This window comes from Acinetobacter sp. Res13-Abat-PEC15-P4-01 (assembly GCF_015676285.1).
GTDB classification, from domain to species: Bacteria; Pseudomonadota; Gammaproteobacteria; order Pseudomonadales; family Moraxellaceae; genus Acinetobacter; species Acinetobacter nematophilus.
In genome coordinates this window covers 57,672-115,342 of the sequence record NZ_JADAIN010000031.1, presented here as the reverse complement: position 1 = coordinate 115,342, position 57,671 = coordinate 57,672, and the positions used below count along the sequence as shown (strand labels likewise).

56 protein-coding genes and 1 pseudogene (2 of these 57 cut by a window edge) are annotated in these 57,671 nt (G+C 39.7%); 31 read left to right on the top strand and 26 right to left on the bottom strand.

Going from position 1 to position 57,671, the window contains the following annotated elements:
• From urtC to IMO47_RS11880, 5 genes are all read right to left on the bottom strand, one after another.
• Nucleotides 1-126 carry the 5' portion of an urea ABC transporter permease subunit UrtC gene (gene urtC / locus IMO47_RS11900; RefSeq protein ID WP_196075785.1) on the bottom strand. 945 nt of this gene lie to the left of the window's left edge, so 126 of the gene's 1,071 nt are visible here — the first part of the coding sequence; it begins with the start codon at nt 124-126; the stop codon falls past the left edge of the window.
• Nucleotides 127-130: 4 nt separating this feature from the next.
• Entirely contained in the window at nt 131-1,723 is a 1,593-nt protein-coding gene (gene urtB, locus IMO47_RS11895) for an urea ABC transporter permease subunit UrtB (protein WP_347339649.1), read from the bottom strand.
• A 149-nt stretch (nt 1,724-1,872) separates the two neighbouring features.
• Entirely contained in the window at nt 1,873-3,162 is a 1,290-nt protein-coding gene (urtA, locus tag IMO47_RS11890) for an urea ABC transporter substrate-binding protein (protein WP_196075783.1), read from the bottom strand.
• 464 nt (nt 3,163-3,626) lie between these two features.
• Nucleotides 3,627-5,507: a DNA topoisomerase IV subunit B gene (parE, locus tag IMO47_RS11885; RefSeq protein WP_004826028.1), complete on the bottom strand. Its 1,881-nt coding sequence runs from the start codon at nt 5,505-5,507 to the stop codon at nt 3,627-3,629.
• Between the two features lie 16 nt (nt 5,508-5,523).
• Nucleotides 5,524-6,108, bottom strand: a complete 585-nt coding sequence (locus IMO47_RS11880) for a YqiA/YcfP family alpha/beta fold hydrolase (protein WP_196075782.1) — start codon at nt 6,106-6,108, stop codon at nt 5,524-5,526.
• A gap of 243 nt (nt 6,109-6,351) precedes the next feature.
• Between IMO47_RS11880 and IMO47_RS11875 the strand changes: the two genes are divergently transcribed.
• Complete coding sequence (locus IMO47_RS11875; RefSeq protein WP_196075781.1) at nt 6,352-7,683, top strand: hypothetical protein; 1,332 nt, start codon at nt 6,352-6,354, stop codon at nt 7,681-7,683.
• Nucleotides 7,684-7,737: 54 nt separating this feature from the next.
• On the opposite strand, the gene IMO47_RS11870 is transcribed toward IMO47_RS11875, so the two are convergent.
• The 3 genes from IMO47_RS11870 to gshA all read right to left on the bottom strand — a co-directional run bounded on the left by IMO47_RS11870 (nt 7,738) and on the right by gshA (nt 10,432).
• On the bottom strand, nt 7,738-8,211 hold the full coding sequence (locus IMO47_RS11870; protein WP_242052660.1) for a hypothetical protein: 474 nt from the start codon (nt 8,209-8,211) through the stop codon (nt 7,738-7,740).
• A gap of 120 nt (nt 8,212-8,331) precedes the next feature.
• Nucleotides 8,332-8,826 (bottom strand): disulfide bond formation protein B, encoded by a 495-nt coding sequence (locus IMO47_RS11865; protein WP_196075779.1) that lies wholly within the window; start codon nt 8,824-8,826, stop codon nt 8,332-8,334.
• A gap of 28 nt (nt 8,827-8,854) precedes the next feature.
• A complete protein-coding gene (gshA, locus tag IMO47_RS11860) occupies nt 8,855-10,432 on the bottom strand; it encodes a glutamate--cysteine ligase (RefSeq protein ID WP_196075778.1) in 1,578 nt (525 codons plus the stop codon).
• Between the two features lie 211 nt (nt 10,433-10,643).
• Here gshA and IMO47_RS11855 point away from each other — a divergent pair, with 211 nt between their 5' ends.
• Nucleotides 10,644-11,183, top strand: coding sequence for a DUF924 family protein (locus IMO47_RS11855; protein ID WP_196075777.1), 540 nt, complete (start codon nt 10,644-10,646; stop codon nt 11,181-11,183).
• A gap of 31 nt (nt 11,184-11,214) precedes the next feature.
• Here IMO47_RS11855 and IMO47_RS11850 read toward each other — a convergent pair whose 3' ends face one another.
• Nucleotides 11,215-11,748: a dihydrofolate reductase family protein gene (locus IMO47_RS11850; RefSeq protein ID WP_196075776.1), complete on the bottom strand. Its 534-nt coding sequence runs from the start codon at nt 11,746-11,748 to the stop codon at nt 11,215-11,217.
• 216 nt (nt 11,749-11,964) lie between these two features.
• Here IMO47_RS11850 and IMO47_RS11845 point away from each other — a divergent pair, with 216 nt between their 5' ends.
• Nucleotides 11,965-12,531, top strand: coding sequence for a hypothetical protein (locus IMO47_RS11845; protein WP_196075775.1), 567 nt, complete (start codon nt 11,965-11,967; stop codon nt 12,529-12,531).
• A 28-nt stretch (nt 12,532-12,559) separates the two neighbouring features.
• A complete protein-coding gene (locus IMO47_RS11840) occupies nt 12,560-13,879 on the top strand; it encodes a DUF445 domain-containing protein (RefSeq protein ID WP_196075774.1) in 1,320 nt (439 codons plus the stop codon).
• A 140-nt stretch (nt 13,880-14,019) separates the two neighbouring features.
• Here IMO47_RS11840 and IMO47_RS11835 read toward each other — a convergent pair whose 3' ends face one another.
• Nucleotides 14,020-14,778, bottom strand: a complete 759-nt coding sequence (locus tag IMO47_RS11835; protein WP_196075773.1) for an SIMPL domain-containing protein — start codon at nt 14,776-14,778, stop codon at nt 14,020-14,022.
• Nucleotides 14,779-14,928: 150 nt separating this feature from the next.
• Here IMO47_RS11835 and IMO47_RS11830 point away from each other — a divergent pair, with 150 nt between their 5' ends.
• Nucleotides 14,929-15,381, top strand: a complete 453-nt coding sequence (locus tag IMO47_RS11830) for a GNAT family N-acetyltransferase (protein WP_196075772.1) — start codon at nt 14,929-14,931, stop codon at nt 15,379-15,381.
• 176 nt (nt 15,382-15,557) lie between these two features.
• On the opposite strand, the gene IMO47_RS11825 is transcribed toward IMO47_RS11830, so the two are convergent.
• Nucleotides 15,558-15,995, bottom strand: coding sequence for a hypothetical protein (locus tag IMO47_RS11825; protein WP_196075771.1), 438 nt, complete (start codon nt 15,993-15,995; stop codon nt 15,558-15,560).
• A gap of 521 nt (nt 15,996-16,516) precedes the next feature.
• Between IMO47_RS11825 and IMO47_RS11820 the strand changes: the two genes are divergently transcribed.
• From IMO47_RS11820 to IMO47_RS11810, 3 genes are all read left to right on the top strand, one after another.
• A complete protein-coding gene (locus IMO47_RS11820; RefSeq protein ID WP_196075770.1) occupies nt 16,517-17,497 on the top strand; it encodes a DUF1852 domain-containing protein in 981 nt (326 codons plus the stop codon).
• A 23-nt stretch (nt 17,498-17,520) separates the two neighbouring features.
• Nucleotides 17,521-18,549 (top strand): methionine synthase, encoded by a 1,029-nt coding sequence (locus IMO47_RS11815; RefSeq protein WP_196075790.1) that lies wholly within the window; start codon nt 17,521-17,523, stop codon nt 18,547-18,549.
• 200 nt (nt 18,550-18,749) lie between these two features.
• Nucleotides 18,750-19,241, top strand: coding sequence for a flavin reductase (locus tag IMO47_RS11810; RefSeq protein ID WP_196075769.1), 492 nt, complete (start codon nt 18,750-18,752; stop codon nt 19,239-19,241).
• Between the two features lie 170 nt (nt 19,242-19,411).
• Here the strand turns inward: IMO47_RS11810 and IMO47_RS11805 are convergent, their stop codons facing one another.
• Nucleotides 19,412-20,497, bottom strand: coding sequence for a hypothetical protein (locus tag IMO47_RS11805; protein WP_196077824.1), 1,086 nt, complete (start codon nt 20,495-20,497; stop codon nt 19,412-19,414).
• A 327-nt stretch (nt 20,498-20,824) separates the two neighbouring features.
• On the opposite strand from IMO47_RS11805, the gene IMO47_RS11800 reads away from it, so the two are divergent.
• The gene (locus IMO47_RS11800; protein ID WP_196075163.1) at nt 20,825-21,985 is read left to right on the top strand and encodes a methionine aminotransferase; all 1,161 of its coding nucleotides are present in this window, start codon (nt 20,825-20,827) and stop codon (nt 21,983-21,985) included.
• Nucleotides 21,986-22,103: 118 nt separating this feature from the next.
• Nucleotides 22,104-23,471: an MATE family efflux transporter gene (locus IMO47_RS11795; RefSeq protein WP_196075162.1), complete on the top strand. Its 1,368-nt coding sequence runs from the start codon at nt 22,104-22,106 to the stop codon at nt 23,469-23,471.
• Nucleotides 23,472-23,533: 62 nt separating this feature from the next.
• Here the strand turns inward: IMO47_RS11795 and IMO47_RS11790 are convergent, their stop codons facing one another.
• Both IMO47_RS11790 and IMO47_RS11785 read right to left on the bottom strand, forming a co-directional pair.
• Complete coding sequence (locus IMO47_RS11790; protein ID WP_196075161.1) at nt 23,534-25,801, bottom strand: hypothetical protein; 2,268 nt, start codon at nt 25,799-25,801, stop codon at nt 23,534-23,536.
• A 206-nt stretch (nt 25,802-26,007) separates the two neighbouring features.
• Complete coding sequence (locus IMO47_RS11785; RefSeq protein WP_196075160.1) at nt 26,008-26,853, bottom strand: SDR family NAD(P)-dependent oxidoreductase; 846 nt, start codon at nt 26,851-26,853, stop codon at nt 26,008-26,010.
• Between the two features lie 213 nt (nt 26,854-27,066).
• On the opposite strand from IMO47_RS11785, the gene IMO47_RS11780 reads away from it, so the two are divergent.
• The 4 genes and pseudogenes from IMO47_RS11780 to IMO47_RS19935 all read left to right on the top strand — a co-directional run bounded on the left by IMO47_RS11780 (nt 27,067) and on the right by IMO47_RS19935 (nt 30,560).
• Nucleotides 27,067-27,741: a TetR/AcrR family transcriptional regulator gene (locus tag IMO47_RS11780; RefSeq protein WP_196075159.1), complete on the top strand. Its 675-nt coding sequence runs from the start codon at nt 27,067-27,069 to the stop codon at nt 27,739-27,741.
• A gap of 276 nt (nt 27,742-28,017) precedes the next feature.
• Complete coding sequence (gene phoB, locus IMO47_RS11775; protein ID WP_004825961.1) at nt 28,018-28,728, top strand: phosphate regulon transcriptional regulator PhoB; 711 nt, start codon at nt 28,018-28,020, stop codon at nt 28,726-28,728.
• A gap of 25 nt (nt 28,729-28,753) precedes the next feature.
• Nucleotides 28,754-30,112 carry a phosphate regulon sensor histidine kinase PhoR gene (phoR, locus tag IMO47_RS11770; RefSeq protein WP_196075158.1) on the top strand — a complete coding sequence of 453 codons (1,359 nt, stop codon included), beginning with the start codon at nt 28,754-28,756 and terminating at the stop codon, nt 30,110-30,112.
• Between the two features lie 16 nt (nt 30,113-30,128).
• Nucleotides 30,129-30,560, top strand: a pseudogene (locus tag IMO47_RS19935) (hypothetical protein).
• Between the two features lie 590 nt (nt 30,561-31,150).
• Here IMO47_RS19935 and asd read toward each other — a convergent pair.
• The 3 genes from asd to pncB form a co-directional block, all read right to left on the bottom strand.
• Nucleotides 31,151-32,002, bottom strand: a complete 852-nt coding sequence (gene asd / locus IMO47_RS11760; RefSeq protein ID WP_196075157.1) for an archaetidylserine decarboxylase — start codon at nt 32,000-32,002, stop codon at nt 31,151-31,153.
• Entirely contained in the window at nt 31,999-32,847 is an 849-nt protein-coding gene (locus IMO47_RS11755; protein WP_196075168.1) for a rhodanese-like domain-containing protein, read from the bottom strand. The genes asd and IMO47_RS11755 overlap by 4 nt, the downstream gene beginning before the upstream one ends.
• Before the next feature lie 92 nt (nt 32,848-32,939).
• Nucleotides 32,940-34,166: a nicotinate phosphoribosyltransferase gene (gene pncB, locus IMO47_RS11750; RefSeq protein ID WP_196075156.1), complete on the bottom strand. Its 1,227-nt coding sequence runs from the start codon at nt 34,164-34,166 to the stop codon at nt 32,940-32,942.
• 272 nt (nt 34,167-34,438) lie between these two features.
• On the opposite strand from pncB, the gene dtd reads away from it, so the two are divergent.
• A complete protein-coding gene (dtd, locus tag IMO47_RS11745) occupies nt 34,439-34,879 on the top strand; it encodes a D-aminoacyl-tRNA deacylase (RefSeq protein ID WP_196075155.1) in 441 nt (146 codons plus the stop codon).
• Between the two features lie 77 nt (nt 34,880-34,956).
• Here the strand turns inward: dtd and IMO47_RS11740 are convergent, their stop codons facing one another.
• From IMO47_RS11740 to serB, 3 genes are all read right to left on the bottom strand, one after another.
• Nucleotides 34,957-35,436 carry an SCP2 sterol-binding domain-containing protein gene (locus IMO47_RS11740; protein WP_196075154.1) on the bottom strand — a complete coding sequence of 160 codons (480 nt, stop codon included), beginning with the start codon at nt 35,434-35,436 and terminating at the stop codon, nt 34,957-34,959.
• A gap of 214 nt (nt 35,437-35,650) precedes the next feature.
• Nucleotides 35,651-35,965, bottom strand: a complete 315-nt coding sequence (aciT, locus tag IMO47_RS11735; protein ID WP_004825944.1) for a ciprofloxacin tolerance protein AciT — start codon at nt 35,963-35,965, stop codon at nt 35,651-35,653.
• Between the two features lie 424 nt (nt 35,966-36,389).
• Nucleotides 36,390-37,610: a phosphoserine phosphatase SerB gene (gene serB / locus IMO47_RS11730; RefSeq protein ID WP_196075153.1), complete on the bottom strand. Its 1,221-nt coding sequence runs from the start codon at nt 37,608-37,610 to the stop codon at nt 36,390-36,392.
• 59 nt (nt 37,611-37,669) lie between these two features.
• On the opposite strand from serB, the gene IMO47_RS11725 reads away from it, so the two are divergent.
• The 9 genes from IMO47_RS11725 to IMO47_RS11685 all read left to right on the top strand — a co-directional run bounded on the left by IMO47_RS11725 (nt 37,670) and on the right by IMO47_RS11685 (nt 47,473).
• Entirely contained in the window at nt 37,670-38,974 is a 1,305-nt protein-coding gene (locus IMO47_RS11725; RefSeq protein WP_196075152.1) for a hypothetical protein, read from the top strand.
• A 460-nt stretch (nt 38,975-39,434) separates the two neighbouring features.
• Complete coding sequence (gene ribBA / locus IMO47_RS11720; RefSeq protein WP_196075151.1) at nt 39,435-40,556, top strand: bifunctional 3,4-dihydroxy-2-butanone-4-phosphate synthase/GTP cyclohydrolase II; 1,122 nt, start codon at nt 39,435-39,437, stop codon at nt 40,554-40,556.
• 100 nt (nt 40,557-40,656) lie between these two features.
• Nucleotides 40,657-41,127 (top strand): 6,7-dimethyl-8-ribityllumazine synthase, encoded by a 471-nt coding sequence (gene ribE / locus IMO47_RS11715; protein ID WP_004718750.1) that lies wholly within the window; start codon nt 40,657-40,659, stop codon nt 41,125-41,127.
• A gap of 3 nt (nt 41,128-41,130) precedes the next feature.
• Nucleotides 41,131-41,580, top strand: coding sequence for a transcription antitermination factor NusB (gene nusB / locus IMO47_RS11710; RefSeq protein ID WP_196075150.1), 450 nt, complete (start codon nt 41,131-41,133; stop codon nt 41,578-41,580).
• An 11-nt stretch (nt 41,581-41,591) separates the two neighbouring features.
• Entirely contained in the window at nt 41,592-42,509 is a 918-nt protein-coding gene (gene thiL / locus IMO47_RS11705) for a thiamine-phosphate kinase (protein ID WP_196075149.1), read from the top strand.
• Between the two features lie 22 nt (nt 42,510-42,531).
• The gene (locus tag IMO47_RS11700; protein WP_196075167.1) at nt 42,532-43,008 is read left to right on the top strand and encodes a phosphatidylglycerophosphatase A; all 477 of its coding nucleotides are present in this window, start codon (nt 42,532-42,534) and stop codon (nt 43,006-43,008) included.
• A 21-nt stretch (nt 43,009-43,029) separates the two neighbouring features.
• On the top strand, nt 43,030-44,394 hold the full coding sequence (gene glmU / locus IMO47_RS11695) for a bifunctional UDP-N-acetylglucosamine diphosphorylase/glucosamine-1-phosphate N-acetyltransferase GlmU (RefSeq protein WP_196075148.1): 1,365 nt from the start codon (nt 43,030-43,032) through the stop codon (nt 44,392-44,394).
• Between the two features lie 12 nt (nt 44,395-44,406).
• A complete protein-coding gene (gene glmS, locus IMO47_RS11690; protein WP_196075147.1) occupies nt 44,407-46,245 on the top strand; it encodes a glutamine--fructose-6-phosphate transaminase (isomerizing) in 1,839 nt (612 codons plus the stop codon).
• Between the two features lie 256 nt (nt 46,246-46,501).
• Nucleotides 46,502-47,473 carry a cation diffusion facilitator family transporter gene (locus IMO47_RS11685; protein ID WP_196075146.1) on the top strand — a complete coding sequence of 324 codons (972 nt, stop codon included), beginning with the start codon at nt 46,502-46,504 and terminating at the stop codon, nt 47,471-47,473.
• Nucleotides 47,474-47,626: 153 nt separating this feature from the next.
• Here IMO47_RS11685 and IMO47_RS11680 read toward each other — a convergent pair whose 3' ends face one another.
• Entirely contained in the window at nt 47,627-47,947 is a 321-nt protein-coding gene (locus tag IMO47_RS11680) for a metalloregulator ArsR/SmtB family transcription factor (protein ID WP_196075145.1), read from the bottom strand.
• 118 nt (nt 47,948-48,065) lie between these two features.
• On the bottom strand, nt 48,066-48,332 hold the full coding sequence (locus IMO47_RS11675; protein WP_196075144.1) for a DUF4031 domain-containing protein: 267 nt from the start codon (nt 48,330-48,332) through the stop codon (nt 48,066-48,068).
• Nucleotides 48,333-48,437: 105 nt separating this feature from the next.
• On the opposite strand from IMO47_RS11675, the gene IMO47_RS11670 reads away from it, so the two are divergent.
• Entirely contained in the window at nt 48,438-48,956 is a 519-nt protein-coding gene (locus tag IMO47_RS11670) for a GNAT family N-acetyltransferase (protein WP_196075143.1), read from the top strand.
• Nucleotides 48,953-49,426 carry a DUF523 domain-containing protein gene (locus IMO47_RS11665; protein WP_196075142.1) on the top strand — a complete coding sequence of 158 codons (474 nt, stop codon included), beginning with the start codon at nt 48,953-48,955 and terminating at the stop codon, nt 49,424-49,426. The genes IMO47_RS11670 and IMO47_RS11665 overlap by 4 nt, the downstream gene beginning before the upstream one ends.
• A 52-nt stretch (nt 49,427-49,478) precedes the next feature.
• Here the strand turns inward: IMO47_RS11665 and IMO47_RS11660 are convergent, their stop codons facing one another.
• From IMO47_RS11660 to mhpT, 3 genes are all read right to left on the bottom strand, one after another.
• Entirely contained in the window at nt 49,479-50,432 is a 954-nt protein-coding gene (locus IMO47_RS11660; protein ID WP_196075141.1) for a bile acid:sodium symporter family protein, read from the bottom strand.
• 97 nt (nt 50,433-50,529) lie between these two features.
• Entirely contained in the window at nt 50,530-51,171 is a 642-nt protein-coding gene (gene pncA, locus IMO47_RS11655) for a bifunctional nicotinamidase/pyrazinamidase (protein ID WP_196075140.1), read from the bottom strand.
• 137 nt (nt 51,172-51,308) lie between these two features.
• The gene (gene mhpT / locus IMO47_RS11650) at nt 51,309-52,532 is read right to left on the bottom strand and encodes a 3-(3-hydroxy-phenyl)propionate transporter MhpT (RefSeq protein ID WP_196075139.1); all 1,224 of its coding nucleotides are present in this window, start codon (nt 52,530-52,532) and stop codon (nt 51,309-51,311) included.
• 692 nt (nt 52,533-53,224) lie between these two features.
• On the opposite strand from mhpT, the gene dapA reads away from it, so the two are divergent.
• Genes dapA through purC form a run of 3 tightly spaced genes read left to right on the top strand, consistent with a single transcriptional unit; the run spans nt 53,225 to nt 55,502 of the window.
• Entirely contained in the window at nt 53,225-54,121 is an 897-nt protein-coding gene (gene dapA / locus IMO47_RS11645; RefSeq protein WP_196075138.1) for a 4-hydroxy-tetrahydrodipicolinate synthase, read from the top strand.
• A 15-nt stretch (nt 54,122-54,136) separates the two neighbouring features.
• Entirely contained in the window at nt 54,137-54,745 is a 609-nt protein-coding gene (locus IMO47_RS11640) for a lipoprotein-34 precursor (NlpB) (protein ID WP_196075137.1), read from the top strand.
• Between the two features lie 37 nt (nt 54,746-54,782).
• Nucleotides 54,783-55,502, top strand: a complete 720-nt coding sequence (purC, locus tag IMO47_RS11635; RefSeq protein ID WP_004825848.1) for a phosphoribosylaminoimidazolesuccinocarboxamide synthase — start codon at nt 54,783-54,785, stop codon at nt 55,500-55,502.
• Between the two features lie 68 nt (nt 55,503-55,570).
• On the opposite strand, the gene IMO47_RS11630 is transcribed toward purC, so the two are convergent.
• Complete coding sequence (locus IMO47_RS11630; RefSeq protein ID WP_196075136.1) at nt 55,571-56,125, bottom strand: DUF4303 domain-containing protein; 555 nt, start codon at nt 56,123-56,125, stop codon at nt 55,571-55,573.
• A 182-nt stretch (nt 56,126-56,307) separates the two neighbouring features.
• Here IMO47_RS11630 and IMO47_RS11625 point away from each other — a divergent pair, with 182 nt between their 5' ends.
• Nucleotides 56,308-56,496: a heavy-metal-associated domain-containing protein gene (locus tag IMO47_RS11625; RefSeq protein WP_196075135.1), complete on the top strand. Its 189-nt coding sequence runs from the start codon at nt 56,308-56,310 to the stop codon at nt 56,494-56,496.
• 256 nt (nt 56,497-56,752) lie between these two features.
• A protein-coding gene (locus IMO47_RS11620; RefSeq protein WP_196075134.1) for a TonB-dependent receptor crosses the window boundary here: on the top strand, nt 56,753-57,671 show its 5' portion. It continues 1,484 nt past the right edge of the window; only the first 919 of its 2,403 coding nucleotides appear in the window; it begins with the start codon at nt 56,753-56,755; its stop codon lies off the right edge, out of view.

The window sequence follows — 57,671 nt, the reverse complement described above, 5'->3', positions numbered from 1 at the left end:
GGAAAGATGTAAACCTGAATCCTGTGGCAATACATGGAACCAGGGTAAAATTAACATTACCGCAAAACATATTGCGATCGCGGTTGCGCTATAGGGCTTATCTGAAAGTAATGAGGTGATTTTCATATATTTACTCCACAAAACGACCTTTGATGGCAAATAAACCTTGTGGACGTTTTTGAATAAACAAAATCACAAGCACCAAGAGAATAATTTTAGCCAGTACAGCACCCACGCCGATCTCGAGAATTGTTCCACTGACGCCAAGCCCCAATGCAGCTAAAACTGCCCCCCAAACTTGTCCAACACCACCAACCACAACAACAAGGAAAGCATCAATAATATAGTTTTGCCCCAAATCTGGACCTACATTACCGACTTGTGCCAAAGCACAGCCTGCAAGTCCTGCAAGCCCTGAACCCAGTCCAAATGCCATCATGTCAATACGTGCTGAACGAATCCCGACCGCACGAGCCATTTGGCGATTTTGTGTCACCGCACGAACAAATAATCCAAATCGGGTTTTGTTAAGCAGATAAACCAGTAGCAGGAGTACGGCAACGGTAAATACAATGATTGCGATACGGTTGTAGGGCAGCATCAAACTTGGCGTAATTGAGATCCCGCCTGAAAGCCATGAAATATTGGATACCTCAACATTCTGGGCACCAAAAACCATGCGCACCAACTGCATTAAAATAAGGCTGACACCAAAAGTCGCCAGTAAGGTTTCCAATTGACGTCCATATAAGGGGCGGATGACGATTCGTTCGATCAGCATGCCAATCAAGGCACTGACGAGAAATGCAGCAGGAATTGCCGCAATCAAGTACCAATCCAGATATGCTCCCAAATGTGTTTTAAACAAACTCTGCACCACATAGGTGGTATAAGCACCGATCATGATCAGCTCACCATGTGCCATATTGATAACACCCAGTAAGCCGTAGGTAATTGCAAGTCCAAGTGCAGCAAGCAATAAAATACTCGCGGTGCTTAAACCTGAAAAAACATGTCCTGTCCATTCACTGGCTTGAATCCGGGTTTTAATACTGCTTTGCGCATTCACCAATGCCGACTTTAATTCTGGATTTAGATCCGGCTGTGTGAGTGCCTGTTCAACAATGGCTAAAACATCAGGACGGTTAGAATCCTGCAGGGTTTTAGCAGCTTGAATTTTGGTTAAAGTGTCAGGACTATTAAAATCCATTCTGGCTTTTAATTGAGCTAAACGCGCTTTCACTTTATTGTTCTTTTCATCAAGATAAAGCTGATTGATCATTTTTATATCCAGCTCATCTAAGTTATTTTCTAAAATATCAATCGCAGCAAGACGCTGTGAAATATCGGTAGACTGTAATTTGATTTTTGCTTGGGCAAAGCTTAATGCTTTGTGCAAAGTATTAACCAGCGTCACTTGATTTAAATCACCCGGCCAATCCGTTATTGCCTGCTCATCAGGATAACTGAATAATTTATCGCCCTCTTTCATCAGATAGGTCTTGCCTGAGCTATCGGTATAAAGCTCATCTTTTTCAACATAAGCAACCAATTGGTCAAGTTGTTCAATACTGGCCGGCCATTGATTGAGCATTGCACGACGGCTGGCAAAATCCCCACGTACAAATTGCTGAATTGCATCATCATGAGATGTGGTTTTTTGTGTGGTTAAAGCAGCACCCGTTTGATCCGTATGTAAAGATTCAGCAGCAATCGTTTGCATCAGGAACAACTGGAAAATCATAAAAAAAAGTGTTGCAAAACTTAGTCTGATCGACATACGCAACTCCCCCTATTCTTGTTGAAATACAATGACACTCGATCATGGGTTAAGCTTGCTGAACAACAGCAAGCTTTGGGGTCGTAAAATGCCTATTTAGGAATATAGGGGCTCCACGGTTCGGCTTTGATCGGTTGAGGGCTCTTGTACACCACATCAAACTGTCCATCGCCACGAATTTGCCCAATCATGACCGGCTTGTGTAAGTGATGATTGGTGGCATCCATACTTAAGGTATAACCAGAAGGTGCTTTGAACGTTTGACCGGCCATTGCATCACGCACTTTATCGACATCAGTTGTTCCAGCCTTTTCAACAGCTTGTTTCCACATATGGATACCGACATAAGTTGCTTCCATTGGATCATTGGTCACCAATTTATTCGCGTTTGGCAATTTATATTCCACTGCGTACTGCTTCATTTTATTGATAAATTCTGCATTTACAGGATTCTTCACAGACATGAAGTAGTTCCAAGATGCCAGATGTCCGACCAAAGGCTTGGTATCAATACCGCGTAATTCTTCTTCACCTACAGAGAAAGCCATCACTGGAATATCTGAAGCTTTGATGCCCTGATTGCCCAATTCACGATAAAACGGCACATTGGAATCACCATTGATGGTTGAGATCACCGCTGTTTTCTTTCCTGCGGCAAATTTTTTAATATTTCCAACAATGGTTTGATAGTTGCTATGACCAAAAGGGGTGTACTCTTCCATAATGTCGGCATCAGCCACACCTTTTGACTTTAAGAATGCACGTAAGATTTTATTGGTGGTACGAGGATAGACATAGTCCGTCCCCAAAAGAACAAAACGTTGCGCTTTACCCCCTTCATCACTCATCAAATATTCAACCGCAGGAATCGCTTGTTGATTGGGTGCAGCACCTGTATAGAAAATATTTTTAGACTGCTCCTGTCCTTCATACTGCACAGGATAAAATAACAAACCATTCAGTTCTTCAACGACTGGAAGTACCGACTTACGTGATACCGATGTCCAACATCCAAAAATCACCGCAACCTTGTCTTGGGTAATCAACTGACGTGCTTTCTCTGCAAACAGGGGCCAATCCGATGCTGGATCAACCACCACAGGTTCAAGTTTTTTCCCCATCACACCGCCGTTAGCATTAATTTCATTGATGGTCATCAATGCGGTGTCTTTAAGCGATGTTTCTGAGATCGCCATCGTTCCTGACAGCGAATGTAAAATGCCGACTTTGATCGTGTCACCACTTGTAGCAGGTGCCTTGTTTTCTGCGGTTGTTGGTTTCGCGTCGGTTTTATCCGCAGGCTTTGAACAACCCGTCAATACCATGCTCCCCATCATTGCAGCAACTAACAGTGTCTTTGAAAACATTTTTTGTTGGAACATGATTTTTTTCTCCAAACCTTTTGGTGCATTTTTAAATGCATGATTTTGTTCATACCTCACAGGCTGGATTCAATTTTTATGCCAAGTCGAAAATTTCTTTTTTTTGAATGACTTTTTAGAAGCAATAACATGATGAAAATCAATGAAATTACAGGTGCTATTTTTTTTGCCAAAGGGGGTAGACCATTCTCTACCCATAGCCAACAGATAGACTAAACAACCAGATGTAGCGAATCTAAAAATGCCAGATTAAAAGCCATACTGATCAAATTAAGTGCGATTTTTTTACTTTAAAATGAGCAAATAGAGTGCAGATTGACTCTGGCAAGCCAGGATGAAAAATGGACCGTATCCTATACTTTGAAAAGCAGATAGATTGGGCAATCTGAATTAAAAACCAATAAAAAATGAGGTCTGCAAGACCTCATTTTTTTACCTAAAGTTTTCAGCAAGCCAAATGCTATTTAAACGGTTAAATCTGCTAGGTTACCTTTTTGCTCTAACCAGTCTTTACGATCGCTGGCACGTTTCTTTGCCAATAATTTGTCCAATAAGCCTGCGGTATGATGTGCATCATCCAAATCAAGTTGAACCAAGCGCCGAGTATTTGGATCTAAAGTCGTTTCACGCAATTGGCTTGCGTTCATCTCTCCCAATCCTTTAAATCGGGTAATTTGTGGGTTCTTAGACTTTACTCTCTTTAAGATAGCTTCTAACTCATCATCATCCAACGCGTAATAAACGTCTTTATTGTCATCTATTCGATACAAAGGCGGCATCGCTACATATAAATGCCCGGCATCCACCATTGCAGGGAAATGCTTCACAAACAAGGCACACAATAAAGTTGCGATGTGTAAACCATCAGAGTCCGCATCGGCAAGAATACAAATTTTACCATAACGCAATTCTGAAAGATCATCACTTCCCGGATCAACACCAATCGCTATCGCGATATTGTGTACTTCTTGAGAAGCCAAGACCTCATCAGAAGATACTTCCCAAGTATTTAAGATTTTTCCACGGATTGGCATAATGGCTTGGAAATTTTTATCTCGCGCCTGTTTGGCAGAACCGCCTGCTGAATCCCCTTCCACGATAAAAAGTTCTGATTCTTCAAGTGTATGCCCTACACAATCTGATAATTTTCCAGGTAATGTCGGACCTGCCACAATTTTTTTACGTTCAACTTTTTTCGCTGCTTTTAAACGGCGACCAGCTTTCGCAATCACGATTTCAGCCAGTTGCATTGCAACTTCAGCATTCTGATTGAGCCACAGCGCAAAAGCATCTTTAGCAATATTTAAAACAATATTGGATGCTTCACGGCTTGAAAGCCGTTCTTTGGTTTGACCGGAAAATTGCGGTTCTTGGAATTTAAGTGAGAGAATAAAATTCACGCCATCCCAAACATCTTCTGCTGACAATTTCATATTACGTGGCAATAAGTTACGCAATTCACAGAATTCACGCATTGCATCAGTCACCCCTGAACGTAAACCGTTCACATGCGTACCGCCTTGTGCAGTTGGAATCAAGTTGACATAACTTTCCTGAATCTGTTCTCCGCCTTCGATATTCCAGCAAATTGCAAATTCTGCACTGGCACGCTCAGCCTCGCCTGTTGCAACAAAAGCAGGTTCAGGAATAATTTCACGGTCTTGCAATTCATCCATCAAATAGTCGACTAAACCATTTTCAAATTGCCATTCGATTTTCTCGTCATTGATCTGATCAATATAATTAATCTGCAAACCCGCAGCCAAAACAGCTTTGGCTTTTAAATTATGCTTTAAAGCTTTAAGCGCAAATTTAGGCGAATCAAAATACTTGGCTTCAGGCCAAAAACGTACCGTTGTCCCTGTTGCACGCTTGGCAACCTTACCTTCCAGAACTTCTAGAGGCGCGACAGGTTCGCCACGTTCAAAAGCCATTTTATAAAGATTGCCCTGACGTTGAACCTCAACCTCGACACGGTCAGACAAGGCATTTACAACAGAAATTCCGACCCCATGTAAACCGCCTGAAAACTGGTAATTGTCTGTACTAAACTTACCACCTGCATGCAATTTGGTCAGAATAATTTCGATCCCGCTTTGACCATATTCAGGATGGATATCGACAGGCATACCACGACCATTGTCTTCAACAGATAAAGAACCGTCTTTATATACCGTGACAGTTATTTTGTTGGCATGCCCTGCAAGTGCCTCATCGACAGCATTATCAATAACTTCTTGCGCCAAATGGTTTGGACGCGTGGTATCTGTATACATGCCTGGACGACGACGCACAGGGTCTAAGCCAGATAATACTTCAAGTGATTGGGCCGTATATTGAGACACGTTTAAGTTTTTCCTTTTATTTTACGGAGTAAGATAAAAACTCCACAATCATGGGAATTTTATCTGCAAAATCTTCCATCGCATGATTACCATGCATTTCTGTCATGATCAAGGATGTATGTGGCGCTGTACTATAATACCGTTCTGCCTCACGATAATCCAAAACTTCATCGCCTTGTTGCAATAACACCATTATTTTGTCTGCATCTTGCACAAACGGTACAGCAGTTTCTTCCAAGTAGTCCAATTGGACATCATCCAGTGTCCATTGTTCAGTCACCTGGTAAGGCATATATTCCGTCCCAAAGAGCTGACGAAACAATTGCCATGGTCGCATAGCCGGATTAATTAAAACAGCAGGTACACCATATTTTGCGACCAGCTGTGTCGCATAAAACCCGCCTAGACTGCTTCCCACCAACACCACATCTGAGTATTGCTCAATATAAGCCGATATTTGTGTTAAAACATCGTGTGGATGCTGATTTAAATCAGGTAAATGCACACGATGCGATGAATGGTAGCGACAATAGTCGGCTAGCTGTTGCCCTTTTATGGACAAAGGGCTACTTTTAAAACCATGTAAATAAATAATATTCATTGAAAACGGATTGATTTTTCACCACGGATGTTTTAATTTTTAATGTGAACTAAATCACACAATTGTTTTAATTTGTATATGTGAGGATATTGTCCGACAAAAAATTAAAACTTTAATGCAATTATCGGTATTTTAAATAGTGTTCAGGATGAACAAGATAAGATGATTGCCTATGAATTTATACAGGGATCTAGAGCAAAAATAAAGTCTTTGTTCCAGATCAATATGGATGAGGAAATAACAATGCCAAGCTTAACCCCTTTACACGAAACCTATTGTAAGTGGGACCGCTCGCCTCCAAGTCAGGCAGACGTACTAGAAGGCTTAGCGCAGTTAGTCAGTACGCCCCTCAGTGGTGTCGTTCAGGACTTCATCCAATCAATTCAACGTGAAATGTTACTGAGTATTTTCGGTTTAAGTAAGCAAAAAGCTAAACGTTTCCAGTCTCGTCCAATTGTCGATAAATTCTATAAATTCGGTTATAACGCTTTGCAAAATTACGGTAGCCATCTGTTGGCACCCGTACTCCGTAAAACCATTGAACGTTTCCCAAACCTACATGATAAACCGCTTAATGCGCATATGACCTTTTTAGTCAGTGCTTTAAATGGCGTACTCGGCGATTATCTTTTGGCGACCCATAATCCATTAGCACTTTCTCCTGTCCTCTACGACCATTATGGTGCATTACAACAAGGCGACTTGGCAGGCCGTGTGGTGATCTTTTCACACGGTCTATGTATGAACTATCAGGACTGGAGTAATCGTGGTAATGGCGGTATCGGGGAAAAATTACTGGCACAGCGTGATAACAACACCATGCTATATTTCCATTACAACACCGGTCGAAGAATTTCAGCCAATGGTCGCTCTTTAGCCAATCTGCTTGAAGACCTCATCAAACGTAATCCACGCATTACCAGTATTGATTTGATCGGACATAGTATGGGGGGGTTGGTGAGTCGAAGTGCCTTATTTTATGGCAAGCAAAATATGCATCAATGGTTTCACATGGTTGAAAATCTGGTCTGTATCGGCTCTCCACATCATGGTGCGGTTTTAGAACGCTTTGGCTTTGCAATTCAAGAAAAGATAGGGCATTTTCCGATTGTCAAAATCATCAGTCATGTGGTGAATATTCGTAGCAATGGGATATTGGACTTACGCTATGGCAGTGTGCGTGATGATGACTGGGAACATAATAATGCAAGGATCGGTCTGATGGATGACAACCGTAAACCTGCGCCACTCCCCTCACACATCAACACCTTTTTAATTGCTGGAACCCTAGAGTTTGAAAATCGTAAAAATCGAACCCTCAAAGTCATTGGTGATTATTTGGTCAGTGTAAAGAGTGCTCTAGGCGAACATCCTAATCCACGTTTTCAGCTCAAACTGCCAGAATCTCACAAAGCAGTATTCTACGGACTGAACCATTTTGATATTCAATATCATCCCTTGGTTTCAGAACAAATCGCCAAATGGTTCTATCCGCATCATGATGAGTTGGCTGAAGAACAAATCCGGAAGTATCTGATCAAGCTGGAAAGCATGCAGGGCATTGTGGAAACCTGATTGTGCCTAAATCCAAGCATAAAAAAAGCTGATGTTGAATCAGCTTTTTTTAGATTATTTGATTTCGACTCGATAGGACTTATTTTGTTTAGGATCACGCATTTCACCATATTCATCAAAATTTGATTTTTCTGTACATTGTGTATCAATGAATAATTTTTGATTTTTTGCAATCAAGCCTTGTGTTAACTCACAGGTCCAACCTTGATTATAAAATTTCTGATCGACTTTTTTACCGTTTAAGTCAAATTGTGTCACTTCAATCAAAGACTGTGCCAGTGTTCTTGCAGGATGACTCTGAGATACGGACAGCACATAGTATCGACCACGATGTAATTGGCAGTCTTCAACATGACTCGAAAAAAAATCAGGATTGGTCTTAAACACTTTAAAAGGCTGAGCACCGAACTTGATATAGGAAACATCCGCAGGGATGGTGTCGTCAAATTCGGATTTAAATTCGCAGGATACCTCTTGACCAGCAAGTAGAGGAGCCTTGGCTAAAACAGGTACAGAAATACAAAACACAATTGCGCCAAGACAACTTAAATATATTTTATGATTGATCATTTTAATACGACAATATTGACTGTGTTTGTAATTGAATAAGATAAAAAAGAGCTGGTCAATACCAACTCCTTTTACATTTCAGTACTTTCTAAATAACTGCCACAGGCTAATCAATGCCAATACACTAAAGAACAGCAGAGACCACACAGGTAAAGACTGTCCTAAAAAGGTCCAATCCACCATTGCACATTCACCCGAACCTTTTAGCACATTTTCAAAAACAGCTTTTAAAGGCAAGGTATTCACCCAATAGTCCAAACCAGGACCACAACTTGGCACTTGGTCCTTAGGCAGGTTTTGCAGCCACACATGGCGAGCCGCAACACCGACTGACCAAGAAATTGCAACCAGACCCAAGAAACTATAAATGCGTTTAAATACATTATTTTTAGGATGATGTAAAAATGCGATCAAAGAGATCAGTCCAAGACCAATCAACCCAATACGTTGAAATACGCAAAGTGGACATGGCTCAAGCCCCTGCACATGCTCTAAATAGAGTGCAAAAGACATCCCGACCACACTTGCTAAAAATAAAAGACCACTTACGAAGCGATAACTACGCCATTGCATGGAACTTCCTCGTTATATCATCAATACCTTATCTAAATTTACTCAGATAATCTTCAAAACTTATACTTGTATCTTGTTCAAGTTGCTGTTGTTCTGTGAGAGAAGTTTGAGTAAGACCCTCAAAATACGCTAAAGTTTCAGGACTTAATACATGTTGTTCGTAACTTTCGATATGCTGATTTGCCATGTGACCACCAAAACTCCATGTTCCCCCATATTCCATCGTATCGGCAATGACTTGTGCTGATAAAGTCTCATCAACATCATCAATCCTTTTCTGCATCACATCGAGTGCTTGACCATATAAATGTGTTGAATAGGTTTGGTTCAATAGCGCTGCAAGTGGCTGCATGGCATCGAGATGTTGCTGCAACCATTCCAACAATGGATATTCTGTACCTGCCTCAATAATTTTGGCATTCGGCGCACGTCCGCGGTTGACCACTTCAGTTTGGTTTTGTTCAATCAAATCTTGTTCTTCATCCCATAAATCTGGGCTGTCTTGAAGCAAACAATACAAGGCAACCACTTCCAAGAAGCCTGCTGTATCTTCATTGATACCAATTGCACTATATGGATTGACATCTACAGCACGTAATTCAACATAACCAATGCCACGATTCGCCAAGGCCTGTGATGGCGTTTCACCCGCCTGTGGGACTTGTTTAGGACGAACCAGACTATAGTATTCATTTTCAATCTGTAATACATGATCATTGATTTGAATCGGTTCACCCGCAGCATTGTTTAGACCCAAACGGCTAAATTGTGCATAAGGAGAATTCACTGCTTTTTGAAGTTCAGCCACATAACTGTCTAAATTGTTGTAGTGAATGCCGAGTTGCTTTTGTGCAGAATTTTGATAGCCAAAACGCCCCATCCGCAAGGCAGTCGCATAAGGCAAGAACAAAGTTCCTTTGATTAATGGCAATAACTGGTGCTCACGCCCAGTCATAAAACACTTACATACCGACGGGCTTGCACCGACCAGATACATCACCAACGGCGTTAAACGGATAAAGTTACGAATAAGTCCCAAATAACGATGACTGCGATAATCTTGCAGACTGAGTTCTTTTAATGCATCGTCTTGCTCATGCTGTTGCAATTGTTCAAATAGAATATCAGGAAAAGAAACATTGTAATGTACACCTGAAATCGTCTGCATCCGGCGACCATAGCGAATACCCAAACCATGGCGATAGAGTGTTTTAAATTGACCAATATTAGATGTGCCATATTGTGCCAAACGAATATTTTCTTCTTTTTCATCTAGCATACAAGGCATAGACAAAGTCCAAAGCTTTTCACCATTTTCTAAATGGCGGTTCACCACAGCATGTATATCGGTTAAAAAATTTAAAGCTTCGCTGATGCTTGCTTTGGGAGGCGTAATAAACTCCATCAACGCTTCCGAATAATCTGTCGTGATATGCGGATGCGTCAAAGCAGAACCTAAAGAACGAGGATGATCGGCCTGTGATAAAAAGCCATTATTCTGCATACGCAGGCTTTCACGTTCAATGCCACGCAACATCCCTTTGAATAAGGTAGAATCCACCCAATCTGGCACAAGAAATTGGGAAATCGTTTTGGGTTGACTCATACTTACTCACTTATCTTAAAGAATTTTTTAAAATAAAATATTTCGATGCGCGCAGTATAACGTTATTTATCGATATACACGTATAACCATCGTTGTTTTAAATGAATTATTCACTTTATTTCGAAAAAAGTTTTTATCACAAAGTTCAACTACAAGACATCTGAAATTTGTGTTTGTATAGAAAAATCACCAATAAAGAATTGTAAACATTATGAATTATCAAGAAATTATCGATTTTTGGTTTAGTGCAGAAACTCAACCTTTTTGGTTCGCCAAAAGTGATGCATTTGATCAAATTTTACGTGAGCGCTTTGTACATACATTAGATCAAGCCAAACAGTGTGAATTGTGGACTTGGCGGGCAACAGCCGAAGGTCGTCTTGCTGAAATTATTGTTCTAGATCAATTTTCTCGTAATTTATATCGTGACCAAGCCAATGCATTTGCTCAGGATGCTCTTGCACTTGCATTGGCACAAGAAACGATTCAGCTTAAATTAGATCAAGCGTTGAAACCTGAACAACGTTCATTCTTGTATATGCCATTTATGCACAGTGAATCGAAAATTATTCATGCTCAGGCTTTGCAGCTTTTTGAAGCGTTGGGCAATCCCATCAATCTGGACTTTGAGAAAAAGCATAAACTGATTATTGATCGTTTTGGGCGTTACCCACATCGTAATCAAATTTTGGGAAGAACCTCAACTGCTGAAGAAATTGAGTTTTTAAAGCAACCCAATAGCAGCTTTTAATCGGTCTGGCTGATGTAAAATTCATATTGCATCAGCCACTAAAAACATAGCTTTGCTTAATGATTTTATTTTCAATCATTTCCGCCTGTAATGACTTTAATTGGCGTTCAGTTGTATTAAAGCGAGGAAATAGAGGAATACCACTTCCCAATAAAACAGGCATGATAAAAACATCTAACCGATTGATAAGGTTTTGTTCTATTAATGTATTTTGTAATTGAGTTCCTCCAACTACCCACACATTACCAGAATAATTTTGCTGAAGATGATCAATTAAAGTACTGACTCCATTTGTCCATACTGAAAGAGATGAATCGCATAATGTTAAATGGGGATTGGAACTTACAATAAAGCCTTTTTGATTAGGATATGGCCATTCTGTACCAAAAGAGCATATCACCTCATAAGTTTTACGTCCCATCAGAATAATATCAATCTCTTTGATAAAATCGTCATACCCGCAGTCAATACTTTGAAATGGGGTCAAAAACGCCACCGATCCATCAAGCGTTGCAATATATCCATCTGCACTGGTGGCAATATAACCTCTAATCTGAATCGTCATTTAATTCTCTACACTTGATTTATATTTAATACTCAACGCTTGATAGGTGCGCCTAGGGCAATTTCGGAATTGAACTAATTTCAAATTATAGTCTTCTCTCCTATGGAGAATTAACAAAAATCTTCTTGAAATTCATTGTCAGTCCATCAACTTAGAACACTATAGCACATAGAAATTTATTCACTTCCATCCCAAAAAATGGACAAGGAGCAACAGATGAAAAAAACACTGATGGGTCTGACGATCGTCGCTGTGCTCACCATCACGGGTTGTGCCACGACGCCAAACAAACCACGCACCTTTGATCAACTTGGACAGTACACCACTGTGCCGCTCAATGACCATAGCTATCGCATTAGTTTTCAAGGCAATAGCAATATGAGTTTTGGAACCGCAGAAGAAATTAATCTTGTTAAAGCTGCTCAAACCACCCTATTAAACGGTTTCACCTTCTTCAAAGTTCTAGACGACCCAAGTAATCGAAGCCAACAGCCTCCGCGCAAAACGGTGGTTTATCCATCCACAAACTACTATCCCTATGGTTGGGGCTATCGACGCCATCCAATGTTCTGGAATGATCCATTTTACGATATGCCACAAGTCGTCAATATTGATCCCGTACAGATTTCCTATACCATCGAATGTTATAAAGATAAGAAATCTTCACCCAACGATGCCTTTGATGCTCGTCTGATTTTGCAATCTCTGGGACCAAAATATGGTGTTGGTCCGACAGGACAGGTACTACAACCACAGCCTGATACGGTAACATCAAAGCAATAAAGATAAAGAAACTTGTTTAGGAAAGTGAATGAGCGGAATTGAACACAGTGAAATCGCCAATAGTATTCCAAGCCTAGATCGAAGCAAACGCTTTGCCACAATCGCCTTGATTGTGGCGGTTGTGGCTTGGATTGCTTTAATCATTTCTGCCAAGTTGCTACCTGAATATGCATGGTTTATCCATATCCTCATGTTGGGTGCAGAAGCAGGAGTTGTGGGGGGTCTAGCCGACTGGTATGCAATCACTGTCTTGTTCCGCAATCCCTTTGGGAAAATTCCTATTCCTAAATTTTTAAAAGATCATACTGAAATTATTCCGCGCAATAAGGCACGTATTGCGGAATCGATGGGTAAATTTGTTCAGGAAAACTTCCTTTCTCCTCAAATCGTTGAGCGAAGTTTACAAAATACCGACCTGAGCTTAGCCGTAGGACAATGGTTGGCACATCCCAAAAACAATGGTCAAGTGGCCGATGTGATTCAACAAACGGTACCCAAAATTTTTGAATTTGTTGGACAGGAACAAATTGGACGCTTTATCCAAAATAACAGTGTGCAATGGGTACGCAATACCCGTATGAATCAACTTGCCAGTGAAATGCTTCGTGCGGTCTTAGACAACGATTTCCACCAAGATGTGTTGCAACGTGGACTCGACATTGCACATGAATGGATGATGACCCATCCTGAAAGAACACGAGAACTCACCCAGACCCTGTTTAAAGAACTGGGCGTTTCACGCCTTGCCAAGGGTGCAAGTTGGATCGGCATTGATGTGGAACAACGTACAATTGACTCAATTATTGAAAAAGTTGAGTCAATGCTGGCAGATGAAGACCATCCAATCCGTCAAAAAATAGAACAAGCAGCGCATCAACTTATGCTGCAATTGTCAGATAATAATAGCCATGCCAGCATACGTTTAAATGAAACTAAAAATGCACTTTTAGACAGTGAACCTGTTTTGAATTTTATGACGGGTGCTGTGGTTATTTTATGTGATGCCATTAAATCTGACCTGCTAAAAGTCGATTCTGGTATAGCGATGAACCTGCGTGTTGCAATTCAACAAGTGGGAGAAAACCTCATACAGAATCAATCTGTTCGTGAGTTACTCAATGACCGAATCAGCGGTATTGCTGTTAATTTAAGCGATCAATATAGTGAAAAAGTGATTACGTTTATTAGTCAACGAATTCATGAATGGGATTCCACGGAAATGATTGCCAAAATTGAAAATGAAGTGGGCGGTGACTTACATATGATTCGCGTAAATGGTGTGGTCGTAGGCGCGTTTATTGGTTTGAGTTTAGGTGTTATTCGGGCCGTGATTGATTTTGCGATCTAATAGTGCAAATGAATACGATGAAATCAATTCACCCATCAGCATAAAATCAATCAAAAATGGGAGCTGAGCTCCCATTTTTTTTTACTTAACCATTTCTCATGTTAAAGCATCACTTGCTCAAACCAAGCTTTGAAGACGGATTAATCAATTGAATAATTAATCGTGACCACCACACGGGCAATTTTATTGATGGTGTTTTTGTCATATGCGCCACCATAATCACTGTCATCGTCTGAGCCGCTTTCAGGCAAAATATAAAATGCACCTTGGCTTGCTGAACGCATTGCACCCACTTTTACACCACCCACTTTTGCAAATTCATTGGCACGGCTGTAGGCATTTTTTGTGGCATTGGCAATCAATGACATCTTAATTTCTTCTAGATTGGACACCAGATACTGCGGTTTTTGTTCAATTGAAATGCCTTTTTCATCCAATAGGTATGCATCTTTTGCAGCTTTTTCTATTTTTTGAATATCGCGGCTATTGATCACCAACGACTGCATTGCGACATAACCTCTGAATTCGCGAATTGTTTTTCCATCACCCTGATCCACATCTTGATAATAGGGTTGTGAACTTTTATTGCCTAATTTCATTTCTGTGGCTTTAAAACCATGTTCCACGAAGAATACCTGTAAAGCCTTTATTTCTTGATCAAGTAATTGGTAGGACGCTGTCACACTGTCGGTCGAACGATTGGTTTGAAGGTTGATTTCCCAACGGGCCGCATCTGCTTGAATGGGTTTTTCAGCCAATCCTTTCACAGTAATTGAATTTTTTTCACCGCCAAATTGCTTAAAAGCATATCCCAATACACTTGCCGAAATGATAAAACCCAAACTCAGGATCAGTGCAAAAATCCATAAGGACTTATATGTAATTGATTTATTTTCCATTATTCTAATTTAACCTAAAATATTATAAAGAATTTATAATAATAAACTGATCATAAGTCAACCGTATATGATGCTGAACAGGAGACTAAGTAGATCGTCATCTTGTATTCTGGATAAATGTATTCCTATTTAAAATCAGAGAGAAAATCAGTGGATTTAATTAATATAAGAAAAGCCAATATTCATGATTTCAGTGTTTTATCCGAAATCTGGCTGGAAGCCTCATTTATCGCTCACCATTTTATTCCAGAAACATATTGGAAAGAAAATAAACTTAAAATGCAGAATATTTATCTGCCGATGTCCGAAGTTTATCTTGCAGAACATAATCTGCACACCTATGGATTTATTGCCTTGCTGGACACTCAAATCGCCGCAATTTTTGTCTCACCGCAGTATCAGGGAAAAGGTGTAGGTACAGCGCTGATCCAGTACGCTCAAGCCATACGGACTGAACTTGAATTAAATGTCTATCAGGAAAATCCAAAAAGCGTGCAATTTTATAAGACTTTAGGTTTTGAAATTATAAAAGCAGGCATTGATTTAGAAACCAATTCAAAAGACTTCTTGATGCGTTGGGAAAAATCATTTCATTCAAGATGAATCTGATCTTTATTCTAAAAATCAGATTCAGATTGGATTAAAAAATCTTAAACATCAATGGCTGTATATGATTAACGCCGTCATCATCAATATAAGCAATAACAAAAAAATTATGACTATATTTTTCTTTAAGTTAATGGATTGGAACAGATTAAATTCTTTATTTAAATCATCAACTATTTACATTCACCTTCTCGTTTATATTCATGAATAAACGTTGTATTGGAAGGCATTTGAGCTTCAACAATTAAATGATTTGCTGAAACACGTTGTACTCGATAATTGACTTTGAATCCACTGAAAGCGCCTGAACATTTTAAAGCCATACGCCCCTCATTCGGCTGATCACTGGTAATTTGAGTTTTGCATTCTTGAGGAATGCTTTCTCGCATCTCATCCGTTTGTTGTTTGATGAAATCTTTAATCTGGATACAACCGCGTTCAGAATGATCTGCTGCTGTAGACTTATGCGGTCGCATGGTTGATTTCCAGTTCCAAATTCCATCTTGAAGATTTTGTGCTGCTTTGAGCTGATATATTGGAAAATCTGCAGCTATCGCAAGATTACATAAGATAAAAACCAAACAACCCATCAATAGCTTAACAAGATGCATGCAACAACCCTCCTTTTATAAGTATATGTTTTCTATTTTAGTTCTCATTTTACAGAGACAAAATGTCATTATTATTGACGTAGATCCTGAGCATCAATGATCTTAAATCATTGTCTCCGAATCAACCGTTCAATTACTCAACATTGTACACATATTCATTCATCCCGTTCGGTATATGACTCATTTGTAAGGATTCCATTGTTTTAAGCTGTGAAATATTCAGATGTGATCAGAGTATTTGATCACCCAAGTCTTTCTTAATTGAACAAAATTATCAATCATGAATTTTATTCAACTTTTTATGAATTAATATCATTTTTATTCATGTAGTTTTTGGGGTATAAATTACACCATGCTCCTCGCTACAGACCGTATCAGCATCGATTTCCAATTTTTCATGCCGTTTAGATGAGAAAATATTGAAAAACGATACATGAATAAGTTTCAACAATACTTTTGAGGCAGTCGAAAAGAGCATGAAATAAATTCAGGTTTTTATCTCAGAAATTAGGGTTATCACAATGAGTAAAGAGTTTACATTTACGATTAAGCGCATTAGTTTCGATGAAAATTATCATCCTGCTGACAGTACGCGCATTACAACCAACTTTGCGAATTTGGCAAGAGGTGAAAGTCGTCAAGACAACTTGCGCAATACTTTGAAGATGATCAACAATCGTTTCAATGCTTTGGCACATTGGGATAACCCGAAAGCAGACCGTTACGCTGTCGAACTTGAAATTATTTCAGTGGATATTGATATTGAAGGTAATGGCCAAACATTCCCGACCATTGAAATCTTAAAAACCAATATTATCGATCACAAAAACAATCAACGTATTGAAGGTATTGTTGGAAACAATTTTTCCTCTTATGTAAGAGACTATGATTTTAGTGTACTTCTGTTAGAACATAATAAAGATAAAGCCGAATTTAGCCTTCCTGAAAACTATGGTGAGCTTCACGGCAACATTTTTAATTCATTCGTCAATTCGAATACTTATAAAGATAATTTTAGTAAGGCACCCGTGATTTGTTTGAGTGTTTCCAGCAGTAAGACCTATCATCAAACTGCGAATCAACATCCTGTTTTAGGCGTTGAATACCAACAAGATGAATACTCTCTAACAGATGAATATTTTGCAAAAATGGGTTTGCAGGTTCGCTATTTTATGCCGCCAAACAGTGTTGCACCTTTAGCATTCTATTTCCGTGGTGATTTACTCAGTGATTATACCAACCTTGAGTTGATCAGTACCATCAGTACCATGGAAACCTTCCAAAAGATTTATCGCCCTGAAATTTACAATGCGAATGCTGTGGCTGGAAAATCTTATCGCCCAAGTTTAAAGCATCAGGATTATTCGCTGACGCGTATTGTGTATGACCGAGAAGAGCGTAGCCAGTTGGCCATTAAGCAAGGCAAATTTACTGAAGAACAATTTATCAAGCCATACAAAACCATCCTTGAGCAGTGGTCTTCAAATTACGTTGCTGTGTAACCCCAATAGAAAAGATATAGATGATGAAAATTTTATTACCGACCTCAACTGCTGGCAGTTTACCAAAACCTTCTTGGCTTGCAGAGCCTGAAAAACTTTGGTCACCTTGGAAATTGCAAGATGAGCAATTAATTGAAGGTAAACAAGATGCTTTACGTTTATCTTTACAAGAGCAGCAACATGCAGGCATTGATATCGTCAGCGATGGTGAACAAACCCGTCAGCATTTCGTAACGACCTTTATTGAACACCTTAATGGGGTAGACTTCGAAAAGCGTGAAACTGTTCGTATCCGTAATCGTTATGATGCAAGCGTACCTACGGTTGTGGGTGAAGTGTCTCGTCAAAAACCGGTTTTCGTTGAAGATGCCAAGTTTTTACGTCAGCAGACTTCCCAACCGATTAAATGGGCATTACCTGGTCCAATGACCATGATTGATACGCTTTATGATGCACATTATAAAAGCCGTGAAAAACTGGCTTGGGAATTTGCCAAGATTCTCAATGAAGAAGCCAAAGAGTTAGAAGCCGCAGGTGTAGATATTATTCAGTTTGATGAGCCTGCATTTAATGTATTCTTCGATGAAGTCAATGACTGGGGTGTTGCAACCTTAGAGCGAGCACTTGAAGGGCTTAAATGTGAAACAGCGGTGCACATTTGCTATGGTTATGGTATCAAAGCCAATACCGATTGGAAAAAGACCTTAGGTTCAGAATGGCGTCAATATGAAGAGGCCTTGCCTAAACTTCAACAGTCTAAAATCGATATTGTCTCTTTAGAATGTCAAAACTCTCGCGTACCGATGGATTTGATTGAATTGATCCGTGGTAAAAAAGTGATGGTCGGTGCGATCGATGTTGCGACCAACAACATTGAAACACCCGAAGAAGTTGCAAATACACTGCGTAAAGCACTGCAATTTGTCGATGCAGATAAGCTTTATCCATCAACCAACTGTGGAATGGCACCACTCTCTCGCCAAGTCGCAAGAGGTAAATTGAATGCCCTAAGCGCAGGTGCAGAAATCGTTCGTAGAGAACTTAACCGCTAGTTTTCAATCGTAACATTCGGTATAAAGGGGCATTATTTCAGTTTGTTTGGATATATATTTCTGAGCAGACTGATGCCCTGATCTTGATCCAGTGTATTATCCACCCTACGCATATCTGATCTCAATAGATAGTCGACAAGACGCAATAGCAAGGTATCGCTAAATCTAAAAGTGGTACGGTTCAATTTAGGAACAATGAAATGATTGAAGCAACAAACTTTAGAGATGCAATGTCTTTGCTCACCAGTGCGGTCAGTGTGATCACCACTGCAGGCTTGTCGGGTCGTTATGGATTCACTGCTTCTGCTGTCTGTAGTGTGACCGATACACCGCCGACCTTACTGGTATGTATGAACAAGGCATCTAGTTCTCATGTGCATTTTGTTGAAAATAAAATTTTAACTGTCAATGTACTCAGCGCACATCATCAGCATATTTCTAAAGCTTTTTCGTCTAAGTTAAGCCCAGAAGAAAGATTTAAACATGGTACTTGGACGGAGTTAGAAACAGGCGCACCAGTCTTAAAGGATGCTTTGGTGAATTTCGATTGTGAAATTGAGCAAATGCAAGAAGTTGGCACGCATACGATTTTGATTTGTCGTATTGTTGCGATTCAACAGAGCCAACATGATCAAAGCTTGGTTTATTTTAACCGTGCGTATCATCATGTGGGACAGACAGAAATTGCTTAGAGTGTTTGCTGCTTTATATTTGTTCTAACAAATTGCTGAAAAACCATTTTTGTGCAATGCAACTTAAAAATGGCTTTATTTAATATACAAATGATAGAAATTTTACATAAACTACTTATATACCTTTTTGGAAATTTTTTAAAAATTCTCACGTTAAATTTCAACTTTGTTTATTTTTTTGATAAAAAATTGTAGGTTTCATCAAAAACTTTAAATAACTGAATCATTTCTTCATATTCTTTTTTAGTATAAAAATCTTGTTTGAAAAACTCTGCTATATTCCGTTTAAACATACTAAACGCTCCGTATGGATAAAGTAAATTTTCAAGGTGACTATTCACATTTTTAATTTTTTCAAATTTTTCCTTTAAAAGTAAAATTTCTTGATTAATAGATCTTTCAAAATTTTCTAAATATTTATTATTCTCTCGAAGTTTATCAATTTCCGTAATTAATAACGCTGTTTGCCTTGTAATTTCATTGGCTTTTGAGTGTGATTTATAGGAACAAAACAACAATATTGAAATACCAGTAATATCAATTAATGTCATTGTTCCTGCAGCCATTCCACCTCCTCCTGCTGCTATTGCTCCACCTCCAAACCAAGCAAGTGTAGCATTATATGCAGCTGCACCACTTAAAGTAGAGATCGCTGTACCTGTTGATGCCGTTCCAAAAAGTGACACAAGTGTCCAACTACCTAAAGCAGCTAAACCTCCTATTGTAGAACCTTGAAGTAACACCATTCCTGTATTAATTTCGATTTCTGTGATTGCTTTTAATTCCCCAATACTTTTATTCATAAATTCAACCAATTGCTTTTCTTTATAATTTAAGGCTGAATTTTTGGGTATATTGACTAATTTTTGGCTTCTATCCAATTCCTGAATAGTAAGATATGTAAATTCACCTAATTCATTAAGTTTATAATTTATAATATTCTGTAAATCAATTAACTTATTAAAATTTGTTGCATACGAGTGATATTGAATTTCATAATTATATTTCGCAGTTTTAGCTCGACCATGACCAAAACCAGTTACTAAATCTAAAGCAAAAGTCCCTACTCCATAATTATCATTACTTTCTATTTGAAAGTTAATTTTTGGAGGTAACTTTATTTGCGTTCTTCTCGGTAGTTTAGTTGTTATAGATTTATTCAACTGATTTGGAAAAACAACCAAAAAATCAACAATTATTATGAACAAAAAACAGCCAAAACCCATAATCATAAAATTATTTTCAATAGAGTCCACTTTAAATCCATTTAATTAAGTAGTTATTAATTCATTATAATATATCTCAAACAAGATAAAAAAATATAATTTTCTATTCATTTAAAAATAATGATATTTATGTCAAATATAGACCTACCCGCTACTTAAAAACCTTATCTGATTAATATCATAACGAACTCCTCGATATATTATGTATTAAAAATACCACCATTTTAAGATCCACATTACTTAAATAAAGTTTCTTTAAATTCCCTATCCTCCCACCACAAACCACAACAGCCTATTTTGCTGTTAAAAATCACCTGCTACACTCAGCTCTACAAACCTCTTTAAAACAGTCTGGTCATGATCGAAATCCACTCCAAACTTCCTGCTCAAGGCGTCACCATTTTCAGTATCATGACCGCAATGGCACAACGACTCAATGCGCTGAACTTATCACAAGGCTTTCCAGACTTTGATGCGCCACCTGCTCTGCTACAAGCGCTGAGCCAAGCCACATTGGATGGTTTTAACCAATACGCAGCGGGTGATGGCTTACTACAGCTTAGACAACAACTGGCGCAGCTTTTTCTTAAACGAGATCAATTACAGCTCGATCCACTTACAGAAATCACCATCACACCGGGCGCAACGATTGGGATTTTCAGTGCCATACAAGCCATCATCCACCAAGACGATGAAGTGATTATCTTTGATCCGAGCTATGACAGTTATGCACCTAGCGTGCAGTTGGTCGGAGGCAAAGCGGTTCATATTCCACTCAACGCACCTGAGTTTTCTGTAGATTGGGATCAAGTCAAATCTGCAATCACAGATAAAACCCGAATGGTCATCGTAAATACCCCTCACAATCCCACAGGGGCAATTTGGTCTAAACAAGACTGGCTGAATTTAATTGAACTGATTCAAGATAAAAATATCATCGTGCTTTCAGATGAAGTTTATGAACACCTGATTTTTGACGGCGAAAAACATTATTCAGCGTTGTCGTTTCCTGCGCTTAGAGATCGTAGTTTTGTCGTGGGCTCTTTTGGAAAAACCTTTCATGTCACAGGTTGGAAAACAGGTTATTGCATTGCCTCACCTGAGCTGATGAAAGTGTTCCGTCAAATTTATCAGTTTGCCAACTTTTGTGGTGTCACACCTGTACAAATGGCACTTGCCAACTTTATGCAACAGCACCCTGAACATATCGATGGCTTAGCGAGTTTTTATCAACAAAAGCGTGATCTGTTTAATTCAGGCATTCAAGATTCAAAATTTAGCTTTATTCCATCCAAAGGAACCTTTTTCCAAAATGTTGACTACAGCCAAATTCGTCCAGATTTAAATGATATCGAGATGTGCAAGTTCCTTGCAGAACAACACAGAATTGTGGCAATTCCAGTCTCTGTTTTTTATCGGAAAGCACCTGAAAATTTACGTTTAATCCGTTTTTGTTTTGCCAAAAAAGATCAAACTTTAGTTCAGGCCTGTGAAATTTTAAATCGAATTCAAGCCTAAAAAATTTTCGATCTCGGTAAAATAAAGCTTGAGTTACTCAAATACTCAGGCTTTTTATTGAGTAGTTGTATATTATCAATAAGATAAAGACACTCGAAAATAGACAGTAGAACAAAAGATGCCAGCTCGTCCCGACATGCTCCACCAACCCAAATTCTGGAAGGTTTTTTTAATCTTCTTGGGTCCATTGATCTTAACCAATATCTTGCAAAATCTGTCTGGGACAATTAACACTATTTTTGTCGGGCAAATGCTGGGTGTTGAAGCGATTGCTGCCATTTCGGTATTTTTTCCGATCCTATTTTTATTGCTGGCTTTTGTGATTGGTCTTTCGACAGGTGCAACTGTTTTGGTGGGGCAAGCTTGGGGCGCCAAAGATATTGAAAAAGTGCGTACCATTGTTGGTGCATTGTTATTTATGACGCTGATTGGCGGAACCATTATTGCCTTTTTAGGCGTGTTTTTTGCGAAGCAGATTTTATTGCTGTTGGGAATCGACCCGAAAATCATGCACCTTGCACTACCTTATGTGCAATGGATGTTAATGAGTAGCCCATTTCTATTTATCTATATCACCTACACCTCCATTTTGCGTGGTGTCGGGGACAGCACCACGCCACTTATGGCTTCAAGCCTTACCATTATTGTCGGTGTGATTGTCACACCTGTATTGATTGGAGGTTATTTTGGTATGCCAAAACTGGGAATTATTGCCCCGGCAATTGCCAGTGGTTTAGGGTTTATTGCGACCCTTGCTTTTCTGATTGTCTATTTAAATAAAAAAGACCATGCCTTAAAACCAGATGTGGCATTAATCGAACATGTGCGCTTTCATCCGCAGTTTAGTCGAAGTATTTTACGTTTAGGCATACCGACAGGTATCCAAATGATCACCAACTCTGTTGCAGGTTTGGTGGTGATCGGACTGGTCAACCAACATGGTGCACATGCAACAGCAGCCTATGGTGCAGTCAATCAGGTTCTCAACTATATTCAATTTCCAGCCCTATCCATCGCGATTGCAGGCTCAATCTTTGCAGCGCAGGCGATTGGGGCAGGCAAATCCGAATTGCTGGCAAAAGTGACCCGTACAGCACTGGTCAGCAATATTGTGATCACGGGTTCATTGGTACTGTTGGCCTATATTTGTTCAAAGTATTTGATGGCATTGTTTATTACAGATCCATCCGTGATTGAACTGGGTCAGCAATTATTGTTTATTGTGTTGTGGTCGATTATCTTTTTTGGTGCAAGTGCCATTTTTGCCTCCATCATGCGTGCCAGTGGTACTGTCACAGTGCCAATGATTTTCAACATTTTATCGATCTTGCTGATCGAAGTGCCATGTGCTTATTTATTCAGTCAGTGGTTTGGCTTACAAGGCATCTGGTATGCCCTTGCACTGACCTTCTTCAGCCTCTGCGTAATGCAAGGTCTGTATTATCAATTTGTGTGGAAAAAGAAAACCATCGAAATCTTGATTTAAATGCATCAGCCCTGTGCCCATGCATTTAAATCAATCCTGGTTATCTCATTCAAAAAAAGATTTTAGTCTTCTTGATGGAGCTCAATCACTTTCAGTTCCGACTGTGCCAAGCGTTTGGTTTTATTGCGCGCAAAGACTTGTTGCGTTGCTGGATCATTTGGATCCAAGACTAAGGCTCGCGGTAAAATTTTCTGATCATTGAGATAGCTTTCAGCAAACAAGATTAAAATCTTGCCATTTTCCAGCAGTTCAATGTGCTGAGGTTTGCTCGGCAGTTTAAATGCTACTTTCTGACCATTTCCTTGAGTTTGATCAACAAGATTGAGCAGATAAATATCTAAATCTTGTTGATCCAGGGCGCTATTTAACCAATTAAATCGGTTAAAGTTCGCCTTCTCGGCATAATAAAAATATTGATCCGCTAAATATCCCATCATGACAGGTATGCTTCTGGTGTAGACATCTCGATAAGTATGGCGATTATCTTCTTGCTCACCTTGATCTTGAGAGGGTTCATCCTGCACATTGATCACACTGACCAAATCTGCAATCCGTTGGTCATAAATCCCAATCTGATTTTCCGAGTCTTGATAAAACTCCACCACTGAGCGATAGGCATCAACAGGATAAAGTACTTTCTGTGGTACATCAAAATTCAGTTCAAAAAAGCTTAAATCAGCAGTATTCATATAGATAAAAGGACGATTTGCCCAATCACCCAGAATACGAATACTTTTTTGGTCTGGTTCAAATACCATATCGATTTCTCGACAAAAATGTTCCTGATAATTTGCTGGCAATGCGGCTGTGGTGATTTTGCCTGATTTTAATTGGATGCGTGAAATACTGTTCCCTACCCCATTGTATACATACAGATTTTCACCCTGTTTATCCAATAATAGTTTGCGTGGATAACGTTCAACTTTAAACTTTTGCAGGACCTGTTTGGTCTTTAAATCAATTGCAAAAACTTGATCATAATCCAAAGATGCCACATAGATGATTTGACCATCGCGACTCAATACCACATCGGTTGCCCCCACACCACGGCACATATTGTGATCACAGCCGCTGTCATCAGCCGTTAATGCATATTGATAAATCAGTTCTTCTTTGAAAGAAGCCAGATTAAATCGATAGACTGCGTTTTTCTCTGTTTCGGTATAGTAAAGATCATCGCCATATCGACGATAATCTCCCATAGCATTCATATTGGACAAAGTAGCAATTTGCTGCGGGACGGTTTCTAAAAAAACCTGACTTTTATAAAATTGTTGAATCTTGGACTTTTGTTGCTGACAATCTCGTATATATTGTTGCTTGGTTTTTCCTAAGTAAGCTGCAATCTCATCGCGTTGTTCGCCATTCCACAGATAATCACAATATTGACTAGAATCCTGTAAAGCACTGACCTGATCTGGCACTTCAGATGATGCTGTATTTGAACTTGGTTCTGGAGCAATCGCCGCCATGATCGCGTTTACTTTTTTTATGTTCTGCTCTGACTGTGCAGCTTGCTGGTATTTTTTAGCATAGGCTGGATGCGCTTCAACATCATAACTGTCTAAAACACTATAGGTCGCCTTAAATGCATCATAGCCTTGCAGTTGGGCTGACAAATAATGCCCAATCAATGCCACTTTTCGATTCAACACATCAATATTTTTTTCATGCTGCTTTTTGACTCGTTTAGATACAATCTTTGCAAATTCATCTACTCGATCTTGGTACTGGTCGATCATTTGGGTGAGTAAAATGAGTTGTTTCTTCTCTGCGTTCTGAACCTCATTCATGTTACGTAATGCCGAACGATAGGCACTACCTTGTTCCTCGTCCAGCAATGGATAAGGTTGATCGAATTTAATCTGATCGACAATCACACGGTTAAAATCAACCACGGGTTTTAAGTGATTTTGAATCCGATCAAGAGATTGGTAAATACGGGTTAAATCCGAATATAGCATCGCATCCAGTTTGGAAAGCTTCGGATCGATTTTACGTAATTGTTCTTGTTGAATTGCGCTTTGGTATAAATCCAAATATTGTACAGAGCGATCAAAATATGCTGACCAAAATTTTCTATATTGATAATCTGCTAAGAAAGTTGAATATAACTGATCGCCTTCATCCTCTTTGACATATTGTGGGTAGAGTCGTTCTACTTCTGCCCGATACAGCGCTGTATCGTCCGTCGCATCATGGTTTGCATGGTCTTGTACACCTGCAACACTGTCTAAAATAGTGACATTCTCTTGATCAGTAGAAGCATGGGCTAAATGTGATGCAAATAAAATCATGCCTACGCTGAGGCTTAAAATGGCTTTTTTCATAAAAATGCTCAATTCAAATTATCTTTATAATAAAAATAAAAAATTTAATATTTTCAGAGTCAGTCTAACAAATTATTGTAGCAATCCCAATTCTTAGACGATGGGTACAGTAAAAGTATGAGGTTTTAATTGTCAATCAAGCTATTTGACACAGCGCTTAAAAAAGAAAAAACCACCAGATTTGGCGGTTTTTTTCATAGAAGCACTTATTTTGGTTCTAATTTTTTACTGAATTTGGTCGCAAAAGCTGTTAGTTTTTGATAACCCGTCGGTAAGACACGCTGGATCAAATCTAAAGTTTTTGCATCATTGCCAATCAATAAACGGCGTTTGTCTTTGAGAACCGCATCAAGCATTTGTTGAGCAGCGTCTTCTGGAGGCATACGTAATAATTTATTAAACGCTTTTGCTGACTTATCAGGATTCATGCCCAAAGAACGTAAACTGTCATTCATACGTGCATCATTGGCAATGTTGGTACGGATACCACCTGGGTGTACACATAATGCAGATACACCACAATTCTCGATATCTAATTCCTGACGTAATGATTCAGTAAAACCACGTACCGCAAATTTCGATGCATTATAAGCAGATTGCGTCGGCTGAGCCGTTAAACCAAATAAACTCGAAATATTGATAATATGACCGTCACCAGTTTTCTTGATATATGGTAAAAATTCTTTGGTTCCGTACACCACACCCCAGAAATTGATATTCATAATCCATTCAAGTTCTTCATAGGTCGCGCCTTCTACAGTCGAACCTAAAGCAACCCCCGCATTGTTGAAAATCATGTTCACAGAACCATGATTCTGTACGGTTTCAGCAGCCCATGTACGCATTTCCTCGACATTTGCCACATTTACTTTCTTAGAAGTAACACGAACATTATAAGGTTTAACCAATTCGATTGTTTCTGCCAAACCTTTTTCATTCACATCACTGATTGATAAATGACAGCCTGCTTTTGCCAGTAAAATCGCAAGCTGTTGTCCCATACCAGAGCCAGCACCTGTAATTGCAGCGACTTTGTTTTTAAAATTTTTCATTGTCTATCCTTTATTAAAATCCGCACACAATAATACTGATAATGTGCAGCTCACCTGCTCAATATAATTTTGACAATAACTATTGTCAATATTATATTGTGAATGAGCAGTTGTTTTTTTATACAAAAAATCTTAAATAGGTTTCAATGGCTTTTATTGCTAAAATAACCCCTTCTTTGTGACAATCGAACATGACACGAGTAATTTTTTACAATGACTGAATCTCGCTTAACTGAAAAGAAAACCATAAATAGAACCACAAAAGAACGCCAATTCAAAGGCATGTCCTTGTCTGAAAGAAAGCTCGCACGCCGAGAAAAGCTGATTGAAGCAGGCATCGCGGCATATGGAACACATGGTTTCTTTTCCGTCACAGTCAAAGATATTTGTAATGAAGCAAAGCTGACTGAACGCTATTTTTATGAATCATTTAAAAAGAGTGAGGAACTGTTCCAAGTCATCTTTTTACAGTTAATTGAACAATTGCAGCAAACTGTCATGCAAGGCGTGATGCAAGGTGCGCCTGAGCCTAGAAATATGATTAAAGGAGGCCTAACTGCAATTTTTACCATGTTAAAAAACGATCCGCGTGTTGCCCGTATTATTTATATTGATGCCATGTTGGTTCAAGAGCTACATAACCACGCAACTATTCACGAAACCATGGGGCGTTTTGATCGATTAATTCATTCTTTTGTCACCCTGATGATGCCGCATATTGAACGAAGTGAACAGGAGATTTCGTTGGTTGCTACAGGCTTGAATGGCTATGTTACACAAATTGCCGTACGCTGGGTCATGGGCGGTTTTAAACAATCTCTTGAAGAAATTGTTTCCGCTTGCGAAGTGGTTTTTGTGTCATTAATTGATACTTTTTCACCTAAATAAACCCCGAAGTTTTACTTATGCTACTGAATAAACATTGTCATAAAACTGTCACATTTTAATTTTTATGATTTAATTTGATGCTTTTTCTTTGGGCAAAATGAACTGATTATTTAAAAATGTCATCTAATTTTCATCACATCGCCCATTTTTTGTCACATTTTTTTGCAAAAATTCGTCTACATCTTGTTTTTGCAATGATACTGTCATAATTAATCTTTGTAATAAGCCTGTCATAAATAAAAGACGGTACACCGTTCATACATAGGATATTGCGTTGTGAAAGATGACTATATATTAATCGTCGATGACGAACTTCCGATTCGGGAAATGATCCATACCTCATTGGATATGGCAGGTTTTCAGTGCCTGCAAGCTGAAGATGCAAAACAAGCCCATCAAATGATCGTAGATCAACGCCCATCCTTGATCTTGCTTGATTGGATGATGCCAGGTGGTGTCAGCGGCGTCGATCTATGCCGTCGTTTAAAACGTGATGAAAATCTGGCAGAAATTCCAGTGATTATGTTGACTGCACGTGGCGAAGAAGACCATAAAGTTCAAGGTCTTGATGCTGGTGCAGATGACTATATGACCAAGCCTTTTTCAACACGTGAATTGGTTTCCCGTATCAAGGCAGTACTGCGTCGCGCCAATGCATTGAGTGGCGAAAAAACCATTGATGCCAATGGACTGGTACTTGATCCTGTTAGCCAACGCGTAAGTTTTGGTGACAGTATTTTAGATATGGGCCCAACAGAATACCGTTTATTGGCCTTCTTTATGACCCATCCTGAGCGTGCCTACACGCGTGCGCAACTACTTGACCAAGTTTGGGGTGGAAATGTTTATATTGAAGACCGTACCATCGATGTCCACATCCGTCGCTTGCGTAAAGTGCTTGAACCTTATGGTGCAGATCGCTATGTACAAACCGTACGTGGAACTGGATATCGTTTCTCTACCCGTGCAGATGTTGCCATAGGTTAAGCATTTTCAAGGTAAATAAATTTCTATGTATGAACCCTATCCCGTCCCAGATATTGCACGTGAACATAAAAAGTTCCGCTACAGCAGTTTGTGGGAGTTTGCAAAACAAGACTTACGCCTGTTGGCTTTTTTACTGATTATTGGCGGATTTATTGGGTTAGGGATCGGTTATTTTTGGATTTGTATTTCCATCGGTTTTGCCGTCTTTTTTGCATTTCAATTGCGTTCTTTGTATTTGGTCAATGAATGGATTTCTAATCGCCCTTACGATTCTCCACCTAATCTCGAAGGCATTTGGGGAGCGCTACTGTTTAATGTCTATCGTGCACAACGCCAGGAACGAGTTGTTCAAGCTGAAATGGTCGGCTTGATTGATCGTGCACAATCTTCCTTGGTGGCTTTGGCAGAAGCAGTGGTTTTAACAGATGAACTTCATCAAATCGAATGGTGGAACCCTGCTGCGGAAAAACTGTTGGGCATTCAACCCTTAGACCGTGGGCGCAATATTTTAACCATTATCCGCCAACCGAGTTTTATCGAATATTTTAATAATATTGATCAATCACCTGATGGTATAAAAATAAAGTCATCCGTGTTTGAAGAACATTATGTGCAAATCAAGCTGACTCGCTTTGGCAGTGAGAGTCGTTTGTTAGTCGCTTATGATGTAACCCGCGTACACAATCTTGAGCAGATGCGTAAAGACTTTGTGGATAACATTTCGCACGAGCTTCGTACACCCTTAACTGTTCTCAGCGGCTATATTGAAACTTTTACTGACCAAGAAGATCTAAATCCTCGTTGGAAACGCGCCTTTGAACAGATGCAATCTCAAACGCGACGCATGAATGCTTTGGTGAATGATTTACTGCTACTTTCTCGGCTGGAAGGCAATAAACAGGTCGCTAAAAACCAAATTATCGATATGCCCAATTTAATGAATCAACTTTTTGATGATGCACAAGCCTATAACGTTGATTATGGACACACTTTAAATTTGGATATCGACAGCCATTGTGATCTGATTGGTTCAGATGCAGAACTTGCCAGTGCTTTCAGTAACTTAATTACCAATGCAATCAAATATACTCCTAAAGGGGGAACTGTGACGATTGGTTGGCATGATGACACTGAACATGGTTATTTTACTGTTGAAGACACGGGCATTGGGATTGATCCCAAGCATATCCCGCGTTTAACTGAACGTTTTTATCGCGTAGACAGTGCGAGAAGTCGACAAACGGGTGGAACAGGTCTAGGTTTAGCAATCGTAAAGCATGTTTTAATGCAACATAATGCTTATCTTGAAATTGATTCTAAAGAAAACCAAGGTTCAGTTTTTAGAGTGGTGTTCCCTAAAGAGCGCCTTGATTTTGCTGGTTAATTCTTGATTAATTTAAATGAAATTATTTTTAGATTGTGAGTTTAATGGTTTTGGTGGTGAACTGATTTCATTGGCATTGGTCGATGAACAGCATCAATCATTTTATGAGGTTCTAGAATGCCCAAATCCTGTACCATGAGTAAAAGATCATGTGATACCACGGTTAAACCAGCCACCCATTCAATTCAAAAAATTTCAAAGTCGTTTGCAGATTTTTTTGTTTCAATATGAACAGATCGAAATCATCGCAGATTGGCCAGAAGATTTTGCCTTGTTTATGCGGAGTTTAGTACTCTCAGCAGGAAAGTGTATACGAACGCCTTCACTGTCCATGCGACTCTGGATGCCAGATCCAATCGAAACACATGTACCCTCTAAAAACCCACACAATGCTTTAGCAGATGCACAGGCTTTAAAACAGTCTTATTTAAAAGCACATGGTCTTTGATTTATCCTAAAAATTAAAACAAGTTTTTATCTCAGTGAACCTGAGTTCAACATCACGATATTTTTCATTTATTCAAAAACAAGGATCTTGGCTGAGTTTTCACTCAATTTCAGGATCAGCCTTCGACTCGATTAAATTTTGTCTCGGCATGAGCAGTGAAGCTCCGCCAGAGCAGCCATCTTGCGCAGCGATACGCTGTTTACCCTAAAACTTTCAGTCACCCGCAATCCATTCAATACGCGGCAGAAACAATACCTTATAAAATACGTCCTGCCTCAAACAGCTTCGGATAACGTTTCCAAGTATCATATTTCATCAGCATTTTTATATGGCACGCCAATTGTAAATAAAATAACTGTGCTTTGAGGTCTGCGATTTTTTTCTAAATCGCTATCGCGAGCGGGCATGGATGTCACCATGTTGAGTGAAGATATATACGCAAAACCATGATGCTGTTGGTGAATCCAACTTATTTTTGAGATTTGATATTACATCGTTTGCTTTAAATATAAATGTAATACAAACCTGTAATGTTTTAGAGGAGTTGTATTCTCTACACGTAAAAATACAACCCACAATGAATCAAGAAATTATAGTGTGTGCCCTAGAGCCTCACCCATCACAACAGCGGAATTGGCTTTAAATTGTGCATCCCAATTCATTTTATCTTGCTCAAACAATACTATTGCAGTTGAGCCTAGATAAAAACGTCCGAGCTCTGCACCTTTTTCCAACACCAACTCATGATGGTTCAATTCTAAACGTCCAGTTGGCTTCACTTTGCCTGTTGCCACAGTTTCAATGCCCGCGACGATCATCGCACCCACCAGAACTACAGCCATACGCCCCAATTCAGTATCAAACAGACACACCATACGCTCGTTGCGTGCAAACAAGCCTGGAATATTTTCAGCAGTGGTTTGGTTGACTGAAAATAATTCACCTGGAATATATAAAGTTTCCGTCAGGGTTCCTGCAAATGGCATATGCACACGATGATAATCACGTGGCGATAGATAAACCGTTGCAAATTCTCCATGAACAAAAGGTGCAGCCAATTTTGGGTCACCAATCAACTGCTCTACAGTAAAATGCTGACCTTTGGCTTGAAAGATATCTCCATTTTTAATTTTTCCTAATTGTGAAATCGCACCATCTGCAGGAGAAACAATACTACTCGGATCTGTATCAATTTCTCGTACACCCTGTTTCAGGGCACGAGTAAAAAAATCATTAAACGATTTATATTTCAACGCATCCGTTTGCTCAGCAATCGAAAGATCAATCCCGTACTGAGCTTTAAAAGCTTGAATCGCTAAGTTTTTAACGACTGGGTTTTCACTGGCTGCAACTTTGCCGACAACACGGCTGAGTTGTTGTTGTGGAACAACTTTTTGAGCTTGAATAAAAATTTGTTTTTTTAAGGTTGATGTAAGACTCACGCAGGTGATTCTCCAGTAATAATTGGACTATCGAGGCGATTGCCCCACTCACTCCACGCACCATCATAGGCTTGGATATTCCAATCCAGTAACCGACCTAAAATATAAGCCAAGCCTGAACGATGATGTGATTGACAGTACACCACCACAGGTTGATCAAATTGAAAGCCCAATTGTTCTAGACGTTGTTGCGTGCGCTCTAGAGGATGCAATTTTAAATGATTTTGGCGGTTAATTGCAGTACTCCACTCAAAATGTTGTGCATTTGGAATGTGACCGCCGCGTCTAGCTGCCAAACGTTGCCCAGTATATTCTTCAGATGTTCGACAATCCCAGACTTGAATGCTTTGTTGCTGAACCTTTTCCAATAATTTCGCATATTCAATGCGATGTTGCTCAAGATGATTTAAATTGACCGGAACCAATGTTTTAACTGGTTCAAATGTTTCAATTTCTGATGAAGTCGGGAAACCTTCTGCCAACCACGCATGAATACCGCCATTTAATAAACTGGTATTGTAAAAGCCAAGGCAATGCAAATTCCAAATCAAACGTCCAGCCCAAGCTCCACCTTCATCATCATAAACCACAACATGATGCTCAGGCGAAATATTTAAATATTCGACCAGCGCATTCAGACCGTCTTCATCAGGCAGCAGCCCTGAAGCTTGTTCTTCCTGTCTCACCAACAATTGTGGCTTTACATGTAAGGCATGGGGAATATGTAGTTGTTCATAGACAGAACTACGACTCAAATCGACAATACGAATTTTATCGTGCCCTAAAAAAGGCACGAGTTGTTCAGCTTCGATGAGTAATCCCAAATTAAAGGCAGGTGTAGTCATACGTTTTTCTATTTTAAGACCCTGAATAGTCATGATCTTAGCACAGTGTTTTTTCCCAATAAGCTGATTTTTCACATTCTTTTAGCAAAAAATCAGATATCATTTTTCTCTGCATCGACAACTTCTGGTATTTCAAAGACCTGTCGCAGATACGCCAGAAATGTATCATTATCCGTCATGGTTTTTCCTGGACTATCAGAAATTTTCGCGACAGACTGACCATTACACTCCACCAATTTTAAAACAATATTCAGTGGCGTTTGCCCCATATCATTGGTCAAATTGGTTCCTATACCAAAACTCACTTGGAAACGATCTTTGAAATATTGATATAAAGCCCATGCCCGCTCTATATCTAAACCATCACTAAAAGTCAGCATTTTGGCGCGGGTATCAATTTTTAATTTACGATAGTGATGATATGCCTTATCGCCCCATTCAAAAGGGTCACCACTGTCATGGCGTAAACCATCAAACAGTTTGGCAAAATACAGATCGAAATCCCGCAGGAATGCATCCATACCAACAACATCGGTCAAGGCAATGCCTAAATCTCCACGATATTCTTGTACCCAAGTTTCCAAAGCCGCTTTTTGAAAGTCTCTTAGACGCACATCTAAAGCTTGGAAAGCTTGCAAAAATTCATGGGCCATTGTTCCAATTGGATAAATATTTAACTCTTTTGCCAACAGAACATTACTGGTTCCTCTAAAAACATGAGGTACTGCTTCATGAAACGTTTGAATCACGTGTCTTTGCCAATCCAAACTATAACGGCGACGGGTACCAAAATCAGACACCAAGAATGGGGGCTTATCCGCCTGTTGCTGCTGTTCAAATTTCTTTAATAACTCAACTTTGGCTTGTAGACGTCGTTCACCCTCAGCATACACCCCCTCATTGCGAATACGGCTAAAATAAAGCTCGTTCACGATCGCAAGAACAAAGATTTCAAACATCATCGCTTGAACCATTGGACCTTCTACCCAAATATCCAAACGACCTTCTTCATCTATACCGGCTTTGATAAAACGCCGTTTCAGTTGGAATAATTCTAGATAATCAACAAAATCACTTTTGATAAAACGCATGCTGCGTAAATATTGTAATTCGTCTTCTTTAAACTTTAATAAGCAAAGATGATCCAATTGCTCATTCAAATCCTCCAAAATATCCGTTAACGGATAAACGGTATCATCCAGATTACGGCAGCGGAAATGGTAGACACTGTGGGTTTGAGGAAATTTATGAAGTACCACTTGCAACATGGTAAATTTATATAAATCGGTATCCAGCAAAGATTGAATGATTGGCGCCATATCTGTTTGTAATTTCGCTATGCTTTTTTTATTAAAGCATATTTTTGAAGGGCGTAACGTAATCATTTGATTGTGAATTGCTATATTTGCAATTCAACAGCACTTAAACCTCTAAGATCATTATCTTTCCCCGATCAGAAAATGCTGAATAATTAAGCAAAAGATTTGCTTATTCAAATATTTATAAAATTTTATAAGTGGTGCATTTTAGACAATCTTGATGATCTATTACTGTTAGAATAGCTCTATCATATTTTAGTCTTATTGTTCCTATGCGTGCATTATTACAACGAGTGTTAGAAGCCAAAGTCGTGGTTGATGGTGAAGTCACTGGAGAAATCCAAAAAGGGATTTTGGTTTTTTTAGGTTTAGGTAAAGAAGATAACTTTGAAAAGGGTCAAAAACTGATTGATAAGATTTTAAAATATCGCTTTTTTGATGATGAGCAAGGAAAAATGGGCTGGAATGTCAGCCAAGCCGATGGTGGAATTCTACTGGTTTCACAGTTTACCTTAATGGCACAAACACAAAAAGGCTTGCGTCCTGACTTTGGACCAGCAATGCCACCTAATGAAGCCAAAGCATTGTATGAACAATTGGTTGCATATGCGCAATCACAATTTGCAAATGTACAAACAGGAATCTTTGCAGCAGATATGAAAGTTTATTTGATCAATGATGGACCTGTGACCTTCAACCTAGAGGTTGAATAAGCTCACATACACAACACAAACTCACTTTTTAAAATATAAAAAAGCCCGAGTGGGCTTTTTTAATGCTTGAAAACCAATTATCGACCTGTTTTTTCCTTTAAGAACTGACGTGCCAATTTGATTTTTTCTTTGACAGATTTTGGTACTTTCGGCGGGATTAACTTGGCAACTTGGTTAAACCACACCAGCAAACTAAAATCACCTTCCATTTTAATCGTGCCGTTTTGCATACCCGTCATAAATGCAGTTGGATCACCTTTGACCAAAGTTTTCACACCTTGATCACTGTCAGCAAACTGTAAAACGAAATCCGCTTTTTGTTCGGCACCTGAAACTGTATCAATTTGACCGTTATTGACAATAATTTGGCGAGCCACGCCTAAGTCTGTACCAATCTGGATACGGAACTGACGATCATGGGTCAATTCAATAAATTTTGGGCTGGTACGCGCCAATTGTTTCATACGAAGCGCTAAACCCAATACAAGTAAATCCAATGGATCTGTACTTGCATCAACGATTGGTAACTTCACAACTGGAATTGCAGAAAGTTTCATGACATTTAAGCCTGTTGTTTTTTAAATTAGATCCGAATTTGCTCATCCTAGCATAACTTGTCATTTCTTAGACATGGCTTTGAGAACAAAGTATAAACTGAAAAAAGGTATACCATTTTGATATACCTTAAAATGTCTAAATTGATTTTTTTCGTGTAATTAAAGTCACTATTGTTATCTTGGTTTGCATATTGTCATTCTGTTCACTCAATACTTATTCATCTTCATAGACTGGGGTGTGCTCAATATATTGACGATTTGCCAGTGCTTTTTGAGCACGGCTATCTTCACGCAATAACAACGCAATCAATGCAGACATGGCGAGCATAATTGCCGTTAAATAACTATATGCCACCGAAAGATCGAAAATATTCTGTACGCTGTAACGCATTGCTTCTAGGGTGCCCCAGAAGATCATACCCGCAAACATAAACCCTAACCAATGACGATAAGGGGAAAAGAAAACAGTAGCCAACGCTGCAGCAATTAGAGCGAATCCAATCAATGTTGCAAATGTCGCTGATACCATAACAACCTCCGTCAAAATGATGTCTCTCATAAACCGTCTAAGTGGTGTTTCACAACAAGTTCAAGCTTTATAATTTTTCTTTAACCATCTTATAGAAGCTTATGCCTTGCATTATGTATGGTTTTTATAAGAAGGAAAGTGCTGTTTTTCTGCTAAACGACACACTTTGTCGCAACATTCATTTGTCATTACATTTTTTAAGAATCATGTTTTTCTCACAATCTAATTGCCATCAATCATGCAGTGTCATTACAAAAAAATACATGTTGCATTTCTGTAGAAATAAAAAAATTTAAGTTTTAAATCGAATCTTTTTATCAAAATGTATTATTTAGGTTTGATGACAGCAAAGTGATTCATTTTCAAACAAAAATAGCGACATCATGTCGCTATTTTTCATTTTCTGCACTCTCAGTAAAAGCGTTTAAGCACGGCTAAGATCTTTATCATGCACACCCAAGAGATAAAGTACACCGTCTAAGCCCACACTTGAAATGGCCTGATTGGCGTTTTGACGAACCAAAGGTTTGGCACGGAATGCCACGCCTAAACCAGCAATAGAAAGCATCGGTAAGTCATTTGCGCCATCACCCACAGCAATCGCCTGCTCTGGCGAAATTCCCATTTTTTCAGCCAATTCAGTCAATAGATAGGCTTTGCGCGCACCATCCACAATATGCCCTTTTACTTCGCCTGTGACTTGACCATTTTCTACATCAAGAATATTGGCATGAACTTCATCAATACCTAATTTCTCTTGTAGATATTCTGCGAAATATTGAAAACCACCCGATAAGATTGCGGTTTTATAGCCCAAAGATTTCAGGGTAGAAATTAAACGCTCTGCCCCTTCGGTAATGGTTAATCGTGCGGCAATTTGAGGTAAAACATCAGCATCCAAGCCTTTCAACAAGGCCACACGTGCACGGAAGCTTTGCTGAAAATCCAATTCACCCTGCATCGCAAGTTCTGTGATTTCAGCAACCTTATCCCCCACACCCGCTTCTTTAGCCAACTCATCAATCACTTCTTGTTCAATTAAAGTCGAGTCCATATCAAAGCAGACTAAACGGCGATTGCGTCGGTAAGCATTGTCTTCCTGCACAGCCACATCAATGTTCAGTTCAGCCGAAAGACGCAAACATGCTGCACGCATCGCTTGCGCATCCAGCATTTGCCCACTCAAGCCAAATTGAACACATGAACGTTTGAGTACATCTTGATGTCCTCCGCGCTCAGGACGACCAGACAAACGCGTCACTGTTTCAATATTAAACCCCTGACTTGAAACAATATTTGTTACAGCTTGTAAGTGTGCAGCGGTTAATTCTGGTGCCAATGCCGTCACAATATAGCGGGTACGTCCACCTTCACTCACCCATTGGTCATATTCTGTACCTGAAATTGGTTTAAAACGAACGGTTAGCCCAATATCATGTGCTAAAATAAGAATGTCTTTCATTGCTAAAGCTGTTGCAGTCTGGTCGTTTGACGACACTACAATACCTAAAGTCAATTGATTGTGGATGACCGCCTGCCCTACATCTAATATTTGCAAAGAATGTACGGACAACACTTGCATTAATCGAGTAAACTGATTGGGTTGGTCAGGTCCTAAAAATGAAATAAGAATGATTTCTCGCATGAATTGACTCGGGTCTGAGCTACAACAATTGGAAGAATCATAATCGAAATCGAAATTTTTTGCTTTGGAAGTTTACGTTGAATGCGCCAAGACAAGGGCTATTTGCTAGCCTACTTATTGTAAGTTTTGCATTTCATACCTTTTTATTGGTAGTTGCAACAACACATCAGTTAAATGAAAACCGTGCCAGTCAAGGGCAACTGATGACCAGCCAACTGGTCACAGACAGTCTGTCCGAGCTTGAACCTGCAAATACAGTTTCATTGGCACTGTTGGCAAATCGTTATGCGACCAATCCGAGCGTTGCTTCGATTCGAATACTTGATGCTAAAAAACAGGTTCTTGCAACCAGCGGCATGGCAAAAACTCGCCAAGGTGAAGTGTTTGTTCGAGATGCATTGCAGAACGAGAAAAAAGTCGGAACGATTGAAATCACTTTAATCAAACCAAGTATTGGTGAGATTTTACGGACACAATGGCTGGCGATTCTCGTTTCACTTTTGATCCATGCTTTCCTTTGGTTGGCCTATCGCGCAATTGCACGACCGACACGGAGTGAATATCTGGCAAGAATCAATAATGAAGCACGCCTGAAGCATGAAATTCAACAATTAACTGAGGCGCTGGAGGCTGAAAAAGCCAATCGCACCTTAGCAATTGCGCAAGCACAACAACAGGCACAAAACAAAATCAAACCTGAGCCTAAAGTTGCAGTCACGTCTACTGTCGATGATGATCAAGAAATTCTTGCACTGAATATTCAGTATTATGATCCAAAACAATTGATGAATACCGTTAATCAGTCTGTATCTGTCCCTTATTTCAACTTATGTCAGATTTTCCTGAATAAAAGTATTGAACTTTGTGCTCAACATTTCAAACTCAATTCTAAAGATTTCGTCATTCATCAAGCTTTTAATCAACATGGTGCGATCTTGAGCGTTGATGCTGAAAAGCCCAATGCGGCACAATCCATCTTGATGATAGGTTCAGTGTTCCAATTACTTTCAGAGGTTCTGTATAAACGTTATCGTGAAGACAAACGCTTCGTTTTACAGACACGCTGTGCCGTGACAACTTCTGTAGAAGCAATGCAGTTGGATGCGAAACATGCAGCAGAACGCTTGGTGAATCATTTAATTGCCAAAGAAATGGCACTGTACTTAAGCAATGATCAACTCAAACATATTGGCGATTGCTATCAATTGGTTGCCTTGCCAAATCCGACCAACGTACTGACACGCCATGCCTTTATGATTAATGGAATGAATAATGAGTGTGCCGAGCTTGCACAAAATATTCGTACAGAAATTCTAAAAGGAAAAAAACAAAGCGTCAGTTCTGAACCTGTGTCAGATTTATAATTCAAATCACCATAAGGGCGTTCTACTCATAAAGGTAGAGCGCTTTTTTCATTTTTATCCGCTTAAATACTCGGGTGTGTTGGCAATTCGCCTATGTTTGCGACTGGGCGTGTTTTTTAATAGATACTAGGCACAAAATATGAAACTTGAAAATATTCTCGCTGTCTCCTTCATTTCATGCCTTGCCTGCTCAATTTTAACCTGCAACGCAAGCTATTTATAAAATATCGATAGATCCTCATAAGCTCATCTTATTTTTTTCTAAATAAGCGTTTAATGTTTGTTCAAAATCCGCATAAATCAATTTTCCTTCTCTTTTCATACCCCTACAAGCTTGTGTATAACTATCAGCTGTAAAGGAAGATGATAAGCATAGGCAAAATACGTAAAAACGCGTTAGACTATGTGCCGAATGAATCCAATGAAAATGTCACACGACAGAACAAAAAGGTGAAGGTTGATGCCGCTCAATACCGTTGAAGAGCTTGTAGCAGATATCCGTGCAGGGAAAATGGTTATCCTGATGGATGACGAAGATCGTGAAAATGAAGGCGATTTGGTGATTGCTGCAACACATGTACGTCCTGAAGACATCAACTTTATGATCACCCATGCACGCGGTCTAGTGTGCTTGACCTTGAGCCGTGATCGCTGTAAGCAACTCGATTTACCATTGATGGTCGATCAAAATGGTGCTCAACACGGTACCAACTTTACGCTTTCAATTGAAGCAGCTGATGGAATTACCACAGGTATTTCTGCTGCGGAACGTGCACATACCATTCAAACGGCTGTAGCAGCACATGCCAAACCTTCTGATATTGTACAGCCGGGTCATATTTTCCCGTTAATGGCACAACCAGGTGGCGTACTTCACCGTGCTGGACATACCGAAGCAGGTTGTGACCTGTCTCGTTTAGCGGGCTTAGAACCGGCTTCAGTGATCTGCGAAATCATCAACGAAGACGGCACAATGGCACGTCGACCAGACCTTGAGGTGTTTGCTGAAAAGCATGGTTTAAAAATTGGCACCATTGCCGATCTCATCCATTACCGTATGACCAATGAGCAAACGGTTGAACGTTTGGATCAGCAAAGCATTGATACCGAATACGGAACATTTGATCTGTATCGCTATCGTGAAATTGGCAACCCGGATATTCATTTGGCTTTGGTGAAAGGTGAGCCTAAAGAAGGTGTAACCACTGTACGTGTACACGGTTTTAATCCTGCGCGCGACTTACTCAAACTCAATAAAAAAGATGGTGAGCCTGCGTGGAATCTGGATAAAGCACTGAAAACGATTGCGTATAGCGAACGTGGTGTGTTGGTCTGGATTGGGCAACGCCATTTATCTGATTTAGGTCCAGCTCTAGAAGCATTGGGCAAACCAAAGCCGACCAAATCGAATGCCGCACTTTCTCAGCAATATCAAACGATTGGTGTAGGTGCTCAGATTTTACGTGATTTAGGCGTAGAAAAAATGAAGTTGTTAAGTTCACCGCTTCGCTTTAATGCATTGTCAGGATTTCATCTGGAAGTGGTTGAGTATATGACGGCTGATGCAAAAGCTGATTCATAATTTTTAAATCGACGGCTTGGATCTATGTTGTCGTATTAAAAACAGCGTATGATCCAAGAAGTCTGTAAAATAACTTATCTGTTAAATTATCGAGGTTGCCATGGCGATTCGCCGAATTGAAGGTTTATTACATCTCGCGAGCGAAGACCGTTACGCGATTTTAGTTGGTCGTTTTAACAGCTTTGTTGTTGAACATTTATTAGAAGGTGCAATTGATACATTGCATCGCCATGGTGTAAGCGACGATAATATCACTGTCGTTCATGCACCTGGTGCATGGGAACTGCCTGTTGTCGCTAAAAAATTGGCGGCTTCTGGTAAGTTTGATGCAGTGATCGCACTTGGCGCAGTGATTCGTGGAAGTACACCACATTTCGACTTCGTTGCAGGTGAATGTGCCAAAGGTTTAGGTGTAGTTGGTTTAGATACTGGTTTACCTGTAATCAATGGTGTATTGACTACGGATAGTATTGAGCAGGCGATTGAACGCTCTGGTACAAAAGCAGGTAATAAAGGTGGTGAAGCTGCCCTTACTGCAATTGAAATGGTTAACCTGTTAAAGGCAATTTAAAGCATGTCGCAAACACTCCAAGCTACTTATGCAGCAAAACGTAAAGCACGTCGCTTTGCTGTACAAGGGATTTATGAATGGCAAATGAGCCACAACCCAGTGCATGAAATCGAAGCACGCACACGTGCTGAAAATGCAATGCATAAAGTGGATCTGAGCTATTATCATGAGTTGCTCACTACCGTGATTGCCAATCATGAAGCATTGGATGCTTTACTAATTCCAGTTCTAGATCGTGAAATTGATGCTTTGGATGGTGTAGAACTTGCTACATTACGTTTGGGCGCATATGAACTCAAAGATCATCTTGAAATTCCATATCGCGTGGTACTGGATGAAGCCATTGAATTGGCAAAACACTTTGGTGGTGCTGACAGTCACAAATACATCAATGGTGTATTAGACCGTTTAGCGACAAGCCTGCGTGAAGCAGAAAAGCAACAACCTAAATAAGTTGTTTTTACATGGCTGAGTTTTCAATTATTGAGCGCTATTTCAACCGTCAGCAACAGTCTGATGTTGACTTGGGTGTCGGAGATGACTCAGCCCTGCTCACCCCACCTTTAAATCACCAACTGGTGATCTGTACAGATACACTTGTCGCAGGACGACATTTCCCCTTAGATACTTCTGCCCATGCCATTGGTTGGAAATCTGTCGCTGTCAATCTTTCAGACATTGCTGCCATGGGCGCAAAACCCCACAGCATTCTTCTCGCACTGAGCTTAGCCCAAATTGATCATGAATGGCTAAAAGACTTTAGTCAGGGCTTATATGATTGTTGTGATCAATTTGGGGTACGTTTAATTGGTGGTGACACCACACAAAGCCCTCATCTTACCATCACGGTAACCGCACTGGGGTGGATTGAAACAGATCAAGCCGTGACACGTGCTCAGGCACAAGTGGATGACCTGATTGTTGTCAGTGGTTCTATAGGCGATGCCGCATTCGCGCTGCAACATTTAGGGCATCCTCTTCAACAACGTCTGGACTATCCAATACCTCGTTGTGAACTTGGCGCAATGCTTAAAGGTTTAGCGTCAAGCATGATTGATGTTTCAGATGGTTTGGCTCAAGATCTTGGGCACATCTTGGATGCTTCCAAGGTAGGTGCTAAAATTAATTTAAATCAGCTCCCGATTAATCCTGCTTTAAGGGATTTAAGTGAAAATCAGCAGTGGAAATATGCTTTAGCTGGCGGGGATGACTATGAATTGTGCTTTACAATAAGTATGCAAAATTATGATAAACTTTTGCAATTACAACCCAATGTAACCACTACAATTATTGGAAAAGTTACACGATCAAATGGCATCGTATTTGAAAAAGATGGCTTAGACCATCCACTGCAGCTTCAAGGGTACCAACACTTTGCATAAACCTCCGATTGTCTTTAAAAATATGACATGGTCTGAACGCTTGATTGTGTTCTGCGGTGTTGGCTTTGGCTCTGGATTAGCACCTAAAGCGCCCGGTACATTCGGTTCTGCTTTTGCATTGTTGTTTATTCCGATTTGGCTTGCAATTGGCTTTTATGGCGCCATATTGGCCATCATGATGATGTCATTGGTCGGAATCTGGATTTGTGGAAAAACGGCAGACATTATTCATGTGCATGATGATGGTCGAATCGTTTGGGATGAGTTTGCAGGACAATCCATTACATTTCTTCCCTTAATCTATATTGGACAAATGAATTGGATATGGGTTGTGGTTGGATTTGCATTGTTCCGCTTATTTGATGTTTGGAAACCTTGGCCAATTCGCATCATTGATCAAAAAGTCGATGGCGGTTTTGGCATCATGTTTGACGACATTATTGCAGGGGTCTGGGCAGCAATATGTATCATGATTTATTTATATTTTAAAATGGCTTAAGCCAGATCGGTTAGGTGTGATATGTCTACAACTGTGATCATTCTTGCGGCAGGGAAAGGAACGCGTATGCGCTCTCGATTACCCAAGGTACTTCAACCTTTAGCAGGACGTCCATTACTCGGTCATGTAATTGAAACAGCAAAAAAATTACAAGCAAAAAATATTATTACCATTTTTGGGCATGGCGGTGATCTGGTTCAACAGGCATTTGTGCAAGAAAATGTTGAATGGGTAGAACAAACTGAACAATTGGGTACAGGGCATGCAGTAAAAGTCACCTTGCCTGTTTTACCCAAAGATGGAATTTCCTTGATTCTTTCTGGGGATGTCCCTTGTGTTCAACACAGTACCTTGCAACGTTTAGTCGATGTGTCTACGCCAACAGGTATTGGCTTAGTCACATTGACGCTTGAGGATTCAACAGGTTATGGACGTATTGTTCGTAAAGATGGAAAAATCCAGGCAATTGTTGAACATAAAGACGCTTCCGAAGAACAACGCCAGATTAAAGAGATTAACACGGGTATTTACTGTGTCAGCAATGCCAAACTGCATGAATGGCTGCCTCAACTCAGTAATGACAATGCACAAGGTGAATACTACCTGACCGACATCGTTGCAATGGCATTGGCTGACGGGATGGAAATTTCTTCTATTCAGCCTGAGTTGGCATTTGAAGTTGAGGGCGTAAATGATCGTATCCAACTTGCAGCTTTGGAACGTGAATTTCAAAACTATCAAGCCAAACAACTGATGCAGCAAGGCGTACATTTGATTGATCCATCTCGTTTTGACTTACGTGGTCAACTCACTGTAGGCACAGATGTTCGTATTGATATCAATGTCATTGTTGAAGGCAGTTGTAGTTTTGGTGATGGTGTTGAAATTGGTGCAGGCTGTGTAATAAAAAATACTCAAATCGCCGCGGGTACCAAAGTTCAAGCCTATAGCGTATTTGAAGATGCGGTGATTGGTTCGGATGTCAAGATTGGTCCATTTGCACGACTTCGCCCAGGCGCCAAACTGGCCAATGAAGTGCATATCGGAAACTTTGTTGAGGTTAAAAACACCACAGTAGGTTTAGGCTCCAAAGCAAATCATTTCACTTATTTAGGTGATGCTGAAATTGGTGCCGGCTCAAATATCGGTGCAGGGACTATCACGTGTAACTATGATGGTGTCAATAAGCACAAAACCATTATTGGTGACAATGCCTTTATCGGTACCAATAATTCACTTGTAGCCCCAATCAAAATTGGCCATGGCGCAACCACAGGTGCCGGTTCTGTGATTACCCATGATGTCGCTGACAACAGTCTTGCATTTGAACGTGCAAAACAAATTTCTAAAGAAAATTATCAACGTCCCCAAAAGGTCAAGAAATAAGAGGATATTAATATGTGCGGTATTGTTGGTGGCGTTGCTGAACGAAGCATTACAAATATTTTAATTGAAGGTCTAAAGCGCCTTGAATATCGTGGTTATGACTCAGCGGGAGTTGCACTTGTCGATCAAGGACAAATCTTGCGTGAACGTCGTGTTGGTAAAGTTGCCAATTTAGAAGGGGCAATTTCTGAATCCAATATTTTAGGTTCACTTGGTATTGCCCACACCCGTTGGGCAACTCACGGTAAACCTACAGAAAACAATGCGCATCCCCATATTTCTGGGCATGTTGCGGTTGTACATAACGGTATTATTGAAAATTATCAAGAATTGAAAGACGATCTTGAAGCGCTTGGTTATGTGTTCACTTCACAAACAGATACCGAAGTTGTTGCACACTTAATTGCTGAAGCACTCAAATCAACATCAACTCTACTCAAAGCTGTTGAGGAAGTAGTTCCACAATTAAAAGGTGCTTATGCACTGGGGATTGTTCATACTGATTTTCCTGATGAATTGATTGCTGTTCGTGAAGGTTCGCCTTTAGTGATTGGTGTGGGTATCGGTGAAAACTTTATCAGCTCAGATCAATTGGCGCTTTTACCTGTCACCAACCGTTTCATCTATCTTGAAGAAGGTGATATTGCGCGTTTAACGCGTGAAACAATTGAAGTTTTTGTGCATGATCAATTGGTGGAACGCCCAATTAAAGAGTTAGATGCTGCGGTAAGCAATGCATCGAAAGGTGAATATAAGCATTATATGCTTAAAGAGATTTATGAACAGCCCGAAGCAATTCAGCAAACCATTTCTCAAGCATTAAATGGCAATGCATTGCGTGAAGACTTTTTACAGAATGCTGAAGTCGATTTTAAAAATGTCCAGCAAATTCAAATTCTTGCTTGTGGAACCAGCTACCATGCAGGAATGATTGCAAAATATTGGTTTGAACAGCTGATCGATTTGCCTTGCCAAGTTGAGATTGCCAGCGAGTTCCGTTATCGCTCACCCGTGATTGTCGCAAACACACTCTACATCTGCATTTCTCAATCAGGTGAAACTGCAGATACTTTAGCTGCCTTGCGTGATACTCAAAAACGAGCGCAAGCGAGAGGCTTAAATATTTGTACCATGACCATTTGTAATGTTGCAACATCGTCAATGGTTCGTGAAACCAACCATCATCTTTTAACGCTTGCGGGTCCTGAAATTGGTGTTGCTTCTACCAAAGCATTTACCACTCAGCTTGCTGCTTTGATGCTGTTAACGCTGAAACTTGGTCAGGTCAAGCAAAGTATTACTGCGGAGTCTATTGAACAAATTACCTCGGCGTTATGGCATATTCCAAAAGTGATTCTTGATACTTTGCAGAATGATGCAGAAATTTTACGTTTATCCGAACTGTTCAAAGAAAAACAACACTGTTTATTCTTGGGTCGTGGCACAGAGTTTCCAATCGCACTGGAAGGTGCTTTAAAGCTAAAAGAAATTTCCTATATTCATGCCGAAGGTTATGCTGCGGGTGAATTGAAGCATGGTCCGTTGGCTTTGGTTGACAATGATATGCCTGTGGTCATTCTTGCACCGAATGATGATATGTTGGATAAACTCAAATCAAATATGGAAGAAGTTCAAGCACGTGGCGGTGAATTATTTGTATTTGCTGACGAAAACAGTGGAATTATCAATAAAGACCGTCAACATGTTGTCAATGTGCCTGCCGTCAACACGTGGCTAGCACCGATTGTTTATAGTGTCCCTGTACAGTTGTTGTCTTATCATGTTGCGGTATTACGTGGTACAGATGTAGACCAGCCGCGTAATTTGGCAAAGTCTGTCACTGTTGAATAATCAATGTGTCCGATATTGAGTATATGTATCTGATTGATAAAATCTAATATATACCCATAGTAAAAGATCCACACAATTCATGCACGAAAACAGCATGGATGTGTGGATTTTTTTATATAAGACTGTATATAAATCCATCAGGCTTTAAATTAATTTGATCAATAATGAAATACAGCAGTTAACATAAACACATTTGACAAAACAAACATATGAACATATATTCATATGTAGTTAATCCAATAATGCAGAGGTCCTTATGGGACATAATCACAATCATACCCATAACAGCCATAGTGATCATGACCATACACATGCGCCTGAAGCAAATGGTGGGAATGAAAGAAAAATTCTCATTTCATTTTTCATTATTTTTAGTTTTATGCTTGTTGAAGCTGCTGGAGGAATCATATCCGGTTCACTGGCACTTCTGGCGGATGCGGGACATATGCTGACTGATGCACTTGCATTGGGCCTAGCATATGCAGCCTTTCGCTTCGGTCGACGCACCGCAGATAAATCCCGTACTTTTGGTTATATGCGCTTTGAAGTCATTGCAGGCTTGATCAATTCTCTAACCTTGTTCGGGATTGTGGGCTGGATCGTTTATGAGGCAATTGTACGTTTTCAATCACCTCAACCTGTTCTTGCGGGACCCATGTTCGTTGTGGCCATTATTGGGATGCTGGTAAATATCTTTGTATTATGGTATCTGACACGAAACGATACAGATCATGTAAATGTTAAAGGAGCAATTTTACATGTGATGGGTGATCTACTCGGTTCAGTTGCTGCAATTATCGCTGCGATTGTCATCTGGTATTCAGGTTGGACCCCGATTGATCCTATCTTATCTGTACTTGTCTCATTACTGGTATTACGTAGTGCATGGTCGCTGTTTAAGCAAACCATTCATATTTTACTCGAAGGCGCTCCTGCAAATGCCAATACAACAGATATTACCGCTCACTTATTAAAATCCGTTCATGGCATTCAGAAAATTAGCCATATTCATGTATGGATGATTACTTCAGGGAGAGCAATGGCAACATTACATGTCCAACCTGAGGCGGGTATTGATATCAAAACACTGACCGAACAAATTGAACATGAATTAAAAACCAAGTTTGATATTGAACATCCAACCGTGGCTATTGATTGGCAGGGTGATAGCTCATGTAGTCTTGAAAAACCGGTCAAAATTGATCCTCATGCTGGGCATAGCCACTAAGATCAGTATCCGTCAATCATAAAATGCCACAAGGTTATTTCTAACAATCTTGTGGCATTTACATTTAAAGATCAGCCTTTATTTTGATCAACATGAAAAATTGAATCAAACTTAAATAAATTCAATTATTTAATTTATTAAAATAACAACATTTTATCCACATTGTTCTTCTGCAATATGTTTTGCCATATCAGACAGAACATGACTCACATGGGTATCTGCTATTTCATACAGGACTTGTTTTGCCTGACGTTCACTTTTAACTAATCGTGCAGAACGCAATAAACGTAAATGGTGGCTGACCAAAGATTGTGACAAATCCAGTGCTTCACAAATATCACCTACAGGGCTAGGTCCACGCATACAGAACAGAAGAATTCTCAGACGTGAAGGATCCCCCAAAAGCCGAAAAGTTTCAGCCAGAATAATAATTTCGTCCTGTGATATTTCTGTTGAACCTTCTTTAACACTCATATCGCTATCATTGTTCATCATTGATCGTCATCGAAGATTCTACTCTTGTGCTTCTCATCAGAACAAGACTTAATCTCTAGAAAAAATCCTTTGAGAAATGCTATTCAGTCGGCATTTATCAAGATTGGCTGAGTTGAAGTTTAAGCTGCTTACCACAAGCAATAATGGTTTTTCGATCAGCATCAATTGCGCCATGCGTAAGGGCGATGACACGCATTTGCAGAGTAATGTCATAATGAGGATAAGATGCTGAACGATGAAATAAGCGGGAATCTATGCCTAACATTTCTGCAAAATGGTGTAATTCCTCTAGCGTATCTGCCATGAGATGGCACCATTCTTTACCTTTAAACGGTACTTTTGCACGATCGACATAAACGCTCATAGTGACTTTCATTTCCCATATTTTAGATTGATTATCACATGAAAATCATCAATGATTGAACATTGCATCCAATCATAACAAGCCATCATTTTAAGATAAAACACCATGAAAATTTACCAAGCCACGACGACCCATGCAAATCAACTTTATACACTAGGCAATACCACATATCGCCAACATTTTAGTGAGCTTTGGTCAGAACAAGGATTACAAAATTTTCTCAACCAAGATTTTAGTCTTGAAAACTTATCGGAATCCCTAGCAGACCCGCAACAAATTTGGGTATTGGCTGAAAATGAGCATGCCCAACTAATCGGCTACGCTAAACTCAACCTTAACCAATACCAACCCGATTTAAAGTGTATGGGTATGGAATTACAGAAAATTTATTTACTTAAAGAGGTCATCGGAAAACATATAGCCGCAAATTTAATGCAATATATCATTGAGATCGCAAATCAGCATCATCAAGCTTATATCTTCTTAGAAGTGCTGAAAACCAATGCACGTGCAAAAAAATTCTATCAAAAATTTGCCTTTACAGAACAATTAAGCCTCGACTTTAAAACTGATTTATATGATATTGGCATGGATTTAATGCAGCTTGAATTAAACCCAAGATGACCAAAAAATATCTGATCAGTGCATGTCTTGTTGGTGAAAATGTCCGTTATGATGCCAAAAACTGTTTACAAGAAATATTTAAGCAGTTGCTCGACAATCAACAGGCTGTAGTGATCTGCCCTGAAGTTTCAGGTGGTTTAAGCACACCACGCCCTCCTGCTGAGATTGTTGGCGGTGATGGTCATGCTGTTTTACAGGGACAGGCTATAGTCCAAGATGCCAATGGCGATGACGTTTCTTTAGCATTTATCCAAGGTGCAGAAAAAGCACTTAAACTCGCACAACAATACCAAGTCACCCATATTATCTTAAAAGCCAATAGCCCCTCTTGCGGTTCAGGTATGATTTATGATGGTTCATTTTCGGGACAAAAAGTACAAGGCAAAGGTGTCACCACTGCCTTATTGGAACAACATGGATTTATTGTCATGACGGAAAATGAGTTTTTAAAACAACTCGAGAGTGAATAACCATCAAAAACTTGCTGCAGCTCTCCGTGTAAAAACGGAATTTGAGCTGCTGTTAAGGCTGGTTGTGGGTTACTTTATCCGCTTTTGATGCCCAATAGGTCGCTAAAATTGGACCTGAAATATTATGCCATAAACTGAAAATGGCACTGGGGACTGCGGTCACAGGAGAGGCGGCAAAATGAAGTGCCGCCAAGGTTACTCCCAAACCCGAGTTTTGCATCCCCACTTCAATCGCTACAGCTTTGGAGTCAGGATAAGATAAATTGAATAAACGACTTGCCCAATAGCCCAATAAAAAACCTAATCCGTTGTGTAAAATGACTACACCGAGAATCAGTAAACCTGATTGCAAAATAGACGCCTTACTGGCGGCAATAATTGCTGCAACGATGACCACAATCGCAATCACAGAGACCAACGGCATAACTTGGATATATTGTTCTGTCTTCTGTTTAAACAAACTTCTTAAAATGACGCCCAAGATGATGGGGAAAATCACCACTTTAAGAATATCAATAAACATTGAGCCTGCATCAATCGGAATCCATTGACTGGCTAAAATATAGAATATGGCGGGAGTCAAAACTGGAGCGAGAAATGTTGAAACAGAAGTACATGTCACAGATAAAGCAGTATTGCCCTTTGCCATATAGGTAATCACATTGGAAGCAGTTCCTCCTGGACAACATCCAACGAGAATGACACCTACAGCGATTTCTGGTGGTAAATTAAAAATTTTGCAGAGAAAAAATGCTACGCTCGGCATCACCACAAAATGAGCTACCACACCAATCACCACTGCTTTTGGATTGGACAATACATTTTTAAACTCATCGACCGTCATGGTCATTCCCATCCCCAGCATAATGATGCCAAGAACCCATGGAATATAAGCTTTCATCCATATAAATGCATCGGGAAAGCATAATGCGATGAAGGCAAATACAACGACCCAAAGTGCGAAAGTTTTTTGCACAAACTGACTAAAGCATAAAATTGCTGACATTGTCCCGACCCAAATAGGTTTAAAATCAAGGCTTATCTTAAAGCATGTCGTTCAAACCAGTATCACTTTTCTCAAATGCCCAGATTTATGCGTTAATTCATGATTTAGAGAAATCAAGAATCTCTTTTGAAACCATACGCTTCACGCCAGCAGCCAGCATTTCCTGCCATGCATGCTGTAATGAGCCTTGTAGATCAATTGCTTTAGTCGCATCGGAAATCACAAAAGTCTTAAACCCTAATCTAGCGGCATCCATTGCAGTCCATGCTACGCAAAAATCTGTCGCAATCCCTACAATATATACAGTGTCTATCTGACGTTCTCGCAAATACCCCGCCAAACCTGTTGTGGTCTTATGATCTGCTTCCATGAAGGCTGAATAACTGTCAATATGTGGACGAAAACCTTTACGAACAATCAACTGTGCAGTCGGAATATTTAAATCAGGATGGAATTCAGCATCCTGTGTGCCTTGTATGCAATGAGCAGGCCATAGCACTTGTGGACCATAGTCCAGCTGAACAACATCAAAAGCTTTATGTTGGGGGTGTTGTTCAACAAATGAAATATGGTTTGCAGGATGCCAGTCTTGTGTCAGTACAATATTGTCAAAATGATCTGCCAATTGATTGATTGTCGGTATGATCCTTTCTGCTTGGGCAACCTCTAGCTTTCCTCCTGAAGTAAAACCATTCTGCACATCGACAACAATTAAGGCGCTACGCTCAGTTTGCAACATTTCCCTATCCTTATACAGACAACATCTCAGCTATTTTAATGATCAATGTGACACGAGTTGATGACCTAACATACAATAAAAAAGCTCACATTTGCGAGCTTCTTATCAAAATCAAGGATTCAGGCATTCAGATTCCATCAAGTCGTTTCTAAACGTCGCGTTAACAGCACCATGATAATTGCCGAAATAACGATACAAGGTATCGCAGCACTGATCACCCCTGCTGCACCACTTCCCATTGCCAACAATTGTCCGGCAATCGCAGGTCCCATCATGGCACCGATACGCCCAACGGCAGAAGCGGCACCTACACCTTGACCGCGTAAATGGGTTGGGTAGACAAAACTACCAAAAGCATATAACACACCTTGACCTCCAATTGTAAAAGTCCCCATGATGGCTGCTGCAACAAACATGAAATTCAATGTAGTGGCCGAATTCAAACTGAATAAACCAATCAAAATTCCCACATACATCAAAATAATCACATAAGCTTTATGAAAACGATCGATCAACATGCCTAAAACGACGGTACCTAGGGCTGCACCCATCTGGAAATAGACCATCGCCATACTGCCATCTTTACGGCTAAAGCCCAGTTCAGTAAACAATGAAGGTAGCCAGCTCAACATGATGTATACCACCATCAAGGTGAAGAAATAGCTCACCCACAACAATAATGTTCTTGTGGCATAAATGCGGCTGAACAAATCGCGGTAAGACAAAGCCTTTTGATCGGCAAGATTGACCTCTTGTTGTGCTTTAAGGAATTCACGTGATTCGGGTAGAAACTTGATCATCAGAGGTACAACGATTAAAGGCAGTATCCCCCCAACATAGAAAATTGTTTTCCAACTGCTCGCCAAATCCACAGTTGCCAATTGGGCTGCCAACAAAGACACAATGATTGCTCCAATTGGCATACCACAATACATTAGACCAACAGCACGTCCACGGTTTTCCGCTGTGGTTGACTCTGAGGCCAAAGCAATTAAATTGGGCATTGCAGCTCCTAAACCTGCACCTGCCAAAAAACGTACAAGCAGTAAAGCGTAAAAACTATTCACCCAAACTGTACATAAAGTAAAAATTGCAAAAATGCTTACCGATGCAATTAAAACTTTTTTTCGTCCAATGCGGTCAGCATAACGACCTCCAATTAATGCACCTGGCAGTAATCCTAAAATTCCTGTACTAAAAAATAAACCGAGTTGCTTTGCATCTAAAGCAAAATATTCTTTGATCCCGGATGCAGCTACCCCCGCAGCCTGAATATCAATCCCTTCGATCACTGCGATTAAAAAGCAAATCAATATGGTAATTATAGAATGCTGTTTATCGAGCGTGACTAATCTATCCATCGTGGAAAATCCTTTTACGAGATATTGCCGAATAAAGAATAGACATCATCTAGAACTCTCCCTGAGGAGATAACTATCAAAAAGTGGTACAAAATCTCGTTTTCACTGCTGTGATATAGGAAAATTCCTGTTTTTTATAAATCACTATAATCAATGAGGGTAAAAAAGCTGTGATCAATTCTGAGGAATTCACTTGGAAATATTGAAAATATATTGGATTATTCTCATGTTATAAGAACCAGTAAGGATCTAACTGATCTCTATAAAAGATTATCTGTTGAGCAAAACTTGAAAAATCAACTGATTCAGAGCACTGGGGTTAATCATTCATATGTCTGTTATCATCTTAAAAAACTATTAATATCACCTCTGTATGGCTGATTAGTGAAAACGATCCACAATTTATATCTCACACAGCCAGCTGTTTAAAAAACATCCCGATTTACTTTTTTGAAAAATATCCCAATCCAAATCTTATTCAACTGAAATGTGAGTGAATTGTTGCTTTTTTTAAAGAATTTCCAAGCTTTGACTAAAGCATATTGTTCTGTCTCGCTGAATCAGTCATAATTTGGGTAAGCATTATGCAATCTTTCGAATGATTGCTTTTCGCTCAAATCAAAATACTGCAACCATCCCAACCCTTGTTTACTCAAACGCATGCGGATGGAAAAATAGGATATTTTTTTAAAATGACTCAGCAAGCACAGACCATTCAAGGCTCAATTGTCGCAATCGTCACCCCCATGTTTGAAGATGGCAGCGTAGATTGGAAGGGTCTCGAGAAGCTCGTTGAGTGGCACATAGAACAAGGCACTAATAGTATTGTTGCTGTCGGTACAACTGGTGAAGCATCTACTCTTAGCATGGCAGAACACACAGAAGTAATTAAAGAAATTATCCGTGTAGCCAATAAACGCATTCCAATTATTGCCGGTACTGGTGCAAACTCGACACACGAAGCGATCGAACTCACCAAAGAAGCGAAACAGCTCGGCGCAGATGCCGCACTTTTAGTGACCCCTTATTATAACAAGCCGACCCAAGAAGGCTTATTCCAACATTATAAAGCAGTTGCAGAAGCTGTTGATTTACCGATTATTCTTTACAATGTTCCAGGTCGTACAGGCGTTGATTTACAGAATGATACCGCCATTCGTTTAGCAGATATTCCTCAGATCGTTGGAATTAAAGATGCAACAGGCGATGTACCACGTGGTAAACAATTGATTGAGGGTTTACAAGGTAAAAACATGTTGGTGTATTCTGGTGATGACGCTACTGCAAATGAACTGATGCAGTTAGGGGCAAAAGGCAATATCTCTGTGACTGCCAATATTGCACCTAAAATCATGAGTGAACTTTGCGCGGCTGCACTCGCTGGTGATGCAAGTACTGCAAAAGTTAAAGATGACCAAGTTGCAAAATTAAACAATATTCTGTTTTGCGAATCGAACCCAATTCCAGTGAAATGGGCACTTCATGAAATGGAATTAATTGGTACAGGTATTCGCCTACCATTAACTCCTCTTGCAGAAAAATACCGTGCACCTCTGCGTGAAGAACTCAAAGCAGTAGGTCTCATTTAATAAGAGCTTAGTATTATGCAATTACGTTTAGGTTTAACTCTTGCCATTTCAGCTTTAAGTTTGGCGGGTTGTAGTTCCCTTGGAATCAGTAATGGTTCTTTAGATTATAAAAATACGACCACAGTAGAGCCACTTAAGTACCCTGAAGGTTCAACAGTTAGACCTGCAACGCCAATGTATCCAGCTCCTATTGTTGACCCGCTGGCGCTTGAGCATGCACCAAAATTTGAAAATAAAAAAGGCAATCGTTATGACGTGCCTCGTCCAGAAGTCGCTCAGATCAATTCATCTACAGATGAAAGTTCAAGCAGCAGCGAAACTGTGGGCAGACCTCAAATTTTAACTGACGGAAATGGCAATCCATTGATCAAAATTGATGGAAATTCTGCTACAATTTGGCAGTACACACTTGCAACCCTCAGTAGTCTAAATTATAAGCTGCTCGGTCAAAGCAAAAATGCCAATGAGGCAACTGTGAAAATCGATAACTCAACTTATATACTCAGACTTAGCTCAGTAGGTTCAAGCAACACACTTGCTGTGTTTAACGCAGACAATAGTTTTGCAGACAAAGAAAAAGCTGCAGGATTATTGACCCAGATTTACCAAAACTGGCCAGCCTAGTCGTTCTAGGCAATTTTTTTTTGCAAAAGGTTCCCCCATGTTAAAACAAACCTTGCTCTATACTGGTAAAGCGAAATCTGTTTATGAAACAGATAGCGCGGATCATCTAATTCTAGTTTTCCGTGATGATGCATCTGCATTCAATGGCGAAAAAATAGAGCAACTAGATCGTAAAGGTAAGGTGAACAACCGTTTTAATGCCTTTATCATGGAAAAATTGGCAGCGGCGGGTATCGAAACTCACTTTGAAAAACTTCTTTCTCCGACTGAAGTTCTGGTTAAAAAATTGCAAATGATTCCTGTAGAATGCGTTATGCGCAACTATGCAGCAGGTTCATTATGCCGTCGTCTAGGTGTTGAAGAAGGCTTAGAACTTGTTCCACCAACATTTGAACTGTTCTTCAAAGATGACGCTTTAGGCGATCCTATGGTGAATGAGTCTCAAGCGATTGCTTTAGGTTGGGCAAATGCGGAACAACTTGCTCAAATGAAAGAACTGACTCAAAAAGTCAATGTGGTACTGAAAGATTTATTTGCTCAAGGCAACATGCTTCTTGTCGATTTCAAACTTGAATTTGGCGTATTCCATGACCGTATCGTTTTAGGTGATGAGTTTTCTCCAGACGGTTGCCGTTTATGGGATAAAGACACTAAGAAAAAACTAGACAAAGACCGTTTCCGCCAAGGCTTAGGTGGTGTGGTTGAAGCTTATGAAGAAGTTGCAGCACGTATTGGTGTGGATCTTTCAGATCTTTAACAGCAATGATGTAGCAATAAAAGAGCTGAGTTATTGAACTCAGCTTTTTTATTGCATTTGAAATGGGTTTAAGCTTCTATTTTTTGCAACAGATAGTCATATAAATTTTCACCTGATTTTTCCTTAAAACGATTTTTAAAAAGCGGAACCAAAAACTCAGGATTAATCTGGGCGAAACTGATCTCCTCAAAATCCTCATCAAACGAATCAGCATACTGAATAATCATAATGATTTCTTCACCCTGCTGATTTTTTAATTTTCCTGCAGATCTTAAGTCCTGTAATGCTTGGATGATGGTGTCTTGATAATGTTCTCTCAAAGCAATATATTGCTCATCCGTACATTGTTTACCCAAGCGCTCATAAAGTGCCATGATCGCATCATGGGTACGATTATTGGCTGTATTTGAATAACGCCATTCTGAAATCCACCATGCTTCATACACATCTTCAAAATCTTTAAGATTTTCTATTGTGCATCCCACATAAAAAAAACCACATAAATCTTCAACCATTCCCAAACCTATGGCGCATAGATGCTGACCTTGTGTTTGTTGTTGAATCTCAGCTATGGCATCTTGAATATCTTGATAAATAACTGAATATAAATAATCTTCTCTCATGGTCGTGTTTTTATTGGCTAAAGTATAAGTTCAGAGTTTACTCTCAAAGCACAAATTTTGCATATCAGTATTCGACTGAGGTTCAACATCTGTTTAAAACACGAAGTTCAGGAATTAAAGCTTGACCTTACAATTATGGTAAGGTTTATATTGTTTTTGAATCTTCTTTGAACAGGTGAAATATGGAATTTTATATTGAAAATATGACCTGTGGTGGTTGCGCACGTGGCGTCACCAAAGCGGTCCAATCTGTAGATGCAAATGCAAAAGTGATTGCTGATCCACCAAATCGCAGTGTTAAAGTTGAAACATCAGCAACTCAGCAACAAGTTGCAGATGCCTTAACTGAGGCAGGATTTCCGCCACGTTAAAGGGTTCAAAATTCTTATGATGAAGGCTGTCATTTTGACAGCTTTTTTTTATCGATACTGTGCCACGCTAAAACAGGCCCCGATCATCAATCTCAACTACGGATAAAATTTGCTTTAATTACTCATAGAAAGCTTTAAATAACAAGACACTTTGCAGATTTTATTCTATTGATATTTTTAAAAGTTGTTTTCTAAATCTTTCCAAGCTCACTATGATCACTACAAATAGTTACAAAAAGAGCTTCAAAATAGAGTTATGCGTATATTATCAAAACAATATTCATTCAGTCTCACAGCAAGCTTGATCTTTGCTTTACTGTACTCACAAGCTCGTGCTGAAGAGCAACAGAATACATCTCCCGAAGTCAAAACATTAGATACGATTGTGGTGACGGGGACACGCTCATTAAAGCGTTCTAAGACCGATTCGTTACAACCCATCGATGTGATCAGTGCACAGGAACTCACGGAGCGTACAGGTTCCAGTGAGCTAGGTACAGCCCTAAGTAAAATTATTCCTTCTATTAATTTTCCCCGTCCGACGGTGGTGGATGGAACGGAACTGGTTCGTCCTGTACAACTGAAAGGGCTATCTCCTGATCAAGTCTTGGTCTTGGTAAACGGTAAACGTCGCCATAGCGGTGCTTTTATTAATCTGGGTGGAACAATTGGTCGTGGTTCAGCGCCGACTGATTTAAATGCGATTCCTGTTTCTGCAATTAGCCGTATCGAAGTACTCAGAGAAGGGGCTTCTGCACGTTATGGTTCAGATGCAATTGCTGGTGTCGTCAATATCATCTTAAAGTCTGATCCAAAAACAGGTGAAGCGGGAATACGCTACGGCATTTATGATAAAGGTGATGGTGAGCAAAAGCAGTCCTATGTTTCAGGGGGATCTCGACTTGGCGATTATGGTTATGCCATTTTTTCCGGTGAATGGCAGGACAATGAAGCCACCAATCGTGCCGGCTTAGACTTACGTGATCCAAATGCCACCACCTATGGGCAGAGGACATTTCGATTTGGTGACCCAAAATCAGACGAAGTAAAAGCTGCTTTCAATGCGGGCTTTGACCTTAGTGATGAAATCGAATTATATGGTTTCTCCACCTATAGCCACCGAAATGCCGAAACTGCTGGATTTTATCGTTTAAGCAACGCCTCAAACAATGTTC

What these genes read in the sequence shown, in the direction of transcription:
- IMO47_RS11630 (WP_196075136.1), bottom strand. Translation starts at nt 56,125, where the DNA reads ATGAGAGAAGATTATTTATATTCAGTTATTTATCAAGATATTCAAGAT.
- phoR (WP_196075158.1), top strand. Translation starts at nt 28,754, where the DNA reads ATGTATGAACCCTATCCCGTCCCAGATATTGCACGTGAACATAAAAAG.
- IMO47_RS11700 (WP_196075167.1), top strand. Translation starts at nt 42,532, where the DNA reads ATGACATGGTCTGAACGCTTGATTGTGTTCTGCGGTGTTGGCTTTGGC.
- aciT (WP_004825944.1), bottom strand. Translation starts at nt 35,965, where the DNA reads ATGGTATCAGCGACATTTGCAACATTGATTGGATTCGCTCTAATTGCT.
- IMO47_RS11640 (WP_196075137.1), top strand. Translation starts at nt 54,137, where the DNA reads ATGCAATTACGTTTAGGTTTAACTCTTGCCATTTCAGCTTTAAGTTTG.
- mhpT (WP_196075139.1), bottom strand. Translation starts at nt 52,532, where the DNA reads ATGGATAGATTAGTCACGCTCGATAAACAGCATTCTATAATTACCATA.
- IMO47_RS11840 (WP_196075774.1), top strand. Translation starts at nt 12,560, where the DNA reads ATGAGCGGAATTGAACACAGTGAAATCGCCAATAGTATTCCAAGCCTA.
- ribE (WP_004718750.1), top strand. Translation starts at nt 40,657, where the DNA reads ATGGCGATTCGCCGAATTGAAGGTTTATTACATCTCGCGAGCGAAGAC.
- IMO47_RS11755 (WP_196075168.1), bottom strand. Translation starts at nt 32,847, where the DNA reads ATGACTACACCTGCCTTTAATTTGGGATTACTCATCGAAGCTGAACAA.
- IMO47_RS11675 (WP_196075144.1), bottom strand. Translation starts at nt 48,332, where the DNA reads ATGAGCGTTTATGTCGATCGTGCAAAAGTACCGTTTAAAGGTAAAGAA.
- IMO47_RS11850 (WP_196075776.1), bottom strand. Translation starts at nt 11,748, where the DNA reads ATGACGATTCAGATTAGAGGTTATATTGCCACCAGTGCAGATGGATAT.
- IMO47_RS11855 (WP_196075777.1), top strand. Translation starts at nt 10,644, where the DNA reads ATGAATTATCAAGAAATTATCGATTTTTGGTTTAGTGCAGAAACTCAA.
- nusB (WP_196075150.1), top strand. Translation starts at nt 41,131, where the DNA reads ATGTCGCAAACACTCCAAGCTACTTATGCAGCAAAACGTAAAGCACGT.
- IMO47_RS11875 (WP_196075781.1), top strand. Translation starts at nt 6,352, where the DNA reads ATGCCAAGCTTAACCCCTTTACACGAAACCTATTGTAAGTGGGACCGC.
- IMO47_RS11740 (WP_196075154.1), bottom strand. Translation starts at nt 35,436, where the DNA reads ATGAAACTTTCTGCAATTCCAGTTGTGAAGTTACCAATCGTTGATGCA.
- IMO47_RS11835 (WP_196075773.1), bottom strand. Translation starts at nt 14,778, where the DNA reads ATGGAAAATAAATCAATTACATATAAGTCCTTATGGATTTTTGCACTG.
- IMO47_RS11665 (WP_196075142.1), top strand. Translation starts at nt 48,953, where the DNA reads ATGACCAAAAAATATCTGATCAGTGCATGTCTTGTTGGTGAAAATGTC.
- thiL (WP_196075149.1), top strand. Translation starts at nt 41,592, where the DNA reads ATGGCTGAGTTTTCAATTATTGAGCGCTATTTCAACCGTCAGCAACAG.
- IMO47_RS11660 (WP_196075141.1), bottom strand. Translation starts at nt 50,432, where the DNA reads ATGTCAGCAATTTTATGCTTTAGTCAGTTTGTGCAAAAAACTTTCGCA.
- IMO47_RS11845 (WP_196075775.1), top strand. Translation starts at nt 11,965, where the DNA reads ATGAAAAAAACACTGATGGGTCTGACGATCGTCGCTGTGCTCACCATC.
- IMO47_RS11780 (WP_196075159.1), top strand. Translation starts at nt 27,067, where the DNA reads ATGACTGAATCTCGCTTAACTGAAAAGAAAACCATAAATAGAACCACA.
- IMO47_RS11825 (WP_196075771.1), bottom strand. Translation starts at nt 15,995, where the DNA reads ATGCATCTTGTTAAGCTATTGATGGGTTGTTTGGTTTTTATCTTATGT.
- IMO47_RS11810 (WP_196075769.1), top strand. Translation starts at nt 18,750, where the DNA reads ATGATTGAAGCAACAAACTTTAGAGATGCAATGTCTTTGCTCACCAGT.
- pncA (WP_196075140.1), bottom strand. Translation starts at nt 51,171, where the DNA reads ATGTTGCAAACTGAGCGTAGCGCCTTAATTGTTGTCGATGTGCAGAAT.
- IMO47_RS11685 (WP_196075146.1), top strand. Translation starts at nt 46,502, where the DNA reads ATGGGACATAATCACAATCATACCCATAACAGCCATAGTGATCATGAC.
- IMO47_RS11680 (WP_196075145.1), bottom strand. Translation starts at nt 47,947, where the DNA reads ATGAGTGTTAAAGAAGGTTCAACAGAAATATCACAGGACGAAATTATT.
- dtd (WP_196075155.1), top strand. Translation starts at nt 34,439, where the DNA reads ATGCGTGCATTATTACAACGAGTGTTAGAAGCCAAAGTCGTGGTTGAT.
- serB (WP_196075153.1), bottom strand. Translation starts at nt 37,610, where the DNA reads ATGCGAGAAATCATTCTTATTTCATTTTTAGGACCTGACCAACCCAAT.
- IMO47_RS11670 (WP_196075143.1), top strand. Translation starts at nt 48,438, where the DNA reads ATGAAAATTTACCAAGCCACGACGACCCATGCAAATCAACTTTATACA.
- urtA (WP_196075783.1), bottom strand. Translation starts at nt 3,162, where the DNA reads ATGTTCCAACAAAAAATGTTTTCAAAGACACTGTTAGTTGCTGCAATG.
- pncB (WP_196075156.1), bottom strand. Translation starts at nt 34,166, where the DNA reads ATGGCGCCAATCATTCAATCTTTGCTGGATACCGATTTATATAAATTT.
- ribBA (WP_196075151.1), top strand. Translation starts at nt 39,435, where the DNA reads ATGCCGCTCAATACCGTTGAAGAGCTTGTAGCAGATATCCGTGCAGGG.
- IMO47_RS11820 (WP_196075770.1), top strand. Translation starts at nt 16,517, where the DNA reads ATGAGTAAAGAGTTTACATTTACGATTAAGCGCATTAGTTTCGATGAA.
- IMO47_RS11790 (WP_196075161.1), bottom strand. Translation starts at nt 25,801, where the DNA reads ATGAAAAAAGCCATTTTAAGCCTCAGCGTAGGCATGATTTTATTTGCA.
- glmU (WP_196075148.1), top strand. Translation starts at nt 43,030, where the DNA reads ATGTCTACAACTGTGATCATTCTTGCGGCAGGGAAAGGAACGCGTATG.
- purC (WP_004825848.1), top strand. Translation starts at nt 54,783, where the DNA reads ATGTTAAAACAAACCTTGCTCTATACTGGTAAAGCGAAATCTGTTTAT.
- IMO47_RS11785 (WP_196075160.1), bottom strand. Translation starts at nt 26,853, where the DNA reads ATGAAAAATTTTAAAAACAAAGTCGCTGCAATTACAGGTGCTGGCTCT.
- glmS (WP_196075147.1), top strand. Translation starts at nt 44,407, where the DNA reads ATGTGCGGTATTGTTGGTGGCGTTGCTGAACGAAGCATTACAAATATT.
- IMO47_RS11880 (WP_196075782.1), bottom strand. Translation starts at nt 6,108, where the DNA reads ATGAATATTATTTATTTACATGGTTTTAAAAGTAGCCCTTTGTCCATA.
- IMO47_RS11800 (WP_196075163.1), top strand. Translation starts at nt 20,825, where the DNA reads ATGATCGAAATCCACTCCAAACTTCCTGCTCAAGGCGTCACCATTTTC.
- IMO47_RS11865 (WP_196075779.1), bottom strand. Translation starts at nt 8,826, where the DNA reads ATGCAATGGCGTAGTTATCGCTTCGTAAGTGGTCTTTTATTTTTAGCA.
- dapA (WP_196075138.1), top strand. Translation starts at nt 53,225, where the DNA reads ATGACTCAGCAAGCACAGACCATTCAAGGCTCAATTGTCGCAATCGTC.
- IMO47_RS11815 (WP_196075790.1), top strand. Translation starts at nt 17,521, where the DNA reads ATGAAAATTTTATTACCGACCTCAACTGCTGGCAGTTTACCAAAACCT.
- urtB (WP_347339649.1), bottom strand. Translation starts at nt 1,723, where the DNA reads ATGCAAACGATTGCTGCTGAATCTTTACATACGGATCAAACGGGTGCT.
- IMO47_RS11625 (WP_196075135.1), top strand. Translation starts at nt 56,308, where the DNA reads ATGGAATTTTATATTGAAAATATGACCTGTGGTGGTTGCGCACGTGGC.
- IMO47_RS11795 (WP_196075162.1), top strand. Translation starts at nt 22,104, where the DNA reads ATGCCAGCTCGTCCCGACATGCTCCACCAACCCAAATTCTGGAAGGTT.
- gshA (WP_196075778.1), bottom strand. Translation starts at nt 10,432, where the DNA reads ATGAGTCAACCCAAAACGATTTCCCAATTTCTTGTGCCAGATTGGGTG.